Source organism: Nostoc sp. (assembly GCF_036916655.1).
GTDB lineage: Bacteria > Cyanobacteriota > Cyanobacteriia > Cyanobacteriales > Nostocaceae > Nostoc.
The window spans coordinates 57672-115342 of record NZ_JBALFY010000068.1 but is presented as its reverse complement, the minus strand read 5'-3'; the positions used below and the strand labels follow the sequence as shown (position 1 = coordinate 115342).

At 41.6% G+C, this 57671-nt stretch carries 58 protein-coding genes and 1 pseudogene (2 of these 59 cut by a window edge); 36 read left to right on the top strand and 23 right to left on the bottom strand.

The genetic code is table 11. The features are described from left to right. From V7L31_RS18755 to V7L31_RS18745, 3 genes are all read left to right on the top strand, one after another. Positions 1-910 carry the final stretch of an ATP-dependent Clp protease ATP-binding subunit gene (locus V7L31_RS18755; RefSeq protein ID WP_069071487.1) on the top strand. 1559 nt of this gene lie to the left of the window's left edge, so only the last 910 of its 2469 coding nucleotides appear in the window; its start codon lies off the left edge, out of view; the stop codon is at positions 908-910. 209 nt (positions 911-1119) lie between these two features. Beyond that, positions 1120-1353, top strand: a complete 234-nt coding sequence (locus V7L31_RS18750; RefSeq protein ID WP_334697629.1) for a type II toxin-antitoxin system ParD family antitoxin — start codon at positions 1120-1122, stop codon at positions 1351-1353. A gap of 3 nt (positions 1354-1356) precedes the next feature. Then, positions 1357-1656, top strand: coding sequence for a type II toxin-antitoxin system RelE/ParE family toxin (locus V7L31_RS18745; protein ID WP_334697628.1), 300 nt, complete (start codon positions 1357-1359; stop codon positions 1654-1656). A gap of 148 nt (positions 1657-1804) precedes the next feature. Here V7L31_RS18745 and V7L31_RS18740 read toward each other — a convergent pair whose 3' ends face one another. Further along, a complete protein-coding gene (locus tag V7L31_RS18740; RefSeq protein ID WP_334697627.1) occupies positions 1805-2371 on the bottom strand; it encodes a hypothetical protein in 567 nt (188 codons plus the stop codon). A 175-nt stretch (positions 2372-2546) separates the two neighbouring features. Between V7L31_RS18740 and V7L31_RS18735 the strand changes: the two are divergent. Beyond that, a pseudogene (locus tag V7L31_RS18735) lies at positions 2547-3098 on the top strand (Uma2 family endonuclease). 254 nt (positions 3099-3352) lie between these two features. On the opposite strand, the gene V7L31_RS18730 reads toward V7L31_RS18735, so the two are convergent. Beyond that, entirely contained in the window at positions 3353-4735 is a 1383-nt protein-coding gene (locus V7L31_RS18730; protein ID WP_334697626.1) for a DUF2330 domain-containing protein, read from the bottom strand. Positions 4736-4752: 17 nt separating this feature from the next. After that, positions 4753-5583 carry an RnfABCDGE type electron transport complex subunit D gene (locus tag V7L31_RS18725; RefSeq protein WP_334697625.1) on the bottom strand — a complete coding sequence of 277 codons (831 nt, stop codon included), beginning with the start codon at positions 5581-5583 and terminating at the stop codon, positions 4753-4755. A gap of 216 nt (positions 5584-5799) precedes the next feature. Here V7L31_RS18725 and V7L31_RS18720 point away from each other — a divergent pair, with 216 nt between their 5' ends. Continuing rightward, on the top strand, positions 5800-6468 hold the full coding sequence (locus tag V7L31_RS18720; protein ID WP_334697624.1) for a polysaccharide deacetylase family protein: 669 nt from the start codon (positions 5800-5802) through the stop codon (positions 6466-6468). Positions 6469-6508: 40 nt separating this feature from the next. Here the strand turns inward: V7L31_RS18720 and V7L31_RS18715 are convergent, their stop codons facing one another. Together V7L31_RS18715 and V7L31_RS18710 are read right to left on the bottom strand one after the other, a co-directional pair. Further along, positions 6509-6940 carry a DUF6006 family protein gene (locus V7L31_RS18715; RefSeq protein ID WP_179063762.1) on the bottom strand — a complete coding sequence of 144 codons (432 nt, stop codon included), beginning with the start codon at positions 6938-6940 and terminating at the stop codon, positions 6509-6511. Between the two features lie 477 nt (positions 6941-7417). Further along, the gene (locus tag V7L31_RS18710; RefSeq protein WP_334697623.1) at positions 7418-8395 is read right to left on the bottom strand and encodes a carbohydrate kinase family protein; all 978 of its coding nucleotides are present in this window, start codon (positions 8393-8395) and stop codon (positions 7418-7420) included. A 362-nt stretch (positions 8396-8757) separates the two neighbouring features. Here V7L31_RS18710 and V7L31_RS18705 point away from each other — a divergent pair, with 362 nt between their 5' ends. The 4 genes from V7L31_RS18705 to rfbB all read left to right on the top strand — a co-directional run bounded on the left by V7L31_RS18705 (position 8758) and on the right by rfbB (position 12312). Further along, the gene (locus V7L31_RS18705) at positions 8758-9021 is read left to right on the top strand and encodes a helix-turn-helix domain-containing protein (RefSeq protein WP_099103136.1); all 264 of its coding nucleotides are present in this window, start codon (positions 8758-8760) and stop codon (positions 9019-9021) included. A gap of 389 nt (positions 9022-9410) precedes the next feature. Then, on the top strand, positions 9411-10112 hold the full coding sequence (locus V7L31_RS18700) for a DUF6391 domain-containing protein (protein WP_334697622.1): 702 nt from the start codon (positions 9411-9413) through the stop codon (positions 10110-10112). A 90-nt stretch (positions 10113-10202) separates the two neighbouring features. Next, a complete protein-coding gene (locus tag V7L31_RS18695; protein ID WP_334697621.1) occupies positions 10203-11201 on the top strand; it encodes a glycosyltransferase in 999 nt (332 codons plus the stop codon). Between the two features lie 49 nt (positions 11202-11250). Then, positions 11251-12312 carry a dTDP-glucose 4,6-dehydratase gene (rfbB, locus tag V7L31_RS18690; protein WP_334697620.1) on the top strand — a complete coding sequence of 354 codons (1062 nt, stop codon included), beginning with the start codon at positions 11251-11253 and terminating at the stop codon, positions 12310-12312. Positions 12313-12361: 49 nt separating this feature from the next. Here rfbB and V7L31_RS18685 read toward each other — a convergent pair whose 3' ends face one another. From V7L31_RS18685 to V7L31_RS18675, 3 genes are read right to left on the bottom strand one after another with little or no spacing between them, the layout of a single operon-like run. Continuing rightward, a complete protein-coding gene (locus V7L31_RS18685; protein WP_334697619.1) occupies positions 12362-12682 on the bottom strand; it encodes an addiction module antidote protein in 321 nt (106 codons plus the stop codon). Continuing rightward, complete coding sequence (locus tag V7L31_RS18680; protein ID WP_334697618.1) at positions 12669-12860, bottom strand: type II toxin-antitoxin system RelE/ParE family toxin; 192 nt, start codon at positions 12858-12860, stop codon at positions 12669-12671. The genes V7L31_RS18685 and V7L31_RS18680 overlap by 14 nt, the downstream gene beginning before the upstream one ends. Before the next feature lie 17 nt (positions 12861-12877). Next, the gene (locus tag V7L31_RS18675; protein WP_334697617.1) at positions 12878-13000 is read right to left on the bottom strand and encodes a hypothetical protein; all 123 of its coding nucleotides are present in this window, start codon (positions 12998-13000) and stop codon (positions 12878-12880) included. 184 nt (positions 13001-13184) lie between these two features. Here V7L31_RS18675 and V7L31_RS18670 point away from each other — a divergent pair, with 184 nt between their 5' ends. Both V7L31_RS18670 and V7L31_RS18665 read left to right on the top strand, forming a co-directional pair. Then, positions 13185-14378, top strand: coding sequence for a serine/threonine protein kinase (locus V7L31_RS18670; RefSeq protein ID WP_334697616.1), 1194 nt, complete (start codon positions 13185-13187; stop codon positions 14376-14378). A gap of 64 nt (positions 14379-14442) precedes the next feature. Next, complete coding sequence (locus V7L31_RS18665; RefSeq protein ID WP_334697615.1) at positions 14443-14616, top strand: hypothetical protein; 174 nt, start codon at positions 14443-14445, stop codon at positions 14614-14616. 397 nt (positions 14617-15013) lie between these two features. Here V7L31_RS18665 and msrA read toward each other — a convergent pair whose 3' ends face one another. Continuing rightward, the gene (gene msrA / locus V7L31_RS18660) at positions 15014-15682 is read right to left on the bottom strand and encodes a peptide-methionine (S)-S-oxide reductase MsrA (protein WP_334697614.1); all 669 of its coding nucleotides are present in this window, start codon (positions 15680-15682) and stop codon (positions 15014-15016) included. 121 nt (positions 15683-15803) lie between these two features. Beyond that, positions 15804-17252 carry a hypothetical protein gene (locus tag V7L31_RS18655; protein ID WP_334697613.1) on the bottom strand — a complete coding sequence of 483 codons (1449 nt, stop codon included), beginning with the start codon at positions 17250-17252 and terminating at the stop codon, positions 15804-15806. Positions 17253-17383: 131 nt separating this feature from the next. On the opposite strand from V7L31_RS18655, the gene V7L31_RS18650 reads away from it, so the two are divergent. From V7L31_RS18650 to V7L31_RS18630, 5 genes are all read left to right on the top strand, one after another. Continuing rightward, positions 17384-17821, top strand: coding sequence for a YidH family protein (locus tag V7L31_RS18650; RefSeq protein ID WP_334697612.1), 438 nt, complete (start codon positions 17384-17386; stop codon positions 17819-17821). 543 nt (positions 17822-18364) lie between these two features. After that, positions 18365-19240 carry an STAS domain-containing protein gene (locus tag V7L31_RS18645; protein WP_334697611.1) on the top strand — a complete coding sequence of 292 codons (876 nt, stop codon included), beginning with the start codon at positions 18365-18367 and terminating at the stop codon, positions 19238-19240. A gap of 13 nt (positions 19241-19253) precedes the next feature. Beyond that, positions 19254-19667: an STAS domain-containing protein gene (locus V7L31_RS18640; RefSeq protein ID WP_334697610.1), complete on the top strand. Its 414-nt coding sequence runs from the start codon at positions 19254-19256 to the stop codon at positions 19665-19667. Then, on the top strand, positions 19654-20052 hold the full coding sequence (locus tag V7L31_RS18635; RefSeq protein WP_334697609.1) for an anti-sigma regulatory factor: 399 nt from the start codon (positions 19654-19656) through the stop codon (positions 20050-20052). The genes V7L31_RS18640 and V7L31_RS18635 overlap by 14 nt, the downstream gene beginning before the upstream one ends. A gap of 1 nt (position 20053) precedes the next feature. Continuing rightward, the gene (locus V7L31_RS18630; RefSeq protein ID WP_334697608.1) at positions 20054-21061 is read left to right on the top strand and encodes an ATP-binding SpoIIE family protein phosphatase; all 1008 of its coding nucleotides are present in this window, start codon (positions 20054-20056) and stop codon (positions 21059-21061) included. Between the two features lie 119 nt (positions 21062-21180). Here V7L31_RS18630 and V7L31_RS18625 read toward each other — a convergent pair whose 3' ends face one another. Then, positions 21181-21351 carry a four helix bundle protein gene (locus V7L31_RS18625; RefSeq protein ID WP_334697823.1) on the bottom strand — a complete coding sequence of 57 codons (171 nt, stop codon included), beginning with the start codon at positions 21349-21351 and terminating at the stop codon, positions 21181-21183. A 508-nt stretch (positions 21352-21859) separates the two neighbouring features. On the opposite strand from V7L31_RS18625, the gene V7L31_RS18620 reads away from it, so the two are divergent. Then, the gene (locus V7L31_RS18620; RefSeq protein WP_334697607.1) at positions 21860-23992 is read left to right on the top strand and encodes an ATP-binding protein; all 2133 of its coding nucleotides are present in this window, start codon (positions 21860-21862) and stop codon (positions 23990-23992) included. A 10-nt stretch (positions 23993-24002) separates the two neighbouring features. After that, positions 24003-25973, top strand: coding sequence for a hybrid sensor histidine kinase/response regulator (locus V7L31_RS18615; protein ID WP_334697606.1), 1971 nt, complete (start codon positions 24003-24005; stop codon positions 25971-25973). Between the two features lie 134 nt (positions 25974-26107). Here V7L31_RS18615 and V7L31_RS18610 read toward each other — a convergent pair whose 3' ends face one another. Then, entirely contained in the window at positions 26108-28312 is a 2205-nt protein-coding gene (locus V7L31_RS18610; protein WP_334697605.1) for a recombinase family protein, read from the bottom strand. Between the two features lie 79 nt (positions 28313-28391). Between V7L31_RS18610 and V7L31_RS18605 the strand changes: the two genes are divergently transcribed. Continuing rightward, a complete protein-coding gene (locus tag V7L31_RS18605; RefSeq protein WP_334697604.1) occupies positions 28392-29747 on the top strand; it encodes a proton extrusion protein PcxA in 1356 nt (451 codons plus the stop codon). A gap of 103 nt (positions 29748-29850) precedes the next feature. Further along, positions 29851-31143, top strand: a complete 1293-nt coding sequence (mltA, locus tag V7L31_RS18600; RefSeq protein WP_334697822.1) for a murein transglycosylase A — start codon at positions 29851-29853, stop codon at positions 31141-31143. Positions 31144-31525: 382 nt separating this feature from the next. Here mltA and V7L31_RS18595 read toward each other — a convergent pair whose 3' ends face one another. From V7L31_RS18595 to V7L31_RS18585, 3 genes are all read right to left on the bottom strand, one after another. Beyond that, positions 31526-31759, bottom strand: a complete 234-nt coding sequence (locus V7L31_RS18595; protein WP_179063738.1) for a DUF3134 domain-containing protein — start codon at positions 31757-31759, stop codon at positions 31526-31528. Positions 31760-32156: 397 nt separating this feature from the next. Next, complete coding sequence (locus tag V7L31_RS18590) at positions 32157-32585, bottom strand: hypothetical protein (RefSeq protein WP_322679204.1); 429 nt, start codon at positions 32583-32585, stop codon at positions 32157-32159. 630 nt (positions 32586-33215) lie between these two features. Continuing rightward, positions 33216-34631, bottom strand: a complete 1416-nt coding sequence (locus V7L31_RS18585) for a substrate-binding domain-containing protein (protein ID WP_334697603.1) — start codon at positions 34629-34631, stop codon at positions 33216-33218. A gap of 1400 nt (positions 34632-36031) precedes the next feature. Here V7L31_RS18585 and V7L31_RS18580 point away from each other — a divergent pair. The 10 genes from V7L31_RS18580 to V7L31_RS18535 all read left to right on the top strand — a co-directional run bounded on the left by V7L31_RS18580 (position 36032) and on the right by V7L31_RS18535 (position 45910). Further along, positions 36032-36652 (top strand): hypothetical protein, encoded by a 621-nt coding sequence (locus tag V7L31_RS18580; protein ID WP_334697602.1) that lies wholly within the window; start codon positions 36032-36034, stop codon positions 36650-36652. A 14-nt stretch (positions 36653-36666) separates the two neighbouring features. Further along, positions 36667-37038: a hypothetical protein gene (locus V7L31_RS18575; protein WP_334697601.1), complete on the top strand. Its 372-nt coding sequence runs from the start codon at positions 36667-36669 to the stop codon at positions 37036-37038. Further along, positions 36992-39739 carry a hypothetical protein gene (locus tag V7L31_RS18570; protein ID WP_334697600.1) on the top strand — a complete coding sequence of 916 codons (2748 nt, stop codon included), beginning with the start codon at positions 36992-36994 and terminating at the stop codon, positions 39737-39739. Before V7L31_RS18575 ends, V7L31_RS18570 begins: the two co-directional genes overlap by 47 nt. Before the next feature lie 53 nt (positions 39740-39792). Next, positions 39793-40587, top strand: a complete 795-nt coding sequence (locus V7L31_RS18565) for a hypothetical protein (protein WP_334697599.1) — start codon at positions 39793-39795, stop codon at positions 40585-40587. A 119-nt stretch (positions 40588-40706) separates the two neighbouring features. After that, complete coding sequence (locus tag V7L31_RS18560; protein WP_334697598.1) at positions 40707-41756, top strand: hypothetical protein; 1050 nt, start codon at positions 40707-40709, stop codon at positions 41754-41756. A gap of 96 nt (positions 41757-41852) precedes the next feature. After that, complete coding sequence (locus V7L31_RS18555) at positions 41853-42677, top strand: hypothetical protein (RefSeq protein ID WP_334697597.1); 825 nt, start codon at positions 41853-41855, stop codon at positions 42675-42677. 50 nt (positions 42678-42727) lie between these two features. Beyond that, on the top strand, positions 42728-43420 hold the full coding sequence (locus V7L31_RS18550; protein ID WP_334697596.1) for a hypothetical protein: 693 nt from the start codon (positions 42728-42730) through the stop codon (positions 43418-43420). 8 nt (positions 43421-43428) lie between these two features. Next, the gene (locus tag V7L31_RS18545; protein ID WP_334697595.1) at positions 43429-45024 is read left to right on the top strand and encodes a hypothetical protein; all 1596 of its coding nucleotides are present in this window, start codon (positions 43429-43431) and stop codon (positions 45022-45024) included. 37 nt (positions 45025-45061) lie between these two features. Continuing rightward, a complete protein-coding gene (locus V7L31_RS18540; RefSeq protein WP_334697594.1) occupies positions 45062-45628 on the top strand; it encodes a hypothetical protein in 567 nt (188 codons plus the stop codon). A 129-nt stretch (positions 45629-45757) separates the two neighbouring features. Further along, complete coding sequence (locus V7L31_RS18535) at positions 45758-45910, top strand: hypothetical protein (protein WP_334697593.1); 153 nt, start codon at positions 45758-45760, stop codon at positions 45908-45910. Between the two features lie 108 nt (positions 45911-46018). Here V7L31_RS18535 and V7L31_RS18530 read toward each other — a convergent pair whose 3' ends face one another. From V7L31_RS18530 to V7L31_RS18520, 3 genes are all read right to left on the bottom strand, one after another. Continuing rightward, on the bottom strand, positions 46019-47347 hold the full coding sequence (locus tag V7L31_RS18530) for a hypothetical protein (protein ID WP_334697592.1): 1329 nt from the start codon (positions 47345-47347) through the stop codon (positions 46019-46021). A gap of 120 nt (positions 47348-47467) precedes the next feature. Further along, complete coding sequence (locus V7L31_RS18525) at positions 47468-48109, bottom strand: hypothetical protein (RefSeq protein ID WP_334697591.1); 642 nt, start codon at positions 48107-48109, stop codon at positions 47468-47470. Positions 48110-49264: 1155 nt separating this feature from the next. Beyond that, positions 49265-50161, bottom strand: coding sequence for a DUF4351 domain-containing protein (locus tag V7L31_RS18520; RefSeq protein WP_334697590.1), 897 nt, complete (start codon positions 50159-50161; stop codon positions 49265-49267). Between the two features lie 22 nt (positions 50162-50183). On the opposite strand from V7L31_RS18520, the gene V7L31_RS18515 reads away from it, so the two are divergent. Beyond that, positions 50184-50312 carry a hypothetical protein gene (locus V7L31_RS18515; protein ID WP_334697589.1) on the top strand — a complete coding sequence of 43 codons (129 nt, stop codon included), beginning with the start codon at positions 50184-50186 and terminating at the stop codon, positions 50310-50312. Here the strand turns inward: V7L31_RS18515 and V7L31_RS18510 are convergent. From V7L31_RS18510 to V7L31_RS18490, 5 genes are all read right to left on the bottom strand, one after another. Then, complete coding sequence (locus tag V7L31_RS18510) at positions 50309-50467, bottom strand: hypothetical protein (RefSeq protein WP_334697588.1); 159 nt, start codon at positions 50465-50467, stop codon at positions 50309-50311. The two genes, V7L31_RS18515 and V7L31_RS18510, sit on opposite strands and share 4 nt — an antisense overlap. 15 nt (positions 50468-50482) lie before the next feature. Then, positions 50483-51244 carry a hypothetical protein gene (locus V7L31_RS18505; RefSeq protein WP_334697587.1) on the bottom strand — a complete coding sequence of 254 codons (762 nt, stop codon included), beginning with the start codon at positions 51242-51244 and terminating at the stop codon, positions 50483-50485. 288 nt (positions 51245-51532) lie between these two features. Then, positions 51533-52939 carry an NAD(P)(+) transhydrogenase (Re/Si-specific) subunit beta gene (locus tag V7L31_RS18500; RefSeq protein WP_334697586.1) on the bottom strand — a complete coding sequence of 469 codons (1407 nt, stop codon included), beginning with the start codon at positions 52937-52939 and terminating at the stop codon, positions 51533-51535. Continuing rightward, positions 52936-53229 (bottom strand): NAD(P) transhydrogenase subunit alpha, encoded by a 294-nt coding sequence (locus V7L31_RS18495; protein WP_179066403.1) that lies wholly within the window; start codon positions 53227-53229, stop codon positions 52936-52938. The genes V7L31_RS18500 and V7L31_RS18495 overlap by 4 nt, the downstream gene beginning before the upstream one ends. Before the next feature lie 119 nt (positions 53230-53348). Continuing rightward, entirely contained in the window at positions 53349-54521 is a 1173-nt protein-coding gene (locus V7L31_RS18490) for a Re/Si-specific NAD(P)(+) transhydrogenase subunit alpha (protein ID WP_334697821.1), read from the bottom strand. A gap of 765 nt (positions 54522-55286) precedes the next feature. Here V7L31_RS18490 and V7L31_RS18485 point away from each other — a divergent pair. From V7L31_RS18485 to yidC, 5 genes are all read left to right on the top strand, one after another. Next, a complete protein-coding gene (locus tag V7L31_RS18485; RefSeq protein WP_334697585.1) occupies positions 55287-55799 on the top strand; it encodes a DUF2808 domain-containing protein in 513 nt (170 codons plus the stop codon). A gap of 299 nt (positions 55800-56098) precedes the next feature. Beyond that, positions 56099-56233, top strand: coding sequence for a 50S ribosomal protein L34 (rpmH, locus tag V7L31_RS18480; RefSeq protein WP_099102484.1), 135 nt, complete (start codon positions 56099-56101; stop codon positions 56231-56233). A 25-nt stretch (positions 56234-56258) separates the two neighbouring features. After that, positions 56259-56681, top strand: coding sequence for a ribonuclease P protein component (gene rnpA / locus V7L31_RS18475; RefSeq protein ID WP_334697584.1), 423 nt, complete (start codon positions 56259-56261; stop codon positions 56679-56681). Continuing rightward, entirely contained in the window at positions 56668-57060 is a 393-nt protein-coding gene (locus V7L31_RS18470; protein WP_179066406.1) for a PH domain-containing protein, read from the top strand. The genes rnpA and V7L31_RS18470 overlap by 14 nt, the downstream gene beginning before the upstream one ends. Before the next feature lie 207 nt (positions 57061-57267). Then, on the top strand, positions 57268-57671 hold the start of the coding sequence (gene yidC / locus V7L31_RS18465; protein ID WP_334697583.1) for a membrane protein insertase YidC. The gene runs 748 nt beyond the window's last position; only the first 404 of its 1152 coding nucleotides appear in the window; it begins with the start codon at positions 57268-57270; its stop codon lies off the right edge, out of view.

Below are 57671 nucleotides of genomic sequence, written 5' to 3'. Positions count from 1 at the left end.
AGTTTCACGGGCAATCCGTCGCGCTCGTGTCGGATTGAAAAATCCCAACCGACCCATAGCTAGCTTTGTCTTCTCTGGGCCTACTGGTGTAGGTAAAACCGAGTTAGCGAAATCCTTAGCTGCTTACTTCTTCGGTTCCGAAGAAGCGATGATCCGCTTAGATATGTCCGAATACATGGAGCGTCACACCGTCAGCAAGCTGATTGGTTCCCCTCCAGGGTATGTTGGTTATAACGAAGGTGGTCAGTTGACCGAAGCCGTGCGGCGGCGACCTTACACCGTGGTGTTGTTCGACGAAATTGAAAAAGCCCACCCCGATGTTTTCAATATGCTGCTGCAAATTTTGGAAGACGGTCGGTTAACTGATGCCAAAGGTCGCACGGTAGACTTCAAGAACACCTTGCTGATTTTAACTTCCAATATTGGTTCTAAGGTAATTGAAAAAGGCGGTAGTGGTATCGGCTTTGAATTCTCTGAAGATGCCAGCGAGTCAACTTACAACCGGATTCGCTCTTTGGTCAACGAAGAACTCAAGCAATACTTCCGTCCAGAGTTCCTCAACCGACTCGATGAAATTATCGTCTTCCGTCAGTTGAACAAGCCGGAAGTGACCCAAATCGCCGAAATTATGCTCAAGGAAGTATTTGGTCGTCTGACGGAAAAGGGTATCACCTTAGAAGTCACAGACCGCTTCAAAGATCGTTTGATCCAAGAAGGTTACAGTCCCAGCTACGGCGCAAGGCCATTACGTCGGGCAATTATGCGCCTGTTAGAAGATAGCCTAGCAGAAGAAATTCTGTCTGGTCGTATCAAAGATGGCGATACAGCCCTTGTTGATGTGGATGAAAATGGCATTGTCCAAGTTAGTTCTCAACAGCGCCGGGAATTGTTACCCCAAGGTGTTGAGTAAGATTTAGGATTTGGGATTTAAATCTCAAATAGAAAATTAGAAAACGGTAGAGCAATAAATACTCTACCGTTTTTTTGTGGGAAAATATCTGGGTTTGCAATCGCTATGTTTTGATTTTGCTCGTAATTCTGGAATCTAGCTGTTTTTAGCTTTCATCTGCACTAATACCAAAAAATATTATATATTGGTATTATACAGGAGGAAATTGTATGCAAAAAAATACAAGTGTTAGCTTGGGTGAGCATTTTGAAGCGTTTATTGCCAATCAAGTTGACAGCGGTCGTTTTGCCAGTGCCAGTGAAGCGATTCGAGCGGGACTACGCCTTTTAGAAGAGCGAGAAATAAAACTTGCCGCTTTGCAACGAGCATTGACAGACGGGGAAAACAGCGGATTTGCTGACTATTCTCTCTCAGGATTGCTTGCAGAACTTGACCGTGAATAGGGCATGTCAGCATTTCGCCTTACTGAATTAGCCACTCAAGACTTGCTATCAATCGGTCGCTACACCCAAAAAACATGGGGAACTGAGCAGAGAAACCGTTATCTTGCTATCTTGGACGATTGCTTTCATCTCTTGGCACGAGAGCCACACAGAGGACGAACTTGTGATGATATTCGCTTAGGATATCGCAAGTACCACATCGGACGACATTTGATCTTTTATCAGGAAACTAATAAAACTATCGATATTATTCGTATTTTGCATGATCGTATGGATGTGGAGTCTTATTTCAACGAAGACTAACCCAAAGACAACCTATTCCTTAACATGAACTGCAAACGCGAAAAAATAACAGCAAGGAGCAAGAACGTGCAATATCTTGTTGATTAAGGGGAATATAGTCCCATCATTAACAACATTGCTGAAGCTGATTGAGAAATAAAGTTTTAGCTTAATTCATGAGATAAAAACAGAAAATTTCTGTTATTTTACCTTTTTCAACAGAAAAATTTAAACCTCCAGGGCTGGGTTCTTCAACTATGTAATTTAAATTAGTAACTTTACCATCTTCGGATATTTCAGTTTTTCCATAGGTTCTAATTACTTTTGATTGTCTGTCACCTACTTTTAGTCCATCTATAGTGGAATATTTAGAACTAGTTGCTTTGATTTGATAAACAGTAAAGTTACCTGGTTTAGCACCTTCATCTAAATCAACTGTGATGCCTGCATATTTCAGAGTACGAACTTTACCAATAGCAGCTATAAAGCCATTTTCTAGTTTTACAGGTTTACCTAAAATCTTTCTGACTTGTGCCTCGGACATAGAAAGTTTCACTCCGCCTATTCCTAGACGTTCAATAGTTATTCCTGTTGATTGATTATTCGTATTCTGAGAAATTTGATATTTAGTGGTGGTAGCGTTTACTTGACTATGGGTGTAGCTAGTCAAGGGAATAACAAAAGTAGCGATGCCTACGGCGATGTGCGCTAACGCTAACGAAATTTCTCTTAACATAATTGCATACTCGACTATTTTATAGTTACTAAGCTCTCATTTCAGCCTGTGTATCAGTTTTATCACATACTTTCTGGCGTGTCTTTATCTTCAATCAATCGACTGATTCGGAATCAGATTTGAAGTGCATTTAAAATGGGAGAATATCAAGAATTATTGGGAGGAATCAATCGTCATGAGTGTGATAGTTGCTAAGTGGACGATTGACGAATATCATCGCATCATTGACGCTGGCATTTTGAGCGATCGCAAAGTTGAACTACTCAAAGGAGAAATTGTCGAAATCTTCGCAGAAGGAGAACCTCACGCTTATAGTAGTGGTGAAGCTGGTGACTATCTAGCAAAGTTATTGACTGGACGAGCTAAAATTCGTCATGCTAAACCAATTACCCTACCCAACGATTCAGAACCAGAACCAGATATTGCCATTGTTCAACCTTTAGGACGCGAGTATCGACAGCATCATCCATATCCAGACAATATTTTCTGGTTGATTTAGTACTCTAACTCTAGTTTAGAAAAAGATTTAGAGACAAAAAGCAAAATCTATGCAGAAGCCGGTATTTTAGAATATTGGGTTGTTAATCTAAAAAAGTTACATCTGATAGTATTTCGAGAAATCTTAGATGAAGAATACGCAACAAAACTGACATTAGCTGGGGGAACAATTCAACCGCTTGCATTCCCAAATGTTTTTGTTGCTATGGAACAAATTATTAACAGTTAAGAGAATTTACAGCCTTTATTATCTCTTTGAATATACACTTGGGTTAAGGGCTACTGGCAACAATTTTTGGTTTTTGAGACACGATAAATCGCCGTCTCTACAAGTATTTTGTTGCTCATTCTGAACTGTATGTTGGTATAGGGTTCATTCATATTTGTTGATATTTTATTCAATCTAAATCCTTGCCTACTAAGGCTTGTATCTTACCAAGCAAGGATTATTTAGGACTTGTCTCTATACTGTAGCCATTACTTTTAATACAATCCTACCCAGGACAATAAATTTTCCCACCAAGAATATCTTAAATTACCGACACTCAGGCTCATTTTGTTACGAATGTCTTGGATTTTCCAGTTGGTTAGTTTAGCTAAAGTTTGCGCTTCTTGCTCAAAACGCTTGGGCAAAGACCGTTTATATTCTCTACCCGCCTGACATTTTAGTTCCCCTTGGAACGGATGTTGCAAAACATAACGCCCTTGGAAAGATTCTCTGTTGGCAGTTTGTTGAAATATCAAGTCTTCAGGGAATTTGTCGCGAGTGTAGCGGACATGCAGTCGAGAAATGAAGACATTATTACTTCTGGGAAAGGGACGACGAAAGCTGGGGCTGACTGGCATATCGCTTGCAGAATTATCATCTAGCCAAAATACGCCTGCTTGTTTGAGTTCCTCTGGGGTTAGGGGTTCAGCAGAACAAGGATCGCAACTACTCATATCCCAAGCGTATTCTAAAAAACCAACTTTCCTATCTTCTTTGGTGTAGGCAGTTTGAAACATGGATTTGTAGAATTCTCCAAATTCTTGTTTGACAAACAAGGGAATATTCACGTCGGAGGGAATTTTCACAGTCCGATAGTTGGTGATTTCTGCCTGTCCTTGGGGTGAGAGAATATAGACAATCAAATCCTGCTCTTTTGTGGCATTGATCATACCTAAACGAATTGGCAGCATGAATTTAGGCGATTGGTAAGAAATTTGTAGCGGCCGGAGGAACTGGTAGCCAGATTGCTCGAATTTATCTAAGTTAACTTTGGCAACAAAGAATTTCATTGAGGAGCGAATATAAGGCTGAAGTAACTGTTTCGCACCTCTGGGAATTTTGTAGCCATTGCGTTTGAGCCAAGTTTCCAATCCGCCAGATTCTTTTGCACTGAGGATCACAATGTCATATTCGCCGACATTAAAACGTGCTTCGACTGTCACACCTAAACTAGCATTGCCCCTTGCATTCCCAGCCTCGCTTCTCGCGGCAGATGGTGCTGGTACTGCATCCATCCGATCGTAATTACCTGTTGGGGCACAGGGATCTGAGTCAAAATATTCTACCAATCGCGGCGCACTAAAAGCATCTAGGCGCTCAATAATCTTGGGTTCAGTCACGTGAACTTGTTCTTTTTGCAGCACCGTTGGCACTGGTATTACTATTGCAAAATCTTTGACTTCCCCTTGAAAGTCGTTTGCCATTGTTAGAACAGTGCGATCGCCATCTCGCGCTATCACTACCTGAGAAGCTTTGTTATACAGTTTTGTATCAGCTTTGGCTACATAAAATCCACAAAATGCCCAAGCTGCTGGTGCAAAGCACAAAACAGCTACAATTGCTAACAATAATGGTGTTAAAAGTCGAAAAAATTTCATTTTATACCTCTATATTTTTAATGTGTAGAGACGTTGCATTGCAACGTCTCTACACCTGTTTCTTTTTCTTGCCAAGCAAACCTTGGGGCTAACCAGAGAACATCTAGCAAGATGCTCAAAGGTGCAAAGGCAAACAACGCCCAGAAAACTGCTGTGGAAATAAAGAAATAATTTCGCAAGATAAAGGTTAATCCAGCGATGCAGATTGCCCAAACGACACGCCCAATTCGGGAATTGGGGATCGATCGCGGATCTGTAATCATAAATAGGGCGAACAGCAGCAAAGATCCACTCATCAATCGATGCCAGTAAACATCCCAAGTCCAACCCAGCCAAAGGTTGCGAATCGCTTCTAGCAAAGAGTAAAAACCCAAAAAAGCTGCTGTGGTATCCCAACGACCAACGCGCTGCAATATCATGCCGCCAGTGCCGAAAAATAATAGTCCATACCACCACTCTTCACCCCATTGTCCCGGCGAAACCCAAGCATCGGAGGTGAGAATCAAGGCAGATATGATGCCAAAATTGGCGGGATTGAAGAAATGCTTATCGCCGACTTGGAAAATAAATTTGCTGGCGATCGCAAGTGCTGCGGCGATCGCCATTGTTGTCCAATGATCAGCCCGCAACAATAAACTTAATCCCAGTGAGGTAATTAAAGCACTGCGAAGATTCGTTACTTGTTCTTTCCCTGCAAACCATGACAATATCCATTGGGTTGCTAGACTTGTGGCGATCGCTACCCCAATCAATTCTGGCCGCAGCGTCCAATCTCGTGTACCGATTCCCAAGACTAGGAACAAGCCGAGAAATAGAATTTGATAATCTCGTATATCTTTGAGCAACATTAATCTGTAAATTCCGGGATTACCCGTAGATTTCTCATCAATTTAGACGAGAGTTCGCTCTAATAACATTGCTGTTACAGATTTTGTTACAAAATAAGATAGTTAAGTCTAAAAGTCCCCAATTGTTATAGATATATATTGGGATATAGATTTCAAATTAGACAGTTTTGAGAAATAAATGTATAAAATTTTTTGAAAGCTACGGAAATACTCAAGATGCAATTTGCGCCTCTATTCCCAATTTTCTACCGCATTCTCCAGCCGAGTTTTCCCAACTGCCTTTGGCGTGGAAATTCTCAGACTAAAGCGATCGCACTCACATTCGATGATGGCCCGCATCCCCAATACACACCTGAAGTCTTGGCTGTATTAGATCGTTACAAGATTACAGCGAGTTTTTTTTGGTTGGGTGTTTGCGTCAACCGTTCACCAGCCATTGCAAAAGCGGTTAGCGATCGCGGACACTGGATCGGATTGCATGGCTACGATCATCGCTCTTTTCCCATGCTTTCCCCAAATGACCTGAAGGACAGTTTAGAAAAAACCCAAATTGCCATTTATAAAGCCTGCAATCTGCAACCCGAACAAGTGCGAGATGTCCGCCCTCCCAATGGTTTATTTACACCCGCTACTTTAAATTTTTTTTCTCAGTGGAATTACCGCCCAGTGATGTGGAGCGTTGTACCAGAAGACTGGGTACGTCCAGGTGTAAGCACTGTGATCGAGCGAATTATGCAGCAGGTTAAAAATGGTTCAATAATTGTTTTGCATGATGGTGCTTGCGGTGGACAAGATGTTGCTGCCACAATTCAAATTCTCATTCCGCAACTACTACAACAAGGTTATGAGTTTGTGAGTATTGATAATCTATGGCAGCAAGCCTAAGACCATACTTTAGTATTAGCCTGTCAAGTTAAATTAAAGTTTATCTGCGATTACGACATTGCAGTGGGTAGCGCTTACCCCGCCATGTCGTCCAACCATCTGCGATTTTAGTATGACTGTTGTATTTGAGATACCAGTTATCTTGTTCTGCACCTAAATAACGAATACCTAAATCCTGTCTTTTTGTGCTGGAAAAACGTTTTCCTAGAGGAACCCACGCACTACCATTATCACTAAACCGTCCGACGAGACGGACACCAGAAGTCGTAGAGCAAACATCACCACTACAAGTAGTTTGTGGATCATCGACTACTTTCCACTGCATTTGGGCTGGTCTACCGTCAATATTACAATCCCAGAGACCAAAGAACCACTCACCAGCTATCTGACTGGCTTTAGCATGACTAGATACTAATACTAAACTTGCAGGAACAATCGCCAAACCCAGAAGCCATTTTGTAATGTTTTTCATAATGCTTTCCCAATACCTTAAGCTAATTTTTACTTTGTATTCACTTATATGTATCAGGATTGCTGTTTATACAGATAATTAAATCATTAAGATTTAATGTTTTTTTCATGTTCAAGACTTTTAATGCGTTTTGTAGAGTCCAACTACTATAGCGGTTCTTAATTGCATAGAATACAGACCATTTGTAGGGGCACAGCATTGCTGTGCCCTATTGTGTATTGCTTCGATTCGAGAACCGCTATAGTACAACACGGCGTAAATAAACCACCCATTTCAAATCAATGAAATGCTTACGCTGTATTCATTTTTAATTTTTAATTCCGCCTTGCGGTACTAGTCTGTTAAATTCATTTTGACGGTTAGATAGACGCGATAAATCGCCGTCTCTACAGTGAATTTATCCATTAATTATTTATTGACCGATTATTGAGAATATCAGCCTTTGGTGGCTGATATTCCAGTGGCTTGTGCTAACTTCTAAAGTTGATGTGTGGCTAGAAAAGCTTCAACTTCAGCATTTGTAGGTTGAGAAGCGATCGCACCTGCTTTAATGGTAGTCAGCGCTCCAACTGCACTAGCATAAGTGACAATGCGTTTTGCGATTTCTGCATCCCGCAAGCCGTGGATGCCATTCTGACTCAACTGATGGATAAATCCTGCCAAAAAGCTATCTCCAGCACCAGTTGTATCAACTACAGGAATGGAAAACGAGGGTAATTTACCTTCGTTCTCACCCAGACAATAAGTGCAACCGTTTTCCCCATCTGTCACCAATACCCCTTCAATGGAAGCTAGACGATAAGTAATGGCTCCGGGATCTGCGGTTTCAAATAGCCATTCCGCTTCTTCTTTGGAGAGTTTCAGAAAATCAACTCGCTTAACTAATTCTGGAATTTTTTGATGGGCAATGTTTGGTTCATGCCAAAATACAGGACGCCAGTTGACATCCAGCACAATTTTTAAGTCGTAATGTTCTGCTAACTCTAAAGCGCGGTTTATTGCCTCTTCACTTTCAGGATAGGCTAATTCCAAAGTACCCAAAACCAGAAAATCTGCCTCTTGAAACAGCGAATTTGACAATTGTTTAGCTTGCAAGCGAGTATCGGCAAATTCAGAAGTATCATACTGACCAAATCCGGCAAAGGTGCGATCGCCAGCCAGATCCCGTGTAACATAAACTTGCCGCGTTGGCGCTGTGGGATGGCGTTGTACCCCCGTCGTTTCTACACCTACATCTTGTAATAGCTTGACCAATGCATTCCCTGGTTCATCTTCGCCAACAGCTCCAATAAATCCTGCTGATGTCCCCAACTTGACTAAAGCACAGGCGACATTAGCAGGTGCCCCTCCTGGGTAGGGAGTCCAAGATTTGACTTCTTCCAGCTTTAGCCCCAATTGATCGGCTAAACAATCAAACAAAATTTCACCAAGGCACAAAACACGGGGATTGCTCATCTCATTTTAAATTTTAGATTTCGATTTAGGATTAGGAATTGACAGTATAAAATCTACAATAATTTTTGCTAATCTGTCGCCAGTCCTTAATAGAATTAAATGGCAATTTTTACTACCTATATAATATGTAGATGCTTTTAATCTCACTGATTTTAGCTAAGTGCTTAGACGACAGTTTCGTTTAATTGAGCTATATTTATTACTTTCGAGACTGAGTATTTTATCTGGATGCCAACTTGAAATCCAAAGAAAATATTGACAATCTTATTACTGCTAACACTTGAAACCCCTACCAAGAAAAGAATCTTCTAGAATTAGAAAGAGCGATTGAGTACATATACCAAGGGAGGATAGAAATAGTCATGGCTGGTGGCAAGTCCGAGACCCCCGTTAGTCTGTCAGACAGAGAACTGCAAATTATCGACTTAGTAGCCGCTGGCTTAACTAACCAAGAGATTGCAGGAAAACTGGAGATTAGCAAGCGTACAGTTGATAACCATATCAGTAATATTCTCACCAAGACCGAGACAGATAATCGAGTAGCCCTTGTCCGCTGGGCTTTACAGTGGGGCAAAGTCTGTTTGAACGATGTCAATTGCTGTACTCTGCCTAACCAGATCGAATAAACGATTTACTAGTAGCAACGTAATTGCTTTGGTCTGGTATAGTTACAAGCCAATTTGAGCTTTACTGATTTTCCCATCTTTACGCCTAAGTTTTCAGTGTGAACACTCTACCAAAAGTTCCGAGTCCTTCACTCAGCCGGATTTTATGTTAGTGGAGCCAGCTGACCCTCGGACTCGGAAACTATAAAGATCAGCATTTCTTAATTCAGCAGAACAGATGTAGGAATGGGGAATGGGGAATGGGGAATAGGAAGAACCATCTACAATGCCCAATGCCCCATCCCCTAACTAAAAAAATCATCTACAAAAATTAGCAACAATTCAGTGGTGCAAGCGTTACATTTGAAAGAAATCTATGTTGCCACATCGGCTTTGGGAGTAGTGTTCCAATGAATACTTCCGCTTCTTTTCAGGGTAGCTCGTCTCCCTTTGAATTTTTCAACTTTGATTTTACGACACCTGTATCTGAGAAAATTCCGAGTCTTGAAGACCAATCTTCAGACTTTCCGCAAACCACACAAGATGCCGACTTACTCAGACAGCTATCGTTTATTCCAGGGTTGAAAGAAATTTTGATGCTGCGGCAGGTTCATGCCCTAGAACACGCTACTGTTTGGGTTCTTAGCGAATCAAAAAGTGCCTATCCTGCTAGAGGAGAATCTACTAATGTTCAACTAGATAATGAGCTATTAGGCGGTTTGTCTACTGAACATGGATTCTACCTCTATGGTGAGGTAAATATTAGTGATTTGCGGCGTGCAGTCACACTTGCTCGACATCGCATCACCCGCGGAGAATGGGATTTGGCTGTACATCCCCGTTGTGGCACAAATTTATCAGTAGCAATGCTCTTAACAGCTGGACTAGCTGTGAGTGTGCATCTGTTGTTACCATTTCGACCAATCGAGCAACTTATCGGTTTGGGGTTAGCAGCAACAACAGCCGCAGAACTCGCACCTGATTTAGGTTCTATAGCACAGCGTTACCTAACAACTGCCATTCCTTTTAACCTAGCAATTGAAAATATTACCCGTACACGCGACGTTTGGGGACGTGAGGCACATTTTGTTAAAGTGGGCTGGCAAGAGTAGATATAAGGGAAATGAGGAGGATGAACAAGATATTTTTCCCTTCTCTTCCCCCATTCCCTATTCCCTACTCCCCAACCCCCTAAAAAAATTATGAGAAAACTTTACTTCTTACTCCCCGGTACAGATAGCAAGTTTGCCTGTGGTGGTCTTTGGGCTGAGTTAAAAGCGCTTAATCTGGCTCAGAATTTCTGTAGTGCTGATGTTGTAACTTACCGTCAACGAGAAAAAGATAAGCTTTTTCTCGATGATTTGTTAGAAGAGAAAAATTTAAATGATGTAATTTTTGTCATCAGTTGGGGATTTGATATAGCTCAACTGGTGGCTAAACTTAAGCAATACAATGTCGTTTACCACGCACATAGCGCAGGTTATCCATTTAGACTACCTGCAAGTATTCCAATCGTGACTGTGAGCCGCTATACAATGGGATATTGGGGAGAAAAATCACCTAATTCTCTGATTTATTATTTGCCAAATCAAATTTCTGATGAGTTTCAAAATTTAGGTCTAGAACGAGATATTGATGTTTTAGTTCAAGCTCGGAAGTCTTCTGAGTATTTAATTAAAGAATTGATTCCAGCGTTGCAAAAACGTTGTAAAGTATTGGTTGTGGATTCATACATAGAAGATTTACCTGGACTATTCAACCGAGCTAAGGTTTACCTCTATGATTCTGCCGAGTACTGGGCACAACAGCGCGTTAGTGAAGGATTTGGTCTACAACCAATGGAAGCTCTTGCCTGTGGCTGTCAAGTATTTTCTAGTGTAAATGGTGGATTGGCTGATTACTTAGATCCGGGATTTAATTGCTATAAAATTGCTGCATATTCTCAAGAATATGATGTTCAACGTATTCTGAAGGTGATTGAGTCTTCGAGAGCAGTTAGCTTATCTGAAGAATTTTTGGTTGAACATCGGACTGAAAATATTATTCAGCGTTTCCAAGTTATTCTGGATGAGTTGAATGAGTTTTTTGATCATAAAATTCAGCAGCCATCTAATATTAAGAGTTTGACGAAAATACGGATGGCGAAATTACTTTCTCAGAGGATATATGGGAAGCTGAGGAAGAAATATTTTAAGTTATAGAAACAAACCGCAGAGGCGCAAAGTTCACAGAGAGAAGAGAGGAAATTGAATGAGTCGGCGGTTATTAGTTACTGGGGGGGCGGGGTTTATTGGGGCAAATTTTGTACATCACTGGTGTCAGGTTTATCCTAACGATCGCGTGGTGGTATTGGATGCTCTTACCTATGCGGGGAATCGTCTGAACTTGGCGCAGGTTGAGGGTGGAGAGAATTTTCGGTTTGTGCAGGGGGATATTTGCGATCGCACCATCATAGACAACCTATTAGCAACGGAAAATATTGATACCATCGCCCATTTTGCCGCTGAATCTCATGTCGATCGTTCAATTCTTGGGCCAGCTGCTTTTGTGCAAACTAATCTAGTGGGAACTTTCACCCTACTAGAAGCTTTTCGGCAATATTGGGAGGCGAAAGCACAGCCATCTAATTATCGTTTCTTACACGTTTCCACTGATGAAGTTTACGGTAGTCTGGGCGCAGATGATGCAGCTTTTTCTGAAACGACACCCTACGCGCCCAATAGTCCCTATTCAGCTTCCAAAGCGGGTAGCGATCATTTAGTCCGTGCTTATTATCATACTTATCAACTGCCAACCATTATCACAAATTGCTCTAATAATTACGGCCCTTATCAGTTTCCTGAAAAGCTAATTCCCCTAATGTGTATCAACACTTTGATCGGGAAACCATTACCTGTTTATGGTGATGGTAAAAATGTCCGCGATTGGCTTTATGTGGGCGATCATTGCCGTGCTTTAGATGTGGTAATTAATAATGGTAAACCAGGAGAAATGTACAATATCGGTGGCAACAATGAGGTAGAAAATATCAACCTCGTGCAACTTTTGTGTCAAATGATGGATGAATTAGCACCTGATTTACCAGTGCGCCCAGCAAAGCATTTAATTACTTTTGTTAAGGATAGACAGGGACATGACAGGAGATATGCAATTAATGCAAATAAAATTAAAACTCAGCTTGGTTGGACACCTTCAGTAACAATTGCTGAAGGTTTACGTTTAACAGTTGAATGGTATCTCAATCATCGTGATTGGTGGGAACCTCTGCTGTCTGCCCAATATCAAGCTTACTATCGCAAAAATTATCTGTAACCCACATTTTTCGCCCAATAGTGTCACAATTGCTAATTACTGTTGTGATTTACTCTGCGGCTGGAGGCATAATTTTTTGCGGCGTCAGGCGATATCCCAGCGCTTTCATAATTGAATTGACGTTTTCAAGGCGCGGGTTGCCATTGCTGGATAAGGCTTTTTGCAATCCCCGGCGTGTCATGCCTATTTGATCGGCTATCTCACTAATTCCTCGTACACGAGCAACGACGCGCAAGGATGCCAACAACGCACCGGAATCGTTGTCTTCTGCATATTCCTGAAATATCTCCGTCAAATAATTGTCGATTTCTTCTGGGTGCTTACGGAAGTACTCTTCTTCAAATTCATCAAGTGTTCTAAATTTTCTCACTGCTTAGGTACTCCTTCCAGTAAGTTTTTGCGTCTTCTATGTCCTGATTCTGTGTGCTTTTGTCACCTCCACACAGTACGACAACAATATTGTCAGCATCTTCACCGAAATAGACGCGATAACCAGAACCAAAGAACATTCGCAATTCGCTTAAACCATCTCCTATTTGGCGCAACATCGCCGTAATTGCCTTGTTCAAGGCGGCGTAGGCGTTGCAGTATGTTGATCGCGTAAATTATGCATCCACTCTGCAAACGGCTCGTAACCGTCTTGATTGGCATAGATGATAATCTGTTTTGCTTGTGCTTCTTTGGCCACTTTTAATCTCTACTATTATTTATAGCACATGCGAATAATAATTCGCAGTAATTTTCTAGAGAACCTCAAAATTGGAATCTTCAACTGCTTTCAATAAATTACCAGGCTGCCACAGTTTTTCTAGATAATGACTATCCTTGAATATAAGGGAATCAGATCAACGTAAATTGCCAGCAGGTGTAAGATGCTGCAACCAGAACAAATATTACAAGATCGTTATCAAATCCAGCGTCAACTCGGCAACAATGGAATTCGCCAAACTTGGCAAGCATTGGATTTACAAGCCTCTAATGGCGAAAATTCGACCGTTGTAGTCAAACTTTTGGCCTTTGGCGGTACTGTGCAGTGGGATGACTTGAAGCTTTTTGAGAGGGAAGCACAAATTCTTAAACAGTTAAATCATCCCCGCATCCCTCGATATATAGATTATTTTTGTATCGACGATCGCACCCTCTGGTTTGCCTTAATCCAAGAATATATTCCTGGTGAGTCGCTTAAGGAAAAACTTGCAGTTGGCAAAAGGTTTAGTGAAAAGCGAGCGAGAAAAATTGCTGTTGAGGTTTTAAATATTCTCACCTATCTACATGAATTGAATCCAGGAGTACTGCATAGAGATATTAAACCGAGTAATTTAATCTGGGGCGAAGATAATCGGATTTATTTAGTTGATTTTGGCGCAGTTCAGGATAAAGCGGCAAGAGAAGGCGTTACTTTTACCGTTGTGGGTACTTATGGTTATGCCCCAATGGAACAATTTGGTGGTCGCGCGGTTCCAGCTTCAGACCTCTATGCACTGGGAGCAACTTTGATTCATTTGCTCACTGGAACTTCCCCCTCTGATTTACCACAGCAGGATTTGCGACTGCAATTTACAGACCGAGTTAATCTCAGTCCCAGTTTTGTTAGTTGGCTACAAAAGTTAATAGAACCGGCTCCCGAACAAAGATTTACTAGTGCTAACCAAGCGATAAATGCTCTTAAATCTGGGCTGGCTATCAAATCTGCAAACAAGAATCAGCTTTTGCCGCTAAAAGAAATAATCAACAATTCTGGATGCGGGATAAATAATCAGAATGAAACAGTCCCAGAGGAAATTCTCGGTTGGAATTGGGGCGCGTTTCTGATGCCTTGGTTGTGGATGTGGCCAAATCAAGTGTGGTATGGCCTATTCTGTTTTATACCTCAAGTTGGGTGTTTAATGGCGATCGCACTTGGGGCAAAAGGCAATGAATGGGCTTGGAAAAGTAGACGGTGGCGCAGTATTGAGCAATTCAAAGCCCATCAAAGAGGCTGGGCGATCGCTGGGATTCTAATTGGAGCGCCTATTAGTATTATGCTGTGGGTCGGCGCGATCGCTTTGCTGAAATCTGTATTTTAAGGCAGTCTTTTGGGTAAATATCAAGCGAAGATTTTTTAGGCAGATAAGTATAAGGGTTTAACAAATGGTTCAACTTCTTCAAGGAAAAGATATCACCCTAGCCCAACTTATTGATGAATTTGGCCTACAACTTGCAGATGATGAGCATTTTTTTTCAGAATGGCGGCATGATTTAGCTGAGTTGAGTGACTTAGAAAAGCAATCTCTCAACAATTTTGTAGTGGCGTGTCAAGCTTAAAATAGTGCATTAAACGTAGACGTAGGTTGGGTGGAGCGGAGCGCAACCCAACAATATATCAGAATGTTGGGTTACGCAAAGCCTCAACCCAACCTACAAATATTCTTAACTAAGTAAGTCAGTGAGAAAAATTCAATGTATATGAAGAAATATAAATTAACCGTAGGGTGTGTTATGCCGTAGGCTAACGCACCTTGAATTGTTGACGGTGCGTTGCGCTTGGCGACAACACACCCTACATTTAAATTTCTTAACATAGTTTGAAATATTAGCACCGACTTACTTAGACAAAACATATCCCTCTCCGAGTCGGAGAGGGACAGACTTGAACTTTAGTTCAAGGCAGGGAGAGGTTCGTCGAACTCACGTTAAGTTGACTACCTCACCAACTCCATTTCTAACTACTAACTTGCGATTCAACTACACCCACGGGACAAGATACGTTTGTCCCACCCAAACCACAATACCCATTGGGATTTTTAGCTAAGTATTGCTGATGGTAAGCTTCAGCGTAGTAGAATTCCGGCGCATCCAATATTTCTGTAGTAATCTTGCCATAACCTGCGCTGTTGAGGGCTTGCTGATAAGCTTCCCGCGATGCTTCTGCTAGCTGCTTTTGATTTTCGGAATATACATAAATTCCCGAACGGTATTGAGTGCCAGTATCATTACCTTGGCGCATTCCTTGGGTGGGATTGTGGCTTTCCCAAAAGACTTTGAGCAGTTCAGCGTAACTAATCACTTTGGGATCGAACACAACCAACACTACTTCATTGTGACCGGTTCGCCCACTACATACCTCTTCATAAGTGGGGTTGGGTGTTAATCCAGCAGCGTAACCGACTGCGGTGGTGTAAACTCCTTTCAGTTGCCAGAATTTGCGTTCTGCACCCCAAAAACAGCCCAGTCCAAAGATTACCTTTTCTAATCCATCGGGAAAAGGAGGTTTTAAGGGATTCTTGTTGACATAATGAGCGGCGGGTACTGACATAGATTGTGCCCTTCCTGACAAAGCTTCGTCAGGTGTGGGCATAGCTGACTTTTTGCCAAATCCGAATAGTGCCATTGATTTTGACTCTGAATATATATCTTTACCTTACTTACTATTGTAAAGATTCTGGCATCGCTTGGGATTTTCTCTGAGTCCTCAATAGGGTGTGTTAACCTTTACAGAAATAGTTCTGAAATCAAGCTCTTTCCTTGAGCGCCTGTTTTGCAATACTACTAACCCTAGAGTTAGAATCATTGCTTAACCGCTCCAAAATTGAAATCGGTGTGTTGACATTTTTGGCAACAGTTACACGGAGATTGTAGTAAGAATGAACTGCGAATTGTTCTAGCAAATGGACAGGGGTATTGGGATGAGAAGCAATATCATGTAGACCATCAATTGTATTCGGATGCTGTGTTTGGTTGATTTTTAGATAAAGCTTCTCCAGCGCATCTGAGGGTGTATTGGGGTTTTTAGCGAGATTTATGAGAAAATGAATGTCTGAGCTAAATCGCTCTTGATAGTCGGTAAGTGCAAGCAGCATAGTGGCTGGTGTTTTCAAAGACGATGCGATCGCGCTTACTACATCATACTTATTCATCTGCAACAGATTTTCTAACACTTTTGGAGTGATGTCAGAACGTCTCACCAATTGAACTGCACTTCTTTCATACATGGCTTGATTGGATCGCGAGACTCGCTGATGTTGCTTAACCAAGAACTCTGCAAAAAACTCTAGAACGGTAGAGGTTGCATTGGGATGGTTTACGGCTTTGAAGGGTACATCTTCATCTGTATCCTGCGCGAGTTTTTCTAAAACCTTTGCAGGGGTTGAGGGATGGGCGGCAACCAATAGCCGGACAGAGGCTCGTCGATCGCTGGCTAACCGCTCTAGCAAGTCGATGGATGTTCCAGGTTTTCCCTCGATAAAATTGATGATGGCGATCGCAGTTTCCGAAACATTTGGATGGTTTTTGACCAGATCGCGAATTTCTTTCTCATTTTCTCCCGCTAGTTTTTCCAATATTGCGCTTGGTGCTTCAGGATTTCGAGCAATTGCTTTATGCATCGAAAAATTTCTCCAATCTGCAAACGTATTGAGCAGGGATAACGGTGCTTTTGGGTTGTTAGTGATCGCCATTTTCACATAGCTGCTTCCACGCTCGGCTAGTTGAAGCAATAACGATTCAGAAGTATTCGGATTTTGAATGATCGCGGTAAAGAGGCGATCGAAATCAGATTCATCAGCATTTTCGTCATCGCAGAAACGAGGCGGGCTTTCTACAAGTTGTTCCAGGATGTGAAGAGGTGTTTTTGGATTTCTAGCCACAGCACAAAGAATTTCCTCATCCTCGATTTTAGATAACTGAGCGATCGCACTTTCACTAGTTGTTGTGCTTCGCGCTAAAGAGAGTCTAACGAAATGGCTCTCAGGATTTTCCAGCAGCAAAAGATTGAAAATCGGGTTCGCCGTAATTGCGTCTGGAAACTCCTTACCTAATTTCAGCAACACTTCCGTGGGCGTATTCGAATTTCTAGCCACAGCCTCACGAACTTCCGGCTGAGGATGTAAAGATAGCTCCTCAAGCACTACAACCGAAGTGTCAATAGCCAAGGCTAATGCAAAATCGTTGTCGTCAAGCATAGTAAAGATTTTTATATATATAGATAGAATGAGTTTTCCCAAAATATAAGGACACTTTTAGATTAGACTTTTACGAAACTTCATCAATATTACGAATACTTTAAAGAGCAACTTGGTGTTAAAAGCTACTCATGGATAAAATACCGAAAATTGACCGTCAAAGGGAGCATCAAGCGAACGAACGAACATTTCTGGCTTGGCTACGCACTTCAATTGCATTGATTAGCTTTGGTTTTGCGATCGCGCGATTTGGTATATTTCTGCGCCAATTGAATCTTGCTATTACCCAACAAGAACCTCCGGTAAGTCCATTATCTAACTCGGAAAACTTGGGTGTTGCTTTGGTAATTTTTGGAATTTCGACTATTGCCTTAGCTGCATGGCGATACAACCGAGTTTTCTGGCAAATTGAAGCAGGGAACTATAGACCAAATAGGTTAATGGTTTGGATAATGAGCGGAGTAGTAATTACTTTGGGGTTTCTCAGTCTTCCTTTACTCTTAAGGCGTGATAAAGTACCTTCTCGTTCTCCGCTTACCATTCAACCACAGTCCCGAAATTTGCATTAAATGCAGCAGGAGTCAGAATTCAGGAGACAAAATTCAGGAGTCAGAATTCAGGAGTCAGAATTCATTTTTTATACGGACGCATTTTTTGTAACTTTTTTGCCGCTCCTCAATCAATCTTAGGGTAGGCGTAGCCCAACCCAGCCCGGATTTCTCACGCATGGAAGAGAAGTGTGGGGAGTGTGCAAGGTGTCAACTTAAGCTGGAAATAGCTTATCTGTTGCCTTCCATGCCCGCCCGGAAATAAATTTTCGGGCTAATAGCTTAAATCTACTGAAGTAGATTGGAGATTTTTGGCAATATTTAGTCATCTTCAGATGACTTTAGCTATGAGACGGGAATTTCAATTCCCGGCGGACAAGCGGTTTTACGTTAAGTTGACACCAATGGGGGAGTGTGCGGAGTATGCGGAGTGGGGGGTAAGACTTCTTCCCACACCTCCCACACCCATTGGATTTATCGCACTTGATATCTAGCAAGCTTTTAGACTTTTTGTAATCGTCGTTTTCAGCTTGGGCTGAATCAGCATACACTGATTTTGAACTAATGAAAGCGGTTGCCCTTACAGAAACGATGAGCGAAAGTAAGATATCAGAGATATTAGAAACCTTCGAGGCAGACTTGCTGTCGGAGTGGACTCAAGAACTAGCCACTGTAAATACTCGGAGAGGCTTGATTAAAGAAGCACAGCTAAAGGAGGAGTGCCGGGAATTCCTTAGTTTGTTTCGGATTGCCGTTGGGCGGGGCAATACCAATATCCAGGCAGGGGAGTGGCAGGAAATGCGGGAGATGCTCAACAGCATTTCTCGATCGCGATCGCAAAATGGCTTCACACCCTCAGAAACGGCTACATTCGTCTTTTCGTTCAAGCAACCCCTCTTCAACCGAATGCGTCAGCAATTGCAAGACCCGATTGAGTTGGGTGAAAATATGTGGTTAGCCACAAACTTACTGGATCAGCTAGGATTGCTGACAATTGAAGTGTATCAAAAGGCGCGAGAAGAGGTAATTTTGCGGCAGCAGGAAGAGTTGATGGAGCTGTCTACCCCAGTGGTTAAACTCTGGGAGGGAATTTTGGCATTGCCGATAATCGGTACTCTGGATAGTACCCGGACTCAAATGATGATGGAGTCGTTATTGCAGAAGATTGTCGAAACTGGTTCAGAAGTTGCCATTATTGACATTACTGGGGTTCCCACTGTCGATACCCTGACTGCTCAACATCTGCTCAAGACCGTTACCGCCGCCCGTCTTATGGGAGCTGATTGTATGATCAGTGGCATTCGTCCTCAAATTGCCCAAACAATCGTTTATCTCGGCATTGATTTGACAAATGTAGTCACGAAAGCAACTTTAGCCGATGCCTTTCTGATGGCGCTAAAACGGTTGGGAACAACCATTAACCGCTCTCAATCCAAATAGCTGGCAGAAAGCAATGGAAAGCATTCCTATACTTAAAATGGGCAATTTTCTACTTGTGACGATCCAGGTAGATATGCACGATCGCCTCGCCATGACGCTACAAGAAGACCTAACCAACCGCATCACTCAAACTCATGCTCACGGTGTCCTGATTGATATTTCAGGATTAGAGATTGTTGATTCATTCATTGGGAGGATTTTAGGCAACATTGCCAGAATGTCACGGGTGCTAGATGCTGAGACGGTTGTTGTTGGAATGCAGCCTGCCGTAGCAATCACCCTAGTGGAATTGGGGATGTCGCTGACAGGGATTCGCACTGCCCTAAACGTCGAAAAGGGTATGGCATTGTTGCGATCGTCATTCAATGAAACCACAAATCAAATTACTGCCACTAAATGGCGTGCAGATGACGATGCAGAAGACTGAAACCATCGATATTCAATCTTCTACAGATGTAGTTTTAGTTCGGCAGTCTGTGCGCCATCTGGCCGTGGAAATTGGCTTGGGCTTAGTAGACCAAACTAAAATTGTGACCGCCGCCAGCGAGTTAGCCCGCAATACCCTAGACTACGGGGGGGGCGGCACAGTTAAGCTAGAAACCCTTCAGGAAGGGCGACGACGAGGACTCCGGCTGACCTTTGAAGATCGGGGGCCGGGTATTCCCGATATCGAACTGGCGCTAAAGGATGGGTTCACCACGGGCAACGGCTTAGGTATGGGGCTAGGTGGTGCCAAACGACTTGCCAGCGAGTTTGAGATTCAGTCTGTGGTGGGAGAAGGAACACGGATAATAATTGTACGATGGAAATAAAATGAAAGAATCCGTCGCTGTTACAATTACTGAATCTAGCCAAACTGGGGAAGCTAGACGGGCGGCGATGGCTTTAGCAACTAGGCTCGGTTTTCAGGAAACAGAACGGGGCAAAGTTGGGATTGTGGTGACAGAAATTGCAAATAATTTGCTGCTGCACGCTCACGGCGGAGTTGTGATAATGCGATCGCTCCAGCAAGATTCTAGAATTGGCATTGAAATCTTATCGCTAGATAAAGGACGGGGAATGGTTGATGTGGATGAGTGTTTGCAAGATGGCTTTTCCACAGCCGGAACCTTGGGTAATGGTATGGGTGCAATTCTTCGCCTTTCTGGTTTATTGGAAATTTACTCCGTTCCCAACCAAGGTACAGCGCTCCTCGCCCATATCTGGCTAGACTCAGCACCCCATAAACCTGAGAAGATTTTAGAAATTGGAGCGATCTGTTTGCCCGTAAGAGGAGAAGAGGTTTCAGGGGATACCTGGGCATCGGAAGTCGATAGTTGCCGTAGCTTGTTGTTAGTAGCTGATGGTTTAGGGCATGGGCCTGCGGCTGCGTCAGCATCAGAAGCAGCTGTGAAAATGTTTCAAGAACATCATCATCGTTCTCCGGGTGCGATCGTCGAAGCTGCCCACGCCGCCTTGCGAAGTACGCGAGGCGCAGCACTCGCCATTGCCGAAATCGACTTTGAACAACAGTCTATCCGCTTTGCTGGAATTGGCAATATCGCTGCCAGCATTTTCTCCTTTACTGAGCATCGCCATCTGCTATCTCACAATGGCACGGTCGGACATGAAATCCGCAAAATTCAAGAGTTTAGCTATCCCTGGTATGCCAACGGAATTTTAATTATGCATTCTGACGGATTAAGCGCTAAATGGCAGATCGATCGCTATCCCGGCTTGATGCAAAAACATTCCAGCCTGATTGCAGGTGTGCTATACCGAGACTTTAACCGAGAGCGGGATGATGTGACGGTGTTAGTTGCGAAAGGAATGGGGAGTTGAGGCAAATGAGTAATGAGTAATGAGTAATGAGTAATGAGTAATGAGTAATGAGTAATGAGTAATGAGTAATGAGTAATGAGTGATGAGTGATGAGTGATGAGTGATGAGTGGATTATTTTTTATTTTTCTTTCAATTTGTTGATTGAAGTTGTTAATATCTTAATAATTCTTTCATTCTCTTCTATCAGATTTTGAAATTTTGATTTTGACACCAACTCTGACTTTATCATTATTTTTATCCAATAAATGGTTTCATTGGCTTCCTTGAATGCTATAGAATACTTATTGATAAAGTCTTTATTTGATTGTGCATATTTAGCTTCTGAACAGTTTGCACCTTATTGATGTCCCGCTTCTTAAAAATTGTTTAGACAAGATTTTACCAGCGTCGTCAAAAGGTCTTTTATTTAGCTCAGAATAAGCTTTAACAACTCTTATGGCTGGCAAAATTTTCTGTTCTTTCTTGAATACTGATATTTGCGTTATAATTAATCACGAGTAAAAAAAAAGAATGTGACAATAAAATTTTACTTTACAAGTAATGGGTATTTACTCATTACTCACAAAACGCGAAAAATAACTTTTTCCACTGCAAATTTTACTCAAGCCAAAGATTGTGCATGAATTTTTAACCCCTGAAAATTTCCTTTATAAGTAATGGGTATTTACTCATTACTCATTACTCATCACTCATCACTCATCACTCATTACTCATTACTCATTACTCATCACTCATTACTCATTACTCATTACTCATTACTCATTACTCATCACTCATTACTCATGGAGCAAAGCGACTTGACAATTGTTTTTACGATCGCCATTCAGTACGAACAGGATGTTGTGCAAGCTCGGCAACGAACTCGTGAGATCGCCGAGCAGTTGGGCTTTGATGCTCAAGATCGGGCGCGATTGGCAACGGCAGTTTCCGAAATTGCCCGTAACGCCTTTCAATATGCCCAAGGCGGAACGGTTGAATTTTCTGTGGCGGGAGAGCCGCAAGCGTTTTTGATTCGGATTCAAGATCGGGGTGGGGGCATTCCTGATTTAGAGGATGTTTTGGCAGGACGCTACACCTCTGATACGGGAGCGGGGTTAGGCATCGTGGGTACTCGGAGATTGATGGATTTCTTTGAGATTGAATCGCTGCCGGAGCAAGGAACAACGGTAACAATCGGCAAAAGGTTGTCGAAGCGCACACCTAATTTCACCGATTCGCAATTGCAGCAGATTCGAGAAATTGTAATTGGGCGATCGCCTGAAAATCCCTATCAAGAAATTCAGCAGCAAAACCAGGAATTACTCCGGGCTATGGCAGAGCTACGGAAGCGCGAGGAAGAACTGAACCAACTCAATCAGGAATTGGAAGATACCAATCGCGGTGTGGTTGCCCTCTATGCAGAACTGGATGAGAAAGCCAGCTCTCTGCAACAGGTAAACGAGCTAAAAACCCGCTTTCTCTCGAACATGAGCCACGAGTTTCGCACACCGCTCAACTCGATTTTATCCCTCTCTCGGATGCTGATAGCCCGGATGGATGGCGATTTGACCATTGAGCAAGAAAAGCAGGTAACATTCATCCAAAAGGCGGCGAGTGGATTATCAGAATTGGTTAACGACTTGCTGGATTTGGCAAAGGTGGAAGCTGGAAAAATTGAAGTGCGTCCCAGTTCCTTTGAAGTTAGTGACTTGTTTGCCACGCTGCGGGGAATGCTACGCCCATTATTGGTTCAAGGCTCTTCTGTGACGCTGATTGTCGAGGAAGCTGAAGGCATTCCACCGCTCTATAGCGATGAGGGCAAAATTGCTCAAATTCTGAGAAACTTTGTCTCGAATGCCCTCAAATTTACCGAGCAGGGAGAGGTGCGCGTCAGCGCTGTGCAAACGGGTCATACCATCACCTTCTCTGTATCTGATACGGGCATCGGCATTGCTCCCGGCGATCGCGAGCGGATTTTTGAGGATTTTATGCAAATTGACTCCCCTCTGCAAAAGCAGGTGAAGGGAACCGGGTTAGGATTGCCCTTATCGCGCAAGCTAGCGGAGCTACTCGGCGGCAGCATTTCGGTGAAAAGTCAGCTGGGTGAAGGCTCTACCTTTACAGCCTTGATTCCCATCGTCTACCCAAATGCCAGCGAATTTCCCACTATACTGCAACCAATCGTATCAGTTGAGCCAACTCGCCTGCCCATTCTGGTGGTTGAAGATCATCCAGAAACCCTATTTATTTACGAAAAGCACCTTCAAGAATCAATCTATCAAGTGATTGCTACCCGCACCTTAGCTCAGGCAAGGCTGGCCTTACAAAAACTTCGACCGGCGGCGATTATGCTAGATATTCTCCTGGAGGGGCAAAACGGCTGGACGTTCTTGCGAGAAATTAAAGGGGATGAAACAACCCGCACTATCCCTATACTCGTTATTACCATCGTTGATAACGAGAAGCAAGCTCTGGCATTAGGAGCAGACGGTTTTCTAATTAAGCCGGTAGACAGATTGCCGCTGTTGAACAAACTTAATAGGCTAATTACTGAGAACAAGCCTCAAAAAATCTTGTTAATTGACGATGACCCCGCCTATCGGTATCTTGTGAAACAGTTGTTAATAAATACACCATTGAGTATTTTAGAAGCCGCGAACGGACAAGAAGGATTAAATTTGGCACAACGGGAGCAGCCAAACGCGATCGTGCTGGACTTGGAGATGCCAGAGATCGGCGGATTTGACGTACTCAAGCAGCTGAAGAACAATTCCGTCACTCAGTCGATTCCTGTGATTATTCACTCATCTGCCCAACTGGATGCAGAAGCGCAAAGTCGATTAGCGGCGCAAAGCATAGCCATTGTTTCCAAAGAAGCAGGCTCTCAAACTACAGCGATTGTTCAACTTCAAGATGCGCTTGTCAAAGCCGGACTGGTTCTAGAGGTTTAAGGGAAAAGTCATGTCTGAGCCACGGGTTACAATCCTGCATGTTGACGATAACGAAGCCAATCGCTACGTTGTTAACCGGATTTTGCAAAATGCAGGCTTTAGTGTCGTGGAAGCGGCAACTGGAACGACAGGTTTAGAAGCCGTTGCTAAATTTCAGCCTGACTTAGTAATTTTAGATGTCCAATTACCAGATATCAGCGGCTTTGAAGTCTGTCGCCAAATTAAGGCAAACCCGGAAACGACTTTTATCCCAGTGCTACAACTTTCTGCAAGTTTTGTCCGAAGCCAAGATAAGGCAGAAGGCTTAGACAGTGGTGCTGATGCTTATTTGGTGCAACCCGTTGAACCAATTGAACTGCTTGCCACCGTGCGATCGCTGCTGCGAATTCGTCGGGCGGAGGAAGCTGCTTTGTCCTCAGCGCGAGAGTGGCAAACCACCTTTGACTCGATGAACGACAGCGTTTCTCTGGTAGACCGAGAAGGTAGAATTATGCGCTGTAATCGAGCGATGATGCAGCTTTTTTGCAAGCCCTCCGACGAAATCTTAGGTTATGCTCACCACGAGTTGATGGGCGCAAAATTGGGAATCGGCGATGGCGCTTGTTTTCGCCGTGCGAAAGAAACTCACCAACGGCAAATTCTCGAATTTAAGTCCCAAGAACGCTGGTTTGCCAAAACCATCGACCCAGTAATTGATGGGGATGGGACTCTCACAGGTGCGGTTTTCATCCTCTCCGATATTACCGAACGTAAACGATCGGAAGCCTTGCTGCAAGAGCAAAACGATCGCCTCAATCAACTGATGATTTCTTTGCAGCAACAGACTGAACAAGCGCAGCAAGCCAACCGCATCAAAGATGAGTTTTTGGCAGTGCTGTCTCATGAATTGCGATCGCCCCTAAATCCGATTCTGGGTTGGGCAAGAATTCTGCAAAAAAGTCACCAGGATGCAGCCAAAACTCAGTACGCCCTGGAAACGATTGAGCGCAACGCGAAACTGCAAGCCCAACTAATCGAAGATTTGCTCGATGTGTCGCGTATTCTCCAAGGGAAGTTGGCTTTAAATACAGTTCCAGTCGGTCTAAATTTTACTATCAAAGCTGCCCTTGAAACCGTGCGGCTAGCTGCTGAAGCTAAATCTATTCAGATTCAAACAATATTTGAACCGAACGTTGGACAAGTGTTGGGTGATTCTGGTCGTTTGCAACAAGTTGTTTGGAATCTACTTTCTAACGCGATTAAATTTACCTCACCCGGTGGTCGAGTAGAGGTGCGGTTAGAAACAATCGAGGATGAAGCAGATACTCATGCTGCATACACTCAAATCACTGTCAGCGATACTGGTAGGGGCATCTCTGATGAGTTTCTGCCCTACGTCTTTGACTACTTCCGCCAAGCTGATGGGACAACGACGCGAAAATTTGGCGGGTTGGGGTTAGGGTTAGCGATCGTGCGTCATTTGGTTGAATTGCACGGCGGAACTGTTCAAGCAGACAGTCCTGGAGAAGGGCAAGGAGCAGTATTTAAAGTTAAACTTCCACCGATCGCTACTTCAACATTGAATCAAGTTAATACAGCCGATCGCGATCGCTCAGATTTAAATCTCAATGGATTGCAAACGCTGCTTGTAGACGACGACACAGATTCGCGGGAGTTCATTGCCTTCGTGCTACAACAGTACGGCGCACAAGTAACTGAAGCAGACTCAGCACATGAGGCTCTGAATAATTTGGGACGAGCAAAATTTGATTTGTTAATTAGTGATATTGGTATGCCCGATATGGATGGCTACACCCTAATTCGTCAAATTAGAAACCAGTCACCCGAACAAGGCGGAGAAATTCCTGCGATCGCCCTGACTGCCTATGCGGGAGAAATCGATCGACAACAAGCACTAGCCGCCGGATTTCAACATCATATTTCTAAACCAATTGAGCTAGAAGTATTAATACAGGCTATTTTGACGATAGTAACGATTTAGCAACCTGAATTTTAAGGCTTTTGGCGATAACTGAAAGTGTATTGATTTATAAATATCCGCCAATCAGACAGTATAACAATCCGAAGGCTATAGCCCGACTCAATCATTCGTGAATAACTAGATCCCCGACTTCTTTAAGAAGTCGGGGATCTGAGGTTCTCTGTAGATTCAGAAATAACTGTCACACAGGCATTCACTAAGGGTAAAAGCGGCCCTAATTGCTCTTGTCCATTCACGGCTAAATCGCTGTGACACAAATAAACTCTCTCGGATACACGAGAGAGTAAATCTGTCAAAATCCTTTGCAGTCGTTGTTCTTCTGCCAATTTTTCATCTTCTGCTGTCCAAGGTTCGCCTAATCTATCTCGCAGGAAAAACGGCGCACCGAATAAAGTCGCCGCACCACCTTTCGCCCATAGAGGTGAACCAGCATCCAGCCAAAAATGCCATTGGTGCGATCGCCTACTAGATCGATATTGAAATATAGTTGCTAAGGTGACAGCCTTTCTCGCTCCACCAATGGGACGCACAGGGTAAGGGTTGGCGGTAATCGTCCCACGTCGCAGTAGTTGAATGAATTCAATAATAGTTGCGTGAGGCGTTGTCTCAACTGGGGCAATTTGTCGTAATCTGGTGTCAATTTCCCAGTAGTGTTGGGCGGTTTCTAATAATTCCCGCAGTGCTGCTAGTTGTTCGTAGGGAAGATTACTACCATTCCACAAAAAGCGCTGAATTGCTCTATCTAAAAGGGAAATAGGACTAGGAATTAACCGCAGTTCTTGTTGCGATCGCTGCTGTTCTAACCACTCTAATATCTCATTATAAGCTGTAGTCGCTGCATAACCGATTCGATCCCAGCGCTCAAACGTTGATACTGGTAGCAAGTTGGGGCGATCGGGATGGGGTACAAAGCAGTAATCTGCAATCAAACCAGCACGTACCGGATCAATGCGAGTGCTGAGTGAGGAGTTAGGAGTTAGGAGTGAGGAGTTTTCTGGTAGTTGTTGCTTCCTGCTCAATACAACCAGCATTTCTGCCACAGCATCTCGATCTACAAGTCGTCCCAAGCCGGGATAAACTAGTGCCAGCATGGTGAGTAAAGCGCGAATGATCGGCGAACTAATTAGGGGACGTTGGTCATTCAGCGATTGTACTGGGATATTTTGCTTGATCAGGATTTCTACTAGAGTATAACGAGCGATCGCATCTAAACCTGGTGCAATAATCGCCACTTCTTCCGGTTGCACTTGCTGCGATTGGATGGCATTAGCAATTTCCTCTGCTGTTTGCCGCAATAATTGGGCGCGGGAGGTGGTTTGAATTGAATACACTGTTTTTGGTAAACTCAACATTACCATCGGTTCTGTGACTAATTCCACCATTTGTTTAGTCAGTTGCTCGCTCAGAGACTCTGGAGGCGGCCCGTTCAAGATTTCTACCCGACAACGCTCTGCTAACCCTTCTAGATAGTTGGGATCTGCTCCCAATCCCAATCGCACTGCACCGTCAGGATTGTAGCTAAACGCGCCAACTGCACCTCGATCTAATAGCAATTCAAACAAAAGACGCGCTACGCTAGGATAGTCATCGACATCATCTGCTAGTACTGCCTGATAGCGTTTAGTTAGGTGCTGCTGGTAATTGCGATCGCTTAACAAGTGCTGACTATAAAGTTCGGTAATAATCCCATAAGTTAGTAACCCCCTCTCTAAACACCAATTACGCCAATCCAGCAGCAAAGATGCTAAAAATTCCGGCTCTAAAGTTGTGGTATTCTCCCCTAGACCCTTGGCTAAAATCTGGGCAATATCTTCGCAAGGTATACCACTGTAAGCTGCTAATTGTAATAAGTCCAAGATGCGACGCACCAAACGAGATTCATTCACTCCCGCAATACGTAAAATTTCTTCGTCTAATTGGGGACGCCAGAGCTTGGTGGCTAATTCTTGTTCCGTTTCTGGTCGCAATCTTACCGGAAACTGTGCTTTCAGGTTCAACGAGTTAATCAGCAACGGCCAAAATAAAATAACTTCATCCTGAAAAAAACCTAGTGGTGTCTTGGCACGAACCGGATATTTACCCAAGGTTGAGGTAACAATTATATCTCCTAATTCTCGACGATTATCATCATTGGCAGCTAATACTAAAACTCCTGGCTCTGTTTGTTTAAGATATAAAAATTCGGGTACATAAGCACCTTTTTTACCTCTGGTTTTTTTAGTATAAAATGATTCAGTATACTGGTTTTTCGATTTTACCCAATTACAAAATTGCTCTACCAAGCGAGCCGTCTTACCACTGCGGCTAGTGCCAACAATCCAAACCGAATGAGAAACCACAAACTTTCTCCTTGTAGATTTGCTAGTATACCTCGTGCGTTAACTTAAGGTTAATAATCAACCAAATAATGCTGGATGATTGTCTGCAATGAAAAACTCTGTTTTTAGTCAAAAAATCTATTCTTTCTTACTTGCTGCTTATCGGCGGTACTTACAGACTCCTGAACGTTCCTTATATGAGGCTTACGATGCAGCACTAAAGATTCAGGAAATAGAAAATAAGCATTTCAATGGTAATAAAATAGACACTGACTCAGCCATGTACAGTAATAGCGTCATGGATTATTTTGAGTCAGACCTTAACAAGCTATTAAAAATTGCCAGAATGCGCCTGACGGAGTTTAAAGCAAGCCGTTGGTTTCTAAATGAAGAGAATCAAAAAGCTGCTGAAAAAGCAGGTATAGAGTATCTAAGTCTTTCTTTAGTTTTGGAAAAGCTAAACTTTATCGATCAAGTTATATCTAAATACAAAATAGATTCTGAACCAACAATCTCCAACGCTTTAGTAGTTAGACCTCAAAATATATCAGCTAGCTCTGTGATATCTGACGAGAAATCGCTGCTTGTCAATACTCCAACATTACCACCCAAAATACAAACTCAAGACTCAGATAACAAAGCAAAAATCAAGCGCAAAACCGATACCATAGGCGTTTTACCCCGTTCTATTTTAAGTACTATCAGTCGTCTACAAGTTGAATTAGATCCTAATTCTGAACAAGAGGTAATTCAGAGTTTCCGTCAGACTCAAAAAAGAACAATAATATCTATCAGGTTTATTTTACTATTAATTATCGTACCACTTTTGACGCATCAAATGGCAAAATCTTTTGTAGTTGGCCCAATTATTGAGCGGTTTAGAAGCTCCGAAGAAATGCAGATATTCCTCAATTCTGAAATGGAAGAGGAAGCCCTTGTAGAATTACAAAGATTTGAAGAAAAGCTCAAGTTTGAAAATCTCATTATCAAAGCTCCTCCACTGTTACCTGAGCAACTGGAGACTGAAATGAAAAATAAGGCGATAGAGGTTGCTGAAGAATTTCGTCATGAAAGCTCTGGTGCGATCAAAAATGTTTTTGCAGATATGTTCTCGGTGGTTGCTTTTATCTGGCTTTTGCTAGTCAGCAAGTCTTCTATTGCTGTACTCAAAGATTTCTTTGATAATATTGTCTATGGACTTAGTGATAGTGCTAAAGCATTTATCATTATTTTGTTTACTGATATCTTTGTAGGATTCCACTCTCCTCATGGTTGGGAAGTACTGCTAGAAGGTGTATCGCGCCATTGGGGATTACCAGCAAATAGAGATTTTATTTTCTTATTTATTGCCACCTTCCCAGTGATTTTAGATACCATTTTCAAATATTGGATATTCCGATATTTGAATCGCATCTCGCCTTCTGCGGTTGCGACTTATCGGAATATGAATGAATAGGGCATTGGGCACTAGGGACTGGGAAAAATTTTGGCGTTGTGAAACAATTAAGTTATTTTTGATTTTTGATTTTGAGCGAGGTGAGATAATATTAGAAATTTTGATGAAAAAAACACTTGCTTGGTTAGGAAAATTTAACAAAATTATCGCTATCAGCTTACCTGTGTTTTTGTCGATTTTGCTGGTGCGGATGCAATCTTTGACGCATCGAGAACTTATTTCGCCAGAATGTCAGGTGAAAAAGTGGGATATACCAGTTTCTTTGACTGCTGAAAATCAAGATGCATTTTTGCAAAAGCAAAAAGCACGATTAATCCAGAGACTACCAATTACTTGTTGTCAAGATGATGTTTCTTGTTTCGATGAAGTAATTTACGGCAAAACACCAGATAAAAAAGCACTGATAAGTGCGATCGCTCGTAGTCTCCAATACCTAGAAACAGCTAATGCTACGGCTGCTTATCAAAACTATCCGGTGGCTGGGATTACGCGCGATCGCGTCTTGAAAAGTTTGCAAAGATTCCGCGAACTCTTATTAACAACTAATTCTGCCACAGAATTACATCAAGCCATTGAACGGGAATTTGTTCTTTACCAGTCGGTTGGTAAAGATAACAAAGGTTCCGTTTTATTTACTGCCTATTATGAGCCACTTTACGCAGCCAGTCGCGTCCCTACAACAGAATATCGTTATCCTGTTTATCGCTTACCTCCTGATTTCAACTCCTGGCCCAAACCTCATCCGACACGCGAGGAATTGGAAGGATCGGATGGTTTACAAAGTGCAAAAGGTAAGTTGCGAGGGTTAGAGTTATTTTGGTTTCGCGATCGCCTCGAACCATATCTAGCTCAAATTGAAGGTTCGGCGAGACTTCAGCTTCCCGATGGTACTCAAACAACAATCGGTTATGCGGGTAACACCGCTTATAGCTACAAAAGTATTGGGCGAGAATTAGTCAATGATGGCAAATTACCACTAGAAGGTATAACTCTGCCAATTATTCTCGACTATTTTCAAAAGCATTCCCAAGAATTAAATATTTATATACCGCGCGATCGCAGCTTTGTTTTTTTTCAAGAAAATCACGGTGAACCAGCCCAAGGTTCGATCAACGTACCACTAACAGCAGAGCGTTCTATTGCTACAGATAAATCTCTCATGCCTCCCGGTGCTTTAGCGTTGATTCGTGCTTCCATTGCCTTCGTTAATCCTACCGGAAAAATGCAGGAGCGGATAATTAGCCGCTATGTTCTTGACCAAGATACCGGAGGCGCAATTAAAGGTGCAGGTAGAGTAGATTATTTTTTAGGTACTGGGAAAATAGCAGGCGATCGCGCTGGTTTGACAGTCAGCAATGGACAATTATTTTATCTATTACTCAAGTCCAAGAATTAAACACACTCGCATTTTAATAAGCTAAACCACACCTAGTCCACATATCTAAAATTTATATAACTCTTGTGGGGTAGGCATCTTGCCCGCCCTAATGATGCAAGTTAAATGTGTAATATCATGTTCGACTTAATGCTTATGTCATTTCGTTCGCGTAGCGTCTCGTAGAGAGCGGAGCGCAGCAATCTTAAACCTTTGCGATTGCTTCATTCCACTTCGTTGCATTCGCAATGACATATCGTAAGTGATTTACAGAACATGATATAATAGATTACTAAAATTCCCGACTTCTCAAAAAAGTCGGGAATTTTAGTCTTTCGGCGTAAATAAAGCACCCATTCCGAATCAATGAAATACTTGCAGTATAGAAATTACGAATTATGAATTACGCTTCTAAATCCATATCACCATCATCATCATCATGATCGTAGGGGATATCATCAAGGTCTATCATTTCGGAAATTTCTTCTACTTCAGTTAGATACTCAGATTCTTGATGTTCGCGCTCAATTAGACGACCAGTTGACTTCAGCCATTCCAAAAGAATAAATTCATTACTTGTACGAATTACTGGCGCTCGTTGGTTACGAGGCTCTTCACGCAAAGGACTAGTAGGCATAAAAAAAACTCACTTTGAATTATAGATTACCGTACAAATACATCGAAATTGTACATTCAACAGGTCGCGGCACTTCTTTCCCTGGGTATTGGGAAAAAGTTGTTTAAAATTTGGTAGTGGGTACAAGCCTACACCATAATTTTTTAATTTCATACCCAATAAAGAGGGGAGCATCTCACCTTTGCAAATATACCAGGCGATTAGAAATCGCGGCTACACAAACCAAGTCCGCCTACGCGGACTCAAAGGATTTGAAACCCACCTCCGTGGGTTTTGTCTGTGTAGCTGCGAATTCTATTCGCTAGGGCAAACGTGTTTTTACAAAACTGAGATGCTTCCATAAAGAGTCCCTAATCCCCAATACCCAGTCCCCAGTCACCTTTACACAAACACGATTTCACAAAGCATTTGGTAGCTTGGCGATAGTCTCATACATATCAGAGGGTAATGCAGACAATCTGTTTGCTACGGCTACCGCATCAGCTAAGTTACTAAATTGACATCGGACTATCTCTTGTCCATTTCCTGAAGGGAATCGCTTTCTAGCTTTGTTAGAGACTGCACAAATAATCGCTAATGCTTTGGCAAACCCGTCTTTTGTCAAAATTGTTTCTTGAGCGAACCCTTCAACAGGAATAAGGCAAACCTCAAACCGGTAGCCAGGTCTAGGAGAAACTGCTATGTCGATATATGGTTTATCTTCTTTTCTAATTCGGCGTAAATATTTGGCTGTCAAATTTGTATCATGCAAATCAGTCCCAAGGGCGTAAGTAAAAAAGCAATCTTCTGTCAGGGACTCAGGACGGGTAATTATATCCGTTAACATAAGCTCAAGTAATATCCGTATTTTGTCTTGTTTTGTTACACACTAGACTTGTCCGTTCTTCTTAGCACATTTTTTTGATAGTTAGAGATTTCAGTGTCACAGGTGGTATTGCAATATAGTTCGGCTAACTAAAATGCGTCATCTTCAACCTCATTTTCATCGAATAGATTAGCAACATCAATTGACAGCAAACACCTTCAGAATCAAAGAGTGTAGAGATTTAGATTCGGAGAAGTGTCTATAATAATCAGTTACATGACCGAAAATATTTCTCAACATATTTAATCGTAACATAGTTAACGGTTGAACTTTTTAACTATTCTGACCGATAGATATTCAGTAATTAATAATTGTAAATTGTACTAAATTCTTTTATAAAACAAGTATATTTACTATGATTTGAATTTTTGCTGAGAATAGGTTCAATATTGATTGCGATCGCAATCATCCCTGAAATAAAACCCCAGAATTGTAAATATAATTCTGGGGCATCATCTCATATCCTTGCCAAGATATTTAATTACAGCTATTTTCAGGTAACTAGACCACGCCGTAGGGGCAAAGCCATACTGTGCCCTGACGACAGATGTGGTTCAAATACAGAAAACTGCTGTCAGACCAAAAACGCAATTATGGAGCGGCATTAAAAACATTATTCACGTAAGTATTAACAAGACCTCGAGACAGATTTTTAATGCCAGCAGGAAGAGGAGCATATCCACGAGCTATAGCTATAGCATTCGGGTCGATTGTCACATCTGTTCCTGGCGCTGGAACCGGTGGTACTCCTAAAGCCCAGTTGATGAATCCTTTAATCTGATTGGCTACGTTAACGTTTGCGTATTTGTCATAAAATAGTAGGTAAGTTGCCGTAACAATCGGATAAGCATTTGCCGCTGCTGGATCGGTGACAACGAGTTTAATCCGCCGAGCATTTGTATCTTGGTCAGTCGCACCAACAAAAGCATTTGAAATTGTAGTTGGTGAGATGGCATTGTAAGTACCTGCCTTGTTCTTTAAGACAGCAGCTTGCAGACTATTCGCTAACCGTGTTGCACTATCCACATAACCAATTGCACCATCAGTAGTTTTGATTTTAGTGGCTACACCTCCACCTCCTGAAGCGAATTGGAAATTGGCTGGCCAAACAACTGTATCGGCTGGTAGTGGATTGGGTATACCACCAGCAGGTTGAGCAATACTTTTTTTGCCAACTCCTCTGTTCCATGTAGCACCAAACGCTGCTTTGAGATGAGCGCTTAAAGCAAAAGTGGTACCACTATCGTCACTACGACGCACTACAACAATGGGCTTATTTGCTGAAATTGCTACGCCACCGTTATCTGCTTTAATTTGGGGAGCATTCCAATTTGTGATGGTGCCGTTAAGAATACCCAGGTAAGTAGCTCGTGAAAGCTTAATTCCACCTGCTGGTACAGTTAGACCAACGGGGTTATAAGCTAAGGCAATTCCGACGCTAATCACAGGCACTTGAATGTATGGAACAGGGTTTTGAGGTGTACCTGCGGGGGTGGGAACATCGTTGGGACTGCCAACAACTCTTTCTGTTCCTAATACAGGGTCGTCAGTAGCAGCAAAAGAGATTGGGGCTAAGATAGTTGCAGCATTAGGTGGTACTGGTGGCACGGTTTGATTGAAAAAAGCTGTTAGCCCTGCACCACTACCAATGGAAGCATATCTGAATGTGGATAATGTAGTGAGTGGACCATAGCTTCCGTTTGGAAATCCGGTTAGGGCTGGAGGTACATTGTTATTGAGGGATGGAGGATTTCCAACACCGTAAGCGTTAAACCATGAGTCTTTCGGCGCAAGAGGATAGGAAGTTCCTGTACCTATAAGCAAGGTAGTTATAGAGCTTGCACCTGCACCATTCACAGATGTTACTCCTGCTGGAGGAGGAGTGGTGGAGGTCTGAGCTAGAGATTTCTGAGCAGCAGATTGGCCTACTACTAAACCAGTTGCTAGGGCTAGTACAGTAATTGAACTTGCCAATTTATTTAATTGGCGATTGCAATAAAAAGTCATGTCAAGCTCCTTGAAATTAATTTCTGATTCAACACCCCATTCAAGCCAAATCAAGTGTCAAACTGACGATGAAAACAACCTTTTATAAGCACAATAAACTTGTGCCTTAAAAAGGCTATTAATAAATCGAAAATTTGCACCAAAGTCTGAAGAATGTAGAGCAAATTAGAGGCAAAGCCTTCAATATGTAGAGGGAACTAAGCTATTGCTTATACACCCGAAAACATAATCATCTGAATTATGAAAATTACTTTCTTTCAATGTAGATATGCAGCAACCTGCCACCAACTACCGCTAGTTGCGAAGTAAAGAAAGTCAATATTTCACGAATCTTTGTAAGACTGCTATAGCTAATAGCTGTTAAATTATGCCAACGAAATCAACACTATAGTCTGAAGGTAAAGCTCAAATCATGATTACATTATGAAATGATTAAAAAATAAATATATTTATGGAATTTAGAAGTATTTTAAAAGTGGTATTAGGATGCTAATATTACTCTCGTCAGAGTAAAATCTCAAGCTTTTGCATATATCTAGTTTTGCTTCTTAAGATTTTTTTAGAGGTTTTAATCAGCATTTAATATAATTGACTAATAATATCAGTTTACTTGACACAAAGCACAGTATATAGATTCACTAGGCATCCATATTTAATAGTTATTTCTGCCGAAATTGTTGATTTCCCAGTATTTTTGTGTTTTTCACGACAGATATCAAAAAGAATAAAATATTTTGTCTAATTTTACTTTATTATTTATAGCGGTTCTCGAATGGAGGCAATACAGTTTTATCTCTCTTCCATTCCTCTCTCCGATTCGGCTACGGTGTACACACAAGTACTATCTGAAAGGGTTTCAGGCGTTATAGACCCCTTAAATTGTCATTACGAGCGCAGTGATAACAGAGCGAACGCGAGTGCGTCTCGTAGAGGAGTAATCACATAATCCCGTGAGTTTTTGCGATTGCTTATCTACGACACGTTGTTCGCGAACGCAATGGCTTACATTAAATTGGTATGAGGTAAGGAAAGCCAAGGCTTTGAAGTTAGATGAGAAGATTCTCAAAGTCGAGCAGGATTTTAGGAGGTCAAGCTTGAGGTTTGCAACCTAGTACACTACGGTGTAAATAAACCACTCATTCCAAATCACGAAATTCTTACGCTGTATTCATTCTGACTTTTGACTTCCACGTTGCGGTACTAGCTTTTCAAATCAGAAATATTTAGTTTTAGATAAATCTTAATATTATGTTAACTTAACTTCATAATACTGATGTAGAATATAGAACTTTACTACAAGTTCGTAATTTGATTAACAATCATGTTAAAGCATGTTAAATTGTAGTAGCTGTAAATTTTGAAAAAAGAGCAATTATAGTACACTATAGGAAAAATAGCAAATGTTTAGACAAAGTTCTCACGAGAGAAACTTTTTCAAAGCTTTAACTGGTAGTGCGGCGAAAGAATCTCACAAGTTAAGACTGGCATTTAAATCCTGTCTGACTGTTCTGGTTGAATCTGTACCGTTTTTGATTGCTTGTGCTGTATTCGTTAGCGTTATCAGCCTAAAAAGTCCTATTCTGCTCTTTTGCTTACTGGTTGGTAGTTTAATTGCAGTTATTACCCAGCAAATTGGGCAGCAAGTGAATTTACCAAGGCGATCGCTAATATTATTACAAATTTTAGCAGCAGCGATCGTTCTGAGTTTATATTGGTTAGACTGTTTTGCAGCCCCCGCACAAGCACAGTTTTTTGGGGAAGCTGAAAAGTTTTTCAAAAAAACCTTACAAGATGGTTCAGCAACCAATGCTGGTGGTAGCGACACAGCAGTTAGTTTGATATTTAATGTGTTGCGGGCAATTTACTTACTTTATATTGCAATCTCCCTAGTTGGTGTGATCAATGCAGTGCGTAAAGATGAAGATTGGCAAAGCATCGCCAGAACTCCCCTATTAGTGGTTGTTGCTGTTACCATTGCTGATGTACTCACACGCTTTGTAATTGGCGATAGCAGTAAATAATTCAGATATTTCAAATGTCTCAAGAGCGGGAACAAGAATTTCGTCCAGTCAATCAAGTTCTGGGAAGTCAACCTTCATTAGGGCCAATTCCTGCCGATCAAATTCTTCCTTGGACAGTCATTGCCCTAGCCTCCTATTTTATGATCAATGGAATTTTTGGGGGTCTTTTCCAAGAAGAGTTTCAAAAATGGTTGTGGACAGTGCTAATTGCTGGTTGGGGAATCGGAACCTGGTGGATTTTAACTGGTGGTAGGAGTTGGAGTTTTTTAAGTAAATTTATCGGCGTTCCCGCTTGGACAAGAGGCTTTGCTCGTTATCAAAGCTTATTGGAAGTTAACCATGAAGCAAAAAATCGGAAAACAAAGCGTCAGCGTCGCCGGAAATGAAAGTAGATTAACACCATTTGAAGATGCTTTGCACTTGGCGACAATGCTGCGTGTCGCAATTAATGGACGTGATATTGGTGCTTACCTTTTGACAAAAGGCACTCAAAAAGATCGGTTTTGCTTTGTTTTTGGTTTTGATTGTAAGGGAATCCATACTACCTTAAGACCAGAACAAATTGATACACTTTTTAATAACATTGAAGCTGGATTAAAAGACATTCCTAGCGGTGAGCGGATGACGCTGCACTTGGGTTCTTTTAGTTCAGATAAAGAGCGGCAAAAAGAATTAGCAACATTAATTAGAAATTCGCCATCACGAGACATCAAATATTTATTGATGGCGGAGAGAGCCAGAGTTAAAGAATTGACTATCTCTGGGATTCGTAAACCCAAATTTTTACGGATTTATGTTACTTACACCATTGAATCTAACTCACAACATGCAGATGATTGGATCGAAAAGCTTTTAGTCAAAGCTGAATCGTGGTGGTTGAAATTCAAAGGGGATCTCTCAGAAGTAGAAAATCAACGCATTGAAACCCTAATCACCAATGCTTACAACCAGGGTTTTCTTCGCTGGGAACAAATTTTATCTAACAAGATGGGATTGGATGTCAAGCCTTTGACTGCTGATGAACTCTGGGGAGACATCTGGAAAAGGTTTAATGATACGCAGCCAATAGATATTCCCCAGTTAATGACTTTAGATGAACAGGGACTACATGAGCAAGTTAATTCTGATTTAGCGAGTACTAAACTACTTTTAGACAATATCCACGGCACAACTTTGCTGATGGAATCTAGTGTACCTTGTGCCGATCGCCGCTGGGTTAATGTTAACAATCGTTATATTGGCGCACTGTCATTTCTCGAAAAACCCGGTGGTTGGCCCAATAAATCTGCCCAACTGCGCTATTTATGGGAACTGTTAGCTAGAGAAACAGTAGTAGATACAGAAATATTTTGTGAGTTGACTGCTGCAAATCCAGCATTGGTAAAAACGACTCTGCAACGAGTGCTAAAGCAGTCAAACATGACAACAATTCTAGCTCAAGAAAAAAGTAAAACTATTGATGTCAATGCTCAATTAAAGTTGAAGAAATCGGTAGCCGCGCAAGAACAATTATTTGAAGGTGCAGTCCCGATTTATACGAGTATCGCCATTTTAGTACATCGTCCAACTGTCGAAAAATTAGATGAGGCGACAAGATATATTGAAAACTGTTTTCAACGTCCAGCCAAGGTAATTAGAGAAACTGAGTATGCTTGGAAAATTTGGCTGCAAACTCTACCAATAGTTTGGGAAGGTTTGTTAGCAACACCCTTCAACCGTCGCCAGCTATATTTAACCAGTGAAGTTCCCGGATTAATGCCTTTGGTTTTAACTAAAAAAGGTGACAGACAAGGTTTTGAGTTGATTGCAGAAGAAGGTGGAACACCCATACATTTAGATTTATTTAATCAACACAAAAATTTAGCTTTGTTTGCGACAACTCGTGCCGGTAAATCGGTATTGGTGTCAGGGATTTTAACTCAAGCTTTGGCACATGGGATTCCGGTTGTAGCGCTAGATTTCCCGAAACCTGATGGGACATCTACTTTCACTGACTACACAGAGTTTATGGAGGGAAATGGGGCCTATTTTGATATCTCGAAGCAATCGAATAACTTATTTGAACAGCCAGATTTACGATCGCTAGAAGCAGAACAACAGCGCGATCGCTTCAACGATTATACCGCCTTCCTCGAATCAGCGTTAATGACAATGGTTTTAGGATCGTCCACTGAAAGTCAAATTTTATCGCAAACCGTGCGATCGCTACTCAACCTCGCTTTAGAAGCCTTCTTTAGAGATGAAGGCATCCAAGAGCGATATCGGCAGGCGATGGCGGCTGGATTTGGTACTCTTGCTTGGCAGAAAACCCCCACTTTAAAAGATTTTCTCTTCTTTTGCTCACCCGAACACTTGCAGCTAAGTTCTTTAACTGGCAGAGTAGAAGACGCTCTCAGTCAAATTCAGTTGCGCTTACGGTTTTGGCTTTCTAGCCGCGTCGGACAAGCCATTTCTGCACCATCTAGCTTTCCTACCGATGCACAACTTTTAGTTTTTGCGCTCAGAAACTTATCAGATAGTGAAGATGCAGCCGTACTATCCTTAAGTGCCTATTCAGCCGCACTACGACGTGCATTAAGTAGTCCAGCTTCCATATTCTTTATCGACGAAGCACCAATTCTCTTTGAATTCGAGCAAATTTCTGACTTAGTTGGCAGAATTTGTGCCAATGGCGCTAAAGCCGGTATTAGAGTCATCCTATCAGGACAAGATCCTGATACGATCGCCAAATCTAAAGCTGCATCAAAAATATTGCAAAACCTGACAACAAGATTAATTGGACGCATTCAGCCGGTTGCAGTAGATAGTTTTGCAGACATCTTGAAATATCCCCGCCAAGTTATTTCTCGTAATGCATCAGAAAGCTTTTTTCCCCGCAAAGAAGGCGTTTATAGTCAATGGCTATTAGATGATAACGGTAGTTATACATTCTGCCGTTACTATCCAGGTTACGAACAATTAGCAGCAGTTGCTAATAACCCTTATGAACAAACTGCACGTAGCCAAATGATGCAACTTCACAGCGATAAATATGAAGCAATTTCGGCGTTTGCACGTCAGTTAGTGGCGACTCTGCGTAGTAGTTAATCGGATTCTGTAAGCACTTAACAATGTCGTCTACCTTTTTCAGGCACAGATGTATGCAAAAAACTACCATTTTTACTTTTACCTTGTTATCCCTAGCAATACTACCAGCAATGGCACAAATCCAGACGGGTGCATTAGGTCAAGTTTGGACTGATTTTCAATCATATTCCACAGATTTACAAAACTATCTTCAATATAATCTGAGCGACAATTTAAAACCTGTAGAAGTACAAAGTCAAAATGCTCTGAGTAATTCTAAGGGAGATTTGAATATACCTAATCCTGTCGCGGCGGGACAAAAGGTTCGTGATGATTTGATTCTCTACTCTTCTAATTCTGACTCTCGTTCAAGTCGCTTTGAGAATAATTCCGCAGTGCGGGGAAATTTAGTTAGTAATGAACTAAACCGTGTAATTACCCGTGGAGTAGCGGTAGGTGTTCTCGGTCAAAATGGACAAATTCGGGCAAAAGCGAAGTTAGAAAATACTGAGCAAAGTCTAAAAAGTATTGCAACATTGACTAGTAAAATTAACCAGATAATCGGTAACAATAATTTTGCTAATGTTGGTGCAGCTACGGGGATTCCAGCATTAGGAACCTTGTTAGGTTCTATTCAATCGCAAACTAGTCAAATCCAAGAAGAACAAGTAAAAATTGTAGCTGAAACATTTGCTCAGACATTACAAACGAATCAGTATTTGCAATATTCCAACTTAAATTTAGCAAACATTTCTCAACAGGCTGAAGAAGCAAATCGCGCTCGCAGAGTAGAAACATCTACAGAAGCAGCGCGACTTTTACGAGCAACTTCTCAACTAGATTTGTTTGGCAGAAAAGTTAATAAATAGGATTTTAATAGATTTTTTAAAATCCTTGAAATTAGGAAAATCTAAAAAACAGTTTAGTAGGGTGCGTTAGTAACTTAACCCACCCTACAAAATCTAAGAAAACAGCCCATAAATTCAAAATGCAACTTGCTATTCAACTAATTTTTGCCCAAACAGGCATTGATCAAATTATCGATAATGGGACTGCAACTTCCCAAAGTATTGCCGAAGGTTGGGATAAACAATGGCTGGATTTATTACAAAATAACACCAGTAATAACTTGTATGGAGCGCTGACAAATCTGGGTATTTTCTTCGCAGTAGGAACCCTGTTATTTTTTATGATACAATTCCTCAAAGACTTAATATCCTACGAATATACACGTCCCATATCAGCTTTGATTTGGCCTTTTATTGTGGTAGTTCTCTTAAGTAATTCCGGCAATGGAAGTATACTTGCTAATCTGACGCTGGGAGTGCGGAATTTTTTAAACACTGTGAATCAGCAAGTGGTGGTATCAGCAGACGCAGATAAAATATACCAACAAGCACTGAATATGAGTGTTGCTGAAGAAGTAGCTGGTTCCTTACTACGTCCTTGTCAATCGCTGACTGGCGAACAACAAAGTCAATGCTTTGTCAAAGCTGCCGAAAAAATCAACGTTCTCTGGCAGAAATATCGAAATACTTATGGTAATAAAAGCTGGATAATTAGACTACAAAATAAGGTAGATAATATTCGCTATGGCACTGGTCTTGTATCAGAAACCTCTTTTAATTCTTTATTAGGTTCGACAGTCCAAACGAGTATCAAAAACTTTTTAGTTTCCTTACAATATGCCTTTCAGAATTTGATAGAAGCTAGTATGTTGCTAATAGCTGCTTTAGGGCCAATAGCTGTAGGTGGTTCTTTGCTGCCTGTTGCTGGAAAACCAATTTTTGCATGGCTGACTGGATTTCTATCTATTGGAATTGCCAAGATTTCGTTCAATATTATTGCTGTGCTAACTGCCGCAGTTATTGTCAATGGCCCTGGTCAAAATGCTAATGTTGATCCAGATTTAATGTGGTTCATAATTTTTCTGGGAATTTTAGCACCGATTTTATCTTTACTTGTGGCTGCTGCTGGCGGTTTTGCAGTCTTTAGCGCTATCAGCAATACGGCTTCTTTAGTAAAAGAGAGGATATAAAAAATTAAAAATTAAAAATGAATTAAATTTTGGCAAGTGCTGTGAATGCTGACTATATGTAAGAAGCTGAAGTTTTTTGTAGAAGGAGGTGAGTAGATGGTGCGTTTACTAGAGAAAAGACAAACAACGGGTAATACTTTAACAATTTTTGCGATCGCTACCTTTAGTTTACATATATTAGTTTTATTTTTATTCTTATTACAAGGGCTAAATATTCGCCAACTTAGTCTAAGAAAACCTCCTAACTTTGTGCAATTAATCGACGGTAAACCAGTAACTAATATTGATGATTTAGCAAGAGAACCTGAAGCTATTCGTCGATTTGTCAGCAAAACGATGATCTCAATGTTCAGCTGGTCTGGAACCTTACCACCACAAACTATTGAAGAAGTCGCAAACCCCAAATCAGATTTAGGAATACTTATTAACACACCTCAAGGTGGTAGCCAAAAAATTAGTACTAGCAGTTGGGTAGCTAGTTTCGCCTTTTCAGAAGACTTTCGCAAAGGTTTTTTAAGCACAGTTGCAGAAATGACACCGCCAGAAGTCTTCTCCGAAAATCCCAGCCAAGGGATGACATCACAATTAGTTATTAAGCGAGTTTATCCGCCAAAAGAAATTGCACCAGGTAAGTGGCGAGTGGGGATGGTAGCCGACTTAATTCAAAAAAACCGACTTGGTGGTGCAAAACTTATAACTCCTTTTAATAAAGATTTCCTTGTACGCGCGACAGATTATTTCGCTAATCCCCAAACTGACACTAGCACCGACTTACAAAAAGCAATTTATAGTGTCCGCGCAGATAGACTAGAAATTTATGAAGTTCGTAACTTATGTTTGCTAGATAGCTACAACAACCTGAACGGAGATAAATCCAATCAATGCAGCAGTGGACAAACATCTGATAGTTTTATAAGATGATAGATTTCTAATTCGCAGGCTGATAGTTCAATTTATATAATCAATTATTAATGCAATTACTCAAACCAGAAAATAAGAAAAATAGCCCCTTGCCACTGTTGGCAGTAGGAACCCTTGGTTTACATCTATTCACTTTGCTGTTACTAATATTTCATGGGTCTATGTTACAACAGTTAGGACGGCAACTTACACCTCAAAGTTTGGTGCAGCTTGTTGATGGTCGCACCATAACCGTAGATCCCCAACCAAATTTAGAGCGTCAGCCGGAGGCTATTCGGCGGTTTGTAGGTGAAACTATGAGCTTAATGCTCACCTGGTCACAGCAACAACCACCAACACAAGTCTGGGAAATTAGCTCTCAACTGGTAGCTGATAATTTTAAACAAAAATTTAAGTCAGAAATTACTAATTTAAATCCAGATAGCCAATTTGAAAATGTTAATAGAGGCGCGGAGAATGTATTAGTCATCCAAAAAATTTCTCAACCTACAGCAGTAGGTAATGGAAAATGGAAAGTAGAGATGTTTGCCAATCAATTAATTTTTAGCAGTTATGATAAGTTGGGAAAATCAGTTTCCTTTAATAAACAAATTTTAGTTAGAGCCATAGATGAACCAGCAACTTCACTACCAAATGCACCACTACCATTGCACTTTGCAGCTTACCGCCTTGGTGAAGCCAGATTAGAAATTTATAATGTCTGTGAAATCCAAGATAAAAATTGTTCTGGAAATCCCAACTAAGCTCTACTATGACTCGATACTCAATTCCTGCGGAAACCCCTCCCCAAAATGGATTTACTCTCAGCACTGACGATCGCCAACCAGAAGTAGAATCTTTAGATTGGGAATCACGGATGTCAAGGTTAGTCGGCTTTGAAGAAGAATCTTCTACCGCTACCCAAGGTTCAGAAGACTCGGCAACGCTGCCAGAGTCGGTTTCTCAACCACAAGAAGTTCAGACTAAGCAACCACTCTCATCGAATCCTTTTGCAAAATTAGGCTTGGTAGGCGCTGCTACCTTAGCGATCGTTTTGTTGGGTGGTCTGTTTTTGTCCAAATTGATGAGTACCAGCAGTCAAAAGCCTAAAAATCTTGTTTCAGCACCAGTACAAGAGCAACCCATTACTGAATCTAAATCTCAACAGCTAGAAGCTGAAGTAGACACTCTCAAAACAAAATTAGCCCTGACTGAACAAGCACAGATGGTGAAAGCTGCCCAACAACAGCTAAGAATTGTCAAATCAACGCCGACAGTAACCTTACAACAACCGTCAGTTAGACAGAAAGTGATCCCAACACCCCCACCAACAGCTTACGTACCTCCGACGGTAACTGAGCGTATCGTTCGTGTAACTCCTTCTCAACCTTTCACATCAGCCCAACTACCAGTTGTTAGGCCAAACACTCAACCCGTAGTTAATATAACTCCACCATCTCCACCAAGCCCATTTGAAGAGTGGGCAAGGTTAGCAAAATTAGGTAGCTATGGTCAAGTAAATGCTAGCAATCAACCTACTAGTAATATAGCTACTTTGGAACCTGTAAATAATGCCCAGCCACAGAATAATAGGCAGCCACAGACACCAAACCCCAGTCCTGAGCAAACCCCAGAACCTCAAGCTCCTATGGTTAGTCAAGCTCAACCCCAGGGACAGAAATCTGTAGCAGTCGGGACTAGTGCCAAAGCGGTGTTGGCAACAGCGATATTTGGGGAAACTTCTAATAAGTCAGGTGGTGGTGAAACAGGCGAAGGAAAAAACGTATTTGTGATTCGATTGCAAGAACCGCTCAAATCTACCGATGGTTCTTCGGCTCTACCTGCAAACACCGAATTCCTAGCTGAAATTAGTTCCCTCTCCGAACAAGGTCTTTTGCAGATGAACATAGTTAAAGTTATTTCGCAAAATAATGGCAATCCTCTAGAACGAAGCTTACCCAACAATGCAATTATTCTTCGTGCTACCCAAGGTAAACCTTTAGTAGCCAATAAATTTCCTAGTCAAAGCTCGTCTATCGCATCAATGGATCTGGGACTATTTGTTTTGGGAGGCGTTGGGAAAGCGGCAGAGTTAATAAATCGCCCCGATACTGAACTCCAACCACTTATTTCAACAGTTACCAACGCCGACGGCTCCACCAGTAGCTCCAGCCAAATTACTACTGTCACTAAGAACAGACGCAACCTTGCAGCCGGGGTTGTAGAAGGTGGTTTGAACTCTGTAGTACCCCAAATTGCTCAACGTAATCAGCAGGCGATCGCTCAAATGTCACAGCAAACTAACATTTGGTTTTTGCCAGCAGGCACAAATGTTGAAGTATACGTTAATCAAGTAACCCAGTTTTAAGAGGTAGTATTTCTACCAATCTTAGATATTTGCAACCATGAAAAAGAATACTAAATTACCAGGAAATACCTATTATTATTTCCTACCTATAGCTTCCTTAATTTTCTCGGTTGCTATGTTCTTATTGGTAGGTCGTGCTTTAGCTAATAATGCCGTTTTGCGTTCTATATTTTCTTGCCAAGCGCAAGGTTTAGGAGGATTAATACCGACAATCAACGTTTGGTATGGGCAAGGCACAAACTTAAGCTTTATTCCGGCTGGAGAAGTAATTAAAAAAGTTTGGTTAAACGATCCATCACAGGTAACGATGGATTTTGATGGCCCGGTATGTATGCAGTTTGGTCTAAAACCTAATACTAGTTCAGGAGATTGTAAAAACTCAGCCGCGAATGTAATCCAACTCAGACGAATTCAAAAACTGGATATTCCTGGACTTCCTAACACTAACAATACACTTTTAACAGTTATTACCGAAGCCCAAGGTAAAAACAAGTTATATACTTTTAAAGTGATATATAAAACAGATAGTCCTGAATATCATACTTTAGCAATTTTCCCCGATCCTTCTGGTCAAGAAGGTGCTTGTGCGAGAGTTTCACAATAAAATAATTCATCTCATTAGCAGTGATGGCAGCAATAGTACTGAGTTTGGTGTATTGACAAATAAATTATTTAACAGATGTACTGCGTTGCTTGGAGGTAGAAGGATTGTTGTGGGTAGAGGCTAATTTGTGTGAGTCAGCAAGCCCTATCTCAACGCCCAGAAAGCTTACCAGCACATTTGTTTATCAAGCTGTTTGAGCAAGTGATAGAGCGTCTAGCAGTTAAAAAAAGTAAAAATGAAATAGCACGTTTTTTAGACGCGATTCCTCGCGTCTCTACATGAGGGCTTTCTGGCTATCCAAGCGTGGGTAAAACTGGATCTGACTTGTGTGTACATAGGGTTAAGCCACTGAAGGCAGTGTCACATAGGTTCTAAATCCCCATAACATAATTACGAATTACGACTTTTTAAAGAGTGCTGTTTATAACGCACTATACATAATAGAACAATTAGTAATATAAGCGCTTTCATCATTGATGGCTCCACTACCTTTCTCACTTCCGTAGGGGGTTTAGGAGTAACATTACACGGAATCTCCATGATCTGTGTGTGATTGGAACTATTACCACTAGGAGTTAGATCGCATTCACCTTTATTGGTGAGAGACAAAGGTGTATTTGTTGGAGAAGGTGTACTTACTGGAGAAGGTGTATTTCCTAAAGAAACTGATGATTTAGCTGAAGAACTATCACCACTCAGTAGTAGAAGCAGAATTAAACCAAGACCTGCAACTCCGATTATTGGCCCAAGTGGAAATGAATCAGAATTGTCGAGTGTCAAAACATCTCCCTCAGAACCAGGGAAAGCATCGAAAGCAATTGTTTCTCCATCCAAGGGTGCTGGATTGTCACTTAGTAAAGTATCTCCGGCGATATCTTCTCCTAAGAGCTGATTAAATTCTTGTGGAATCCCGTTATTGGGGCGTCCGAGTTCCCCACCATCTTCGGAGTATGGAAATGATAGTACTTCAAAAATCTTCTGTTGGAGTTGGTTCTGATCTCCAGAACTCAATGCATCCAAGCCTGTAGAGATTTTATTTAAATAAAAATTTGTCATCTCTGGCGATAGACCTAGAGATTGAATCTGCTCATTAATGTTGGGAATTTTCGAGGCCTCTTCAAACAGCAGTCGTCCGTATGACAATTTTAGGTCTAGTAACCCACTACGGAGGCTGACCGAGTTATCTACCCCTGAGTACGGTGCCCAGTAGAACTGCTTAGTTACAAGTCCGAGTCCTTCTACTGGATTGCGACCAAAAGGTTGTCCAAGAAGGTATTGAGATCCATCCATGATTGCGGGAGATGCGTTTCTCCAAAATGAGGCGTAAGGCACCGCAGAGAGATTAGGATTATTGCCGTAAAAGCTAGCGAAATTCTGAAAGTTTTTCTCACCACCAGCTGCTCGCATCAGGAGGTTTTGATAACTAGTTCCGTTATTTAACTCCACTAATTGTTGGATTACCGATCCTGTTTTATTGCAGGTAAGACCAAATCCCACATCACATGCAGGAATGACTCGCATCTGATTCAAATTCTGGTTATTGAGTTGGTACTGGAGATACTCAGACTCCAGTCCTTGTTGGATACCATAGCGGCCAACATTTAACTGTGCAAAAGCTGATTGACATGTAGTGAGTACTACTGCAACAGATGAAAATGCGATCGCTGCAAACCGACTCGCTTTCGACATCGCAATTCTTTGAACAATTGATTTAGGCAAGATGCACCTCCACTAAACGACAACGATTTAATTGGGAATTGGGAAATCAATGAGTCTTTGATGTGAATACTTCAAGTTCTATCTCCCCTAGTTCCCAGTCCCCAATCCCCATTCCCCAATTCAACTCTTAGGTAAATAAATGTTGATCGTGATTCCTGTACCTTTGAGATTTCCTGATGAGAGTGTGTGATACAAGACCAATGCTCGATTTGGTTGGTCAAAAAGAAATCCTCGACGTGTGGGTTTGATCTTCCCTTGCTTTACTAAGGAAACGAAGGTTTCTAAATATCTACGAATACCTTGACGGTTCTCTTGAGTAGTATTCGTATGATGCTCAATCAGCATCATAAAGAAGTCCAAACTACGATTTTCCTGCCCTTGAATCAGACTCCCCTCATCTAAAAAAGAGCTTGCTATAAGCCTGTTATCAACTTGTTTAACCTTAAATAGAGTAAAGTAACGCCCTTCTTTTTTAGGATCGTTCGCATAGCAGACCCAAGAACCCTCTTTATTCTGTGTAAAACCCTGTTCAGCAAGGTAAGAAAGTAAAGAGTTACTTGTCTTAGTTTGTGGTGGAGGCAATAAGTCCTCAATGGGATCTAAAGAGCAAATCCTCTGTGTTGCTTTCGGTTGAGAAACAGCATGATTCTCCCGGAGACGGACGCGTAGAGGTCTGTCATCAGCCATTGCCATGCTAGACATGGCAGCCAAAAAAGATACTTGGAGAGCGATCGCTCCAAACAAACTAACAATGATATTCATGTTTTTCCTGTTACTCTTAGTTACTTTGTTAATAATCGATTTTTTACTAAATCAAGATTGATCTAGCAGTCCTAAATCATTTGTTGAATTTAAGTATTTGCCTCATTTGGTAGAGGTAGCTTAAGTTTTCACCAATCAAATAGAACTTTTATATATAGGTAACTAAATACAAAAATAATCAATATCTAAATAAAACACACAATACTCATGTATTGTTGACAACATAAATCGGGCTTTTTGATATTTTTAGATATACAAAAAACAGTTGACATTGTGTCAAAATTTTTCTATTTACTTTTGTCGAATTTTTTGCCATTCTAAAAGGCTCTTATGCCTTTTTAGCTGGCTGATATGATTCCTAAAAAGGCTTTGTTTAGCTCTTTAGTATCTTGTATAAGCAAACTTTCAAAAGCTCCATGCCTTGCAGATTGGCGCTTTCGTTGATTTCCTGGATAGGTCGAATAATTTTTTGTTCGTTGGAGGCAGCACACTTAACTAGCTGTTTCAGCATGGTTGCAATTTGATGTATAAAATAATATCTCCCTGACAGTAAAATAATATTACCATGAGCTTGAGACGTGCAACAGTATTGTGGACAGTTATCAAAGTTGTACACTGGGAATTGTCACCACATCTTCATTAAATTTCATGGCAAATAGACCAGATGTACAGGGTAAACACATCTAAATTACTCTCGATCGCAACCAACCCTAAGAAGCAACAAAAAATCAGTATTTCCAGTTTTATTTACTTTTCAAGCCTCAAAGTGATGCCTACAGCAGGCTACACCAACCCTAAAATGCTTTGTCGGTAAGCAAGGATTAATGAGATTATTATTGGACTTATTGAGAATATTACAATCATATTGACATAGTGCGATCGCCCCGGATAGTAGACAGAAGAGAGTACTTAGAACAAAGCGAGAATATATACTAAGTGTAGGGACTTGCAAAGCGATCGCATAATGGTGGCTGAATGGCGATGAATTCTCTACGAGAGGCTCTGACTCAGAAATGCAACTTGTCTCTCAAGCATTAGCTGTTGTCTTAAATATTTCTCACCCAACACCTTAGCGATCGCTCTTTTTAACCAACCTGATTAGGCGCAGAGAACACAGAGGAAGAAGAGAGCGATCGCTCATGTGGAATACATATCTTATTGCTGTTGAAACCAAGCCACTAAATCAGCTTCAGTGGAAAAATCTAGTAAGGCTTCCGCTAAATCCTCTAACTGAGTTAAGGATAACCCACGTAGTTGCTCTTGTAATTCAGCAGTAATTACACCAATTCGCTTTGTTAATAGACGCTGGATTATTTTCAATTCTCCTTGTTGTATACCTGACTCCATCCAACTGGTGACGATTTGCATAACTACCTCCTGTTGAGTTGGTTCAAATTGAGCAATTTCAGTCTGGAAAATTTCTTCTTCTTGGGCATTTAGTCGCAGATAAGTATCAATAAACCCGGAAATCAATTGTATTCGCGCTGGATCTAGGTGCAAGGTAGCTAACAGGCGCAGACACTCAGATTTTACTCTGGGACGATCTTTTGGCGCTATGTTCATTTTAGCCATGAGCGCACTAGCTACGGGATTTTGCTGTTGCAGATATTCTCGCCAATTCAGGCGATTTAACTGGATTACATCATAGTTGAACTGCAAAACAACTTTATTGGGAAATGCTACTTGATGAAAATTTGTTTCAGCTTTCTTCGGGCTATCGTAAGAAAACAAAGCGATAGGATACACTGGCAAGGCGTATTTTTCATACAATCTAGCGAAGTAGCAATACATCCGCAAATCAAAAGCTTCTTGATAATAAGCTTGATGTTCTAGATGTACTAGGAAAAACGATTCTTGACCTCTAAATCTTGCTTTTACTAGTAAGTCAGTTTCATATTTTTCTCCAGCAGTAACATCTGTAAATACCTCTTTGTCAATGAAAGAGATCGTATCCCGTTCCAGATAAGCTGTTATCTCTGGAAAAAATAACTCGATGAACTCCCAGAAGAAGGTTGTTAACAGTTCTTTGAATAGGCGATCGTGGTCTATCATGTAAAATTTATATCATGTTTTGATGGGGGATCGCACGCTGGAGATTTTGCAAGCGATCGCTCTTTTTAACGAACCACAGAGGCGCAGAGAACACAGAGGAAAGAGAGAGCGATCGCACGCTGAAGATTTTGCAGGCGATCGCTCTTTTTAACGAACCGCAGAGGCGCAGAGAAAGAAGAGTAAGAAGGGAGGAATCGCATGGTGGATATTTGGTGATCGCTTTTTTATCTCGCGCAGAGGAAAAACAGAAGAGAGCGATCGCACTGTGGAGCTTTTACAGGCAATCGCTTTTTTTAAACGAACCACAAACTAAGCAAATAATTATTTTTCCGCTATTTTAGCAGCGATCGCTCTACCAATGTTATGGAAGTATTCATTTGGTAAAGCTCTAGGAAATTTAGCCATCACAAATACAGTTTGATTATTTCTACTAATAAAGAAATCTTCTAAAGAAGATTCTGAAGGTTTTGTAAATTCAATGTTTGTTATATTCTCCGTTATTTTTCTCCAAAAATATTCAAATGCTCTACCGTAGAAAACAACTGCTTTAGGTTGATGTTCTTGTATTCTCTGTCTGATATGATTAATTCGAGTCTCAACACAATAGTCTTCATAAGTTTTTCTAGTAGATAAAAAAGGAAGTTGAGAATATTCATTATATATCCAATACTTACGAGATAGTGACGGTAAAGTAAATAATTCTAATAAACAAGTCTCTTTATCTTTTCTACCTAGCTCGTTTGTTTGATATTCACGAACATCTTTTATATGAATATTCTCTGTTCCTTTGGCACTTAGTACAATGCGAATTATTGACCTCCATACCGGTACATCTAATTTTGCTTTTGCACCTGGTTGAAAACTCGCCCCATATCCGATAGCTTCATGATATTCTGCAACATCATCTATTTCACATCTGCCCCTGTTTGACCATATATTTATTCTTTTTTCAATATCTTGAAAATCTTCTCCTCTTTCTTCCATACCAATAAACCAATAATTTCCTTTATAATTACCATATCCATAAAATGTATCAACTCTTTCTTCTAGAAACTCATCATTAAAAAAATCTTGACTTAACATAACTCTGTTATTTTACTTGGAAAATTAAAATTTGTTAGTCAAAAGTAATTGAGTATACATGGAATGTCAAGTAAAATAACCAAACTGAAAATTTTCCTAAATTATCAAGTCTATAATAAATAAACTTTCTATTCTTTAATAAATAAACTTTCTATTCTTTGCGCCTTTGCATGAGGTAATTCCCCAACAAAAAAACTTGCCTCAGAAGAATCACACCCCCAAGGCAAGCCAACTCTCTAAATTCTTTCTTTACTCCGCGCCCTTTGCGCCCTTTGCGGTTCGTTTCTCTTAAAGTTGCTTCACTTCAGAAACCAACTTCGACACCATATCCTTAGCGCCACCAAAAAGCATCGTAGTTTTATCCTTGTAGAACAACTCATTATCTACACCGGCAAAACCCGTACTCATCCCGCGCTTAATCACAATCGTCTGCTTCGCCCGATCAACTTCCAAAATCGGCATACCATAAATCGGGCTATTTGTATCACTACGCGCCGCCGGATTTACCACATCATTTGCCCCAATTACTAAAGCCACATCCGCTTGATCGAACTGGGGATTAATATCATCCATGTCGTACAACTGTGTATAAGGCACATTTGCCTCTGCAAGTAACACATTCATGTGTCCCGGCATTCTACCAGCAACAGGGTGAATGGCATACTTGACATCAACGCCCATTTTTTCTAACTGATCTGACAATTCCCGGACGCTATGTTGCGCTTGGGCAACTGCCATACCATAACCAGGCACAATTACCACAGAACGGGCATAACCCAACATCATCGCGCCTTCTTCAGGATCGATGCTGCGGACGCTTTGATCGATCGCACCACCACTAGCAGCAGCACCACCAGAACTAGAACCAGTACCAAAAGCGCTGAACAGCACACTAAATAAGGAGCGGTTCATCGCCTTACACATAATCTCGGTGAGGATTAAGCCAGATGCTCCCACCAAAGCCCCAGCAATGATTAACATATTGTTCATCACCACGAACCCAGCCGCCGCCGCCGCCACACCTGACAACGAGTTCAACAGCGAGATTACTACTGGCATATCGCCGCCACCAATGGGGATGACGAACATCACACCTAACACCAATGAAACGCCAACCACTCCCAAGAATATGGGTAAGCTATCTGGTGTGATGATTAAGTAGGCACTACCTACTATATAAGCACCCAGAAGCAAAAGGTTAAATGGTTGCTGGAATGGAAATGTAATCGGGGAACCGCTAATTAAACCTTGCAATTTGGCAAAGGCTAAAAAACTACCGGTGAAGGTAACACCACCGATTAACACGTCCAATAGCATGGAAATGTTGACATCTAGCGGTATTGCTTGAGAACTATCTAATAATCGCCAAAATTCGGCAACGGCTACTAATGCCGAAGCCGCACCACCCAAACCGTTGAGTAAACCCACCATTTGGGGCATTTCGGTCATTTGGACTTTGTAAGCAACGATCGCACCAATTCCCGATCCAATCGCCAAGCCCAACAATATCATCTCGTAGTTCAACACATGTTGATCGAGCATTGTTGCCACGATCGCTAGTAGCATCCCCACAGCCGCTACGAGATTACCGTTTCTCGCTGTAGCAGGCGATCCCAGCTTTTTCAAGCCCAGAATAAATAACGATGCAGCGACTAAGTACGTCAGCTGAATGCCAGTTGGTAAAAAGTCGCTCACGCCTTAATCTCCTTCTTCTTGAACATTTGCAACATTCTGTCTGTCACTAAAAAACCACCCACAACGTTGACTGTTGCTAATACCACAGCAATCAAACCGAGAATTACCGAAACATTCGTTTCTCTAGCACCAGCAGCAACTATTGCTCCCAGTACCGAAATGCCAGAAATCGCGTTCGAGCCTGACATTAAGGGCGTGTGTAGAGTCGGCGGGATTTTGTTGATGACTTCAAAGCCAATAAAAGATGCCAAAACAAATACAAACAAAGCAGCAAGTAATGCCTCTGTCATGAAATCAAAACTCCTTGTATAAATGGGAATAGGGCGATTCAATTTTGGATTTTGGATTTTAGATTTTGGATTAAATTTCAATTTAAAATCTAAAATCTAAAATTCTTACTTCCCATTCCCTAATTAACTGCTGGTTGTTGAGTATTCAAAGCTTGTAGCGCATCCCGCACTCGTTGATTGCGAATTTCACCAGCGTGGGTAACGCAAGCTGCATCAACGATGTCGTCGCTAAAGTCTACCTGTAAAGCTTTGTCTTTAATTAGCAGTTGAATCAACGATGTTACGTTCTTGGCATACAATTGGCTGGCATGAATTGGCATCGATGATGGGAGATTGATCGGGCCGATAATTGTTACACCGTTCCAGACAATATCTTTGCCGGGTTCGGTGCAGGCGCAGTTACCACCCTGGTCAGCAGCCAAATCCACAATTACTGAACCTGGTTTCATTTGTGCCACCATTTCTTCTGTAACTAGCCGTGGTGCTTGTCTTCCAGGTACTTGGGCGGTGGTAATTACAACATCAGAATTTTTGACGTGTTCGGCGACAACTTCTTGGGTACGTTGTTTGCTAGCTTCGGAAATTTCCTTGGCGTAACCGCCAGCAGCGACGGTTTCTTCGTCTAATTTGACTTCAACAAATTTTGCCCCTAAGCTTTGCACTTCTTCTTTAACGGCGGGACGGATATCAAAGGCTTCTACTACTGCTCCCAAACGTCTAGCGGTAGCGATCGCTTGCAATCCGGCGACACCAGCGCCCATAATAAATACTTTCGCTGGTGCGATCGTACCTGCGGCTGTGGTTAACATCGGGAAGTATTTCGGTAATGCAGCTGCGGCAATTAATACTGCTTTGTAACCTGCTAATGAAGCTTGCGAGGACAAAGCATCCATACTTTGCGCCCTGGTAGTACGGGGAATCATCTCCATACTCAAGGCTGTGACTTTCCGATTTGCTAGTTGCTGCGCTACAACGGGATTTCCCAAAGGATTGAGGAAACTAGCTAAAACAGCCCCTTCCTTTAACAAGTCAATTTCTGAGCGTCCATCTTCTCGTTCTTGCGGTGGACTGACTTTCAGTAAGATATCTGCTTCACCCCATAATTTGGCAGTATCGCTGATTATTGTAGCTCCTGCTGCTTCATAGTCAGGATCGCTGAAAAAAGATCGCTCTCCTGCGCCTGCTTCTACCCACACTTCCAAACCTTGTTTTACCAATCGGGCAACGGTGTCAGGAATTAATGCCACACGACGTTCACAAACTTCAATTTCTTTAGCAACTGCTATTCTCATGAAATCTCCTGAAGATAAATGCTTAATCCCTGCCAAGTAAGCGATTGTCCAGACGATGGGTGTCTCACGCTCATAGTACTTAGGCAGCAATATTAGCCATGAATTTTACTTGTAGATTGAACCTTGAATCTTTCCTCTCCCACTCTTAGCTCTTTAGGCAAAGCCTGACTTTGCCGCTTGCAGATGTCATATTTTCAGATAGTTGCAAACAGGGTTACGTATTGCACATCCTAAATTGATTCCCAAATTTTGCATCTTTATCTTCAGCTTGTTTTCGGGATTGAGAAATTTTGGTATTCCTTTCTTATAGAGTAATATTGACCGAATTTTGAAAGCTTGATAATTTCCAAATTAAATTTTAATGATTAGGACTTTGATTCCAACTCATTTTAATCAATTTATCTCAACTTAACTCGCGATCGCTGATGGTGCGGCTCAATTTTTATAACAAAATTATCAAATTTAGATACACTTATACATATTTAGAAATACAATCTAATCCCAACTGTGTTTTTATCTAGTTCAAATTTAGAGCAAATAAACTAATCAAATCAAGACTTTACAAGAAAATGAAGTAAATTTAATATCCTATATTGAATTTAATACTAAGTAATTTTACTAGCAATCAAACTTTGGGGGAAATGGCACTTTGTATTACAATTAAACGTCCATTGTCAGGAAGTCAGTAGTAAAGTTTAGTAAAGAATACTAACACACAGTTATTTTAGATAACAGATTTATCTTTTGGTAAGAGGAAGCCCGATTATGCGACGTTTACTTTCTGCTTTAGCCGTGACTAGCTTTTTGGTTACTGGATTACCAGCCCTGACTTGGGCACAAAGTTTACCTGGATTAACGCTGTTTAGCGGCATCAAAGGCGAGAATCAGCTGCCTTTTCGGTTAGATTTTGGTGGACAAGCTAATGGTTGGGATCGATACATATTGAGGATTCCAGCCCAAAAAATGAAATTGGCAGTTGGTCAATTTGCGATTACCTACCCCGATTATTACAAAGGAATTTTTGACCCGAAAAACATTGAAGTCCGAGTCAAAGACAAAGCCGTTAAGCTTTCGGAAGTGAAGTGGGACAAAGAAGGTAAGCTGATTAATATTTTTCCCGAAGAGCCGGTGCCAGCAGGTAGTAAGGTTGAGGTAGTCTTATCTAACGTACAAAACCCACCCTTCGGTGGAGTTTACTATTTTAACTGTCAAGTCCTCTCCCCTGGCGATGTGCCACTGCTGCGTTATTTGGGAACATGGATTTTGAGCATCAGTTAGGAGGAGGGAAGAGGCAAGGGAGCAGGGAGCAGGGGAGGCAGGGGAGGCAGGGGAAGAAAAACTATATATTATTATTGCCCAGTCCCTAATGGCCAATACCCTTCAAGAGTGTTAACTGCTGAGTACTGAGTGGGGGAGATGAAAGGACAAAGGGACAAGGGGAATTATTAAACAAGTCTTTCCTTTATCTACCCCCTCTTGCTTGTCTACCTTGTCTCTTCTCAATTCACAATTCCCTAAGAAAGTGATACAATTAGAGATTGTGAGTTTTTATAAAAATCACCTAAGAGGAGAAGAGTATGAAAAGAACACTGGGCGGTACTAGCCGTAAGAGAAAAAGAACTTCTGGTTTTCGGGCTAGGATGCGGACACCAGATGGGAGAAACGTGATTAGCGCTAGAAGAAAAAAAGGGCGTCACCGCCTGAGCGTTTAGGCAATATCAAGCTAAAAGAACATCTGTGGCTTTGCCCAAAGCAAATCGGCTAAAATCCCGAAAGGATTTCCAGGCAGTTTTCCGGGAGGGAATTCGGCGTCATGGCTCTTACTTAACATTGAGAGCCTTAAAGCCGTTATATTTAACAAAACCTTTTTTGGAAACTGCCACTCAGACTACACAAGCAACTGACTCAGCACATCTTGCCAGCACGCAGATTGGAATTTCCATAAGCACAAAAGTCAGCAAAAGGGCAGTAGTTCGCAATCGAATCAAGCGGCAAATTACTGCTGTCTTACACAATTTATTACCAAAATTATCACCAGGATGGCGGCTAGTGGTCATTGTCAAACCCACGGCAGCAGAATCTAAGTGCGTAAGCCCACAATTTCTGCAAGAATTAGAGCAGTTGTTGGCACAAGCTGAGGTGTTCGATGGGAATTCGTGAAGATGTTTATTATGAAGGTGGGCCCCACGTTGGGGATTTAATTATCAATCTGTTGATTGGGCTAACTGTTGTTGGCATACCATTAACAGTTGGGGCAATTGTCAGGGCATTGTGGCTGCGTTTTCGCATTACCGATCGCCGAATTACGGTGATCGGAGGTTGGCAAGGGCGCGATCGCACTGACGTAATTTATTCAGAAATTGTCAAAATCGTCAAAGTCCCCCGTGGACTTGGCTTTTGGGGAGATATGGCCATCACCCTAAAAAATGGCAGTCGTCTCGAATTACGTGCAGTTCCCAACTTTCGCGAAGTCTATGACTACATCAACGAAAGAATTGCCGCCAAAAATCCCGAATATGTCGCCGCTGCCAACAAGTGATGGATTAGGGAAGAAGCAAGGGAGCAAGGGAGAAGAGTTTTTCCCTCCGCACCCCGCACCCCGCCCCTCTGCCTCTTCTCAATGGCCAGTCCCCAATCCCCAGTCCCCATAATGTGCGGCTATCCGTAGCGAAAGATAGTCGCCGACAAATCATGTATTTAGATAAATTAGATTCAGTTTACAGTACCTCAGGTTTAATTCAGAATAATGGATTTTGGTATCGGCTTTCTCTCGAACAACGTGATGCTGCCAATCATAGATTTCTTCTATGGTATAGTGCCTAGCTACGGATTAGCGATCGTTGCTTTGACCTTGATAGTCCGCTTCGCGCTCTATCCCCTGAGTGCTGGCTCAATTCGCAATATGCGGAAAATGCGAATTGTACAACCTCTGATGCAGAAGCGGATGGCAGAAATCAAAGAGCGCTATAAGGATGAACCGCAAAAGCAGCAGGAGGAAATGGTCAATGTTCAAAAAGAATTTGGCAACCCCTTGGCAGGCTGTTTTCCATTGCTAGTGCAAATGCCGGTCTTATTAGCGCTGTTTGCGACTTTGCGGGGTTCACCTTTTGCAAGTGCAAGCTACAGCGTTAACCTGCAAATCCTTCCCGC

What these genes read in the sequence shown, in the direction of transcription:
- V7L31_RS18750 (WP_334697629.1), top strand. Translation starts at nt 1,120, where the DNA reads ATGCAAAAAAATACAAGTGTTAGCTTGGGTGAGCATTTTGAAGCGTTT.
- V7L31_RS18745 (WP_334697628.1), top strand. Translation starts at nt 1,357, where the DNA reads ATGTCAGCATTTCGCCTTACTGAATTAGCCACTCAAGACTTGCTATCA.
- V7L31_RS18740 (WP_334697627.1), bottom strand. Translation starts at nt 2,371, where the DNA reads ATGTTAAGAGAAATTTCGTTAGCGTTAGCGCACATCGCCGTAGGCATC.
- V7L31_RS18730 (WP_334697626.1), bottom strand. Translation starts at nt 4,735, where the DNA reads ATGAAATTTTTTCGACTTTTAACACCATTATTGTTAGCAATTGTAGCT.
- V7L31_RS18725 (WP_334697625.1), bottom strand. Translation starts at nt 5,583, where the DNA reads ATGTTGCTCAAAGATATACGAGATTATCAAATTCTATTTCTCGGCTTG.
- V7L31_RS18720 (WP_334697624.1), top strand. Translation starts at nt 5,800, where the DNA reads ATGCAATTTGCGCCTCTATTCCCAATTTTCTACCGCATTCTCCAGCCG.
- V7L31_RS18715 (WP_179063762.1), bottom strand. Translation starts at nt 6,940, where the DNA reads ATGAAAAACATTACAAAATGGCTTCTGGGTTTGGCGATTGTTCCTGCA.
- V7L31_RS18710 (WP_334697623.1), bottom strand. Translation starts at nt 8,395, where the DNA reads ATGAGCAATCCCCGTGTTTTGTGCCTTGGTGAAATTTTGTTTGATTGT.
- V7L31_RS18705 (WP_099103136.1), top strand. Translation starts at nt 8,758, where the DNA reads ATGGCTGGTGGCAAGTCCGAGACCCCCGTTAGTCTGTCAGACAGAGAA.
- V7L31_RS18700 (WP_334697622.1), top strand. Translation starts at nt 9,411, where the DNA reads ATGAATACTTCCGCTTCTTTTCAGGGTAGCTCGTCTCCCTTTGAATTT.
- V7L31_RS18695 (WP_334697621.1), top strand. Translation starts at nt 10,203, where the DNA reads ATGAGAAAACTTTACTTCTTACTCCCCGGTACAGATAGCAAGTTTGCC.
- rfbB (WP_334697620.1), top strand. Translation starts at nt 11,251, where the DNA reads ATGAGTCGGCGGTTATTAGTTACTGGGGGGGCGGGGTTTATTGGGGCA.
- V7L31_RS18680 (WP_334697618.1), bottom strand. Translation starts at nt 12,860, where the DNA reads ATGTTGCGCCAAATAGGAGATGGTTTAAGCGAATTGCGAATGTTCTTT.
- V7L31_RS18670 (WP_334697616.1), top strand. Translation starts at nt 13,185, where the DNA reads ATGCTGCAACCAGAACAAATATTACAAGATCGTTATCAAATCCAGCGT.
- V7L31_RS18665 (WP_334697615.1), top strand. Translation starts at nt 14,443, where the DNA reads ATGGTTCAACTTCTTCAAGGAAAAGATATCACCCTAGCCCAACTTATT.
- msrA (WP_334697614.1), bottom strand. Translation starts at nt 15,682, where the DNA reads ATGGCACTATTCGGATTTGGCAAAAAGTCAGCTATGCCCACACCTGAC.
- V7L31_RS18655 (WP_334697613.1), bottom strand. Translation starts at nt 17,252, where the DNA reads ATGCTTGACGACAACGATTTTGCATTAGCCTTGGCTATTGACACTTCG.
- V7L31_RS18650 (WP_334697612.1), top strand. Translation starts at nt 17,384, where the DNA reads ATGGATAAAATACCGAAAATTGACCGTCAAAGGGAGCATCAAGCGAAC.
- V7L31_RS18645 (WP_334697611.1), top strand. Translation starts at nt 18,365, where the DNA reads ATGAAAGCGGTTGCCCTTACAGAAACGATGAGCGAAAGTAAGATATCA.
- V7L31_RS18640 (WP_334697610.1), top strand. Translation starts at nt 19,254, where the DNA reads ATGGAAAGCATTCCTATACTTAAAATGGGCAATTTTCTACTTGTGACG.
- V7L31_RS18635 (WP_334697609.1), top strand. Translation starts at nt 19,654, where the DNA reads ATGCAGAAGACTGAAACCATCGATATTCAATCTTCTACAGATGTAGTT.
- V7L31_RS18630 (WP_334697608.1), top strand. Translation starts at nt 20,054, where the DNA reads ATGAAAGAATCCGTCGCTGTTACAATTACTGAATCTAGCCAAACTGGG.
- V7L31_RS18615 (WP_334697606.1), top strand. Translation starts at nt 24,003, where the DNA reads ATGTCTGAGCCACGGGTTACAATCCTGCATGTTGACGATAACGAAGCC.
- mltA (WP_334697822.1), top strand. Translation starts at nt 29,851, where the DNA reads ATGAAAAAAACACTTGCTTGGTTAGGAAAATTTAACAAAATTATCGCT.
- V7L31_RS18595 (WP_179063738.1), bottom strand. Translation starts at nt 31,759, where the DNA reads ATGCCTACTAGTCCTTTGCGTGAAGAGCCTCGTAACCAACGAGCGCCA.
- V7L31_RS18590 (WP_322679204.1), bottom strand. Translation starts at nt 32,585, where the DNA reads ATGTTAACGGATATAATTACCCGTCCTGAGTCCCTGACAGAAGATTGC.
- V7L31_RS18585 (WP_334697603.1), bottom strand. Translation starts at nt 34,631, where the DNA reads ATGACTTTTTATTGCAATCGCCAATTAAATAAATTGGCAAGTTCAATT.
- V7L31_RS18580 (WP_334697602.1), top strand. Translation starts at nt 36,032, where the DNA reads ATGTTTAGACAAAGTTCTCACGAGAGAAACTTTTTCAAAGCTTTAACT.
- V7L31_RS18575 (WP_334697601.1), top strand. Translation starts at nt 36,667, where the DNA reads ATGTCTCAAGAGCGGGAACAAGAATTTCGTCCAGTCAATCAAGTTCTG.
- V7L31_RS18570 (WP_334697600.1), top strand. Translation starts at nt 36,992, where the DNA reads ATGAAGCAAAAAATCGGAAAACAAAGCGTCAGCGTCGCCGGAAATGAA.
- V7L31_RS18565 (WP_334697599.1), top strand. Translation starts at nt 39,793, where the DNA reads ATGCAAAAAACTACCATTTTTACTTTTACCTTGTTATCCCTAGCAATA.
- V7L31_RS18560 (WP_334697598.1), top strand. Translation starts at nt 40,707, where the DNA reads ATGCAACTTGCTATTCAACTAATTTTTGCCCAAACAGGCATTGATCAA.
- V7L31_RS18555 (WP_334697597.1), top strand. Translation starts at nt 41,853, where the DNA reads ATGGTGCGTTTACTAGAGAAAAGACAAACAACGGGTAATACTTTAACA.
- V7L31_RS18550 (WP_334697596.1), top strand. Translation starts at nt 42,728, where the DNA reads ATGCAATTACTCAAACCAGAAAATAAGAAAAATAGCCCCTTGCCACTG.
- V7L31_RS18545 (WP_334697595.1), top strand. Translation starts at nt 43,429, where the DNA reads ATGACTCGATACTCAATTCCTGCGGAAACCCCTCCCCAAAATGGATTT.
- V7L31_RS18540 (WP_334697594.1), top strand. Translation starts at nt 45,062, where the DNA reads ATGAAAAAGAATACTAAATTACCAGGAAATACCTATTATTATTTCCTA.
- V7L31_RS18525 (WP_334697591.1), bottom strand. Translation starts at nt 48,109, where the DNA reads ATGAATATCATTGTTAGTTTGTTTGGAGCGATCGCTCTCCAAGTATCT.
- V7L31_RS18520 (WP_334697590.1), bottom strand. Translation starts at nt 50,161, where the DNA reads ATGATAGACCACGATCGCCTATTCAAAGAACTGTTAACAACCTTCTTC.
- V7L31_RS18515 (WP_334697589.1), top strand. Translation starts at nt 50,184, where the DNA reads ATGGGGGATCGCACGCTGGAGATTTTGCAAGCGATCGCTCTTTTTAAC.
- V7L31_RS18505 (WP_334697587.1), bottom strand. Translation starts at nt 51,244, where the DNA reads ATGTTAAGTCAAGATTTTTTTAATGATGAGTTTCTAGAAGAAAGAGTT.
- V7L31_RS18495 (WP_179066403.1), bottom strand. Translation starts at nt 53,229, where the DNA reads ATGACAGAGGCATTACTTGCTGCTTTGTTTGTATTTGTTTTGGCATCT.
- V7L31_RS18490 (WP_334697821.1), bottom strand. Translation starts at nt 54,521, where the DNA reads ATGAGAATAGCAGTTGCTAAAGAAATTGAAGTTTGTGAACGTCGTGTG.
- V7L31_RS18485 (WP_334697585.1), top strand. Translation starts at nt 55,287, where the DNA reads ATGCGACGTTTACTTTCTGCTTTAGCCGTGACTAGCTTTTTGGTTACT.
- rpmH (WP_099102484.1), top strand. Translation starts at nt 56,099, where the DNA reads ATGAAAAGAACACTGGGCGGTACTAGCCGTAAGAGAAAAAGAACTTCT.
- V7L31_RS18470 (WP_179066406.1), top strand. Translation starts at nt 56,668, where the DNA reads ATGGGAATTCGTGAAGATGTTTATTATGAAGGTGGGCCCCACGTTGGG.